This is a genomic window from Roseimicrobium gellanilyticum, assembly GCF_003315205.1.
In the GTDB taxonomy this organism is placed as follows: domain Bacteria; phylum Verrucomicrobiota; class Verrucomicrobiia; order Verrucomicrobiales; family Verrucomicrobiaceae; genus Roseimicrobium; species Roseimicrobium gellanilyticum.
This window is the reverse complement of sequence record NZ_QNRR01000002.1, coordinates 210,224-267,894: the sequence shown is the minus strand read 5'-3', so window position 1 is coordinate 267,894 and position 57,671 is coordinate 210,224. Positions and strand designations below refer to the sequence as shown.

At 59.4% G+C, this 57,671-nt stretch carries 52 protein-coding genes and 1 tRNA gene (2 of these 53 running past the window's edge); 26 read left to right on the top strand and 27 right to left on the bottom strand.

Annotation, left to right across the window (positions count from 1 at the left end; genetic code table 11):
* From DES53_RS06425 to DES53_RS06405, 5 genes are all read left to right on the top strand, one after another.
* Positions 1–291 carry the 3' end of a sugar kinase gene (locus DES53_RS06425; RefSeq protein WP_113957412.1) on the top strand. The gene continues 786 nt to the left of window position 1, outside the view, so the window shows 291 of its 1,077 coding nt (coding positions 787–1,077); the start codon falls outside the window, past its left edge; the stop codon is at positions 289–291.
* 22 nt (positions 292–313) lie between these two features.
* A complete protein-coding gene (locus tag DES53_RS06420; protein WP_113957411.1) occupies positions 314–1,756 on the top strand; it encodes an MFS transporter in 1,443 nt (480 codons plus the stop codon).
* A gap of 30 nt (positions 1,757–1,786) precedes the next feature.
* Positions 1,787–4,213: a sialidase family protein gene (locus tag DES53_RS06415; protein WP_113957410.1), complete on the top strand. Its 2,427-nt coding sequence runs from the start codon at positions 1,787–1,789 to the stop codon at positions 4,211–4,213.
* A gap of 73 nt (positions 4,214–4,286) precedes the next feature.
* Positions 4,287–4,610: a hypothetical protein gene (locus DES53_RS06410; protein WP_113957409.1), complete on the top strand. Its 324-nt coding sequence runs from the start codon at positions 4,287–4,289 to the stop codon at positions 4,608–4,610.
* Between the two features lie 76 nt (positions 4,611–4,686).
* Positions 4,687–5,103: a polysaccharide biosynthesis/export family protein gene (locus tag DES53_RS06405; protein WP_113957408.1), complete on the top strand. Its 417-nt coding sequence runs from the start codon at positions 4,687–4,689 to the stop codon at positions 5,101–5,103.
* Positions 5,104–5,130: 27 nt separating this feature from the next.
* On the opposite strand, the gene DES53_RS06400 is transcribed toward DES53_RS06405, so the two are convergent.
* Entirely contained in the window at positions 5,131–5,778 is a 648-nt protein-coding gene (locus DES53_RS06400; RefSeq protein WP_147263249.1) for a hypothetical protein, read from the bottom strand.
* A 67-nt stretch (positions 5,779–5,845) separates the two neighbouring features.
* A tRNA-Gly gene (locus DES53_RS06395) sits at positions 5,846–5,920 on the bottom strand.
* An 89-nt stretch (positions 5,921–6,009) separates the two neighbouring features.
* Here DES53_RS06395 and trpC point away from each other — a divergent pair.
* The 7 genes from trpC (at position 6,010) to DES53_RS32830 (ending at position 10,231) form a co-directional block, all read left to right on the top strand.
* A complete protein-coding gene (trpC, locus tag DES53_RS06390) occupies positions 6,010–6,804 on the top strand; it encodes an indole-3-glycerol phosphate synthase TrpC (RefSeq protein WP_113957406.1) in 795 nt (264 codons plus the stop codon).
* Positions 6,805–6,866: 62 nt separating this feature from the next.
* Positions 6,867–7,457 carry a hypothetical protein gene (locus DES53_RS06385; RefSeq protein ID WP_147263248.1) on the top strand — a complete coding sequence of 197 codons (591 nt, stop codon included), beginning with the start codon at positions 6,867–6,869 and terminating at the stop codon, positions 7,455–7,457.
* A gap of 95 nt (positions 7,458–7,552) precedes the next feature.
* Positions 7,553–8,017 (top strand): hypothetical protein, encoded by a 465-nt coding sequence (locus tag DES53_RS06380; protein ID WP_170156902.1) that lies wholly within the window; start codon positions 7,553–7,555, stop codon positions 8,015–8,017.
* A 57-nt stretch (positions 8,018–8,074) separates the two neighbouring features.
* Positions 8,075–8,683 (top strand): hypothetical protein, encoded by a 609-nt coding sequence (locus tag DES53_RS06375; protein ID WP_113957403.1) that lies wholly within the window; start codon positions 8,075–8,077, stop codon positions 8,681–8,683.
* A 57-nt stretch (positions 8,684–8,740) separates the two neighbouring features.
* Positions 8,741–9,367, top strand: coding sequence for a hypothetical protein (locus DES53_RS06370; RefSeq protein ID WP_147263247.1), 627 nt, complete (start codon positions 8,741–8,743; stop codon positions 9,365–9,367).
* 310 nt (positions 9,368–9,677) lie between these two features.
* Positions 9,678–9,953: a hypothetical protein gene (locus tag DES53_RS06365; RefSeq protein WP_113957401.1), complete on the top strand. Its 276-nt coding sequence runs from the start codon at positions 9,678–9,680 to the stop codon at positions 9,951–9,953.
* Between the two features lie 83 nt (positions 9,954–10,036).
* The gene (locus DES53_RS32830) at positions 10,037–10,231 is read left to right on the top strand and encodes a hypothetical protein (protein WP_113957400.1); all 195 of its coding nucleotides are present in this window, start codon (positions 10,037–10,039) and stop codon (positions 10,229–10,231) included.
* A 118-nt stretch (positions 10,232–10,349) separates the two neighbouring features.
* On the opposite strand, the gene DES53_RS06355 is transcribed toward DES53_RS32830, so the two are convergent.
* Both DES53_RS06355 and DES53_RS06350 read right to left on the bottom strand, forming a co-directional pair.
* On the bottom strand, positions 10,350–10,829 hold the full coding sequence (locus DES53_RS06355) for a redoxin domain-containing protein (protein ID WP_113957399.1): 480 nt from the start codon (positions 10,827–10,829) through the stop codon (positions 10,350–10,352).
* Between the two features lie 260 nt (positions 10,830–11,089).
* Positions 11,090–11,770, bottom strand: coding sequence for an OmpA family protein (locus DES53_RS06350; protein ID WP_113957398.1), 681 nt, complete (start codon positions 11,768–11,770; stop codon positions 11,090–11,092).
* A gap of 223 nt (positions 11,771–11,993) precedes the next feature.
* Here DES53_RS06350 and DES53_RS06345 point away from each other — a divergent pair, with 223 nt between their 5' ends.
* Positions 11,994–14,657 carry an ATP-binding protein gene (locus DES53_RS06345; protein ID WP_113957397.1) on the top strand — a complete coding sequence of 888 codons (2,664 nt, stop codon included), beginning with the start codon at positions 11,994–11,996 and terminating at the stop codon, positions 14,655–14,657.
* A gap of 19 nt (positions 14,658–14,676) precedes the next feature.
* A complete protein-coding gene (locus DES53_RS06340) occupies positions 14,677–14,988 on the top strand; it encodes a hypothetical protein (RefSeq protein ID WP_113957396.1) in 312 nt (103 codons plus the stop codon).
* 210 nt (positions 14,989–15,198) lie between these two features.
* Here the strand turns inward: DES53_RS06340 and DES53_RS06335 are convergent, their stop codons facing one another.
* On the bottom strand, positions 15,199–17,685 hold the full coding sequence (locus DES53_RS06335) for a LamG domain-containing protein (protein ID WP_170156901.1): 2,487 nt from the start codon (positions 17,683–17,685) through the stop codon (positions 15,199–15,201).
* Positions 17,686–17,835: 150 nt separating this feature from the next.
* Here DES53_RS06335 and DES53_RS06330 point away from each other — a divergent pair, with 150 nt between their 5' ends.
* The 3 genes from DES53_RS06330 to DES53_RS06320 all read left to right on the top strand — a co-directional run bounded on the left by DES53_RS06330 (position 17,836) and on the right by DES53_RS06320 (position 21,752).
* Entirely contained in the window at positions 17,836–18,444 is a 609-nt protein-coding gene (locus tag DES53_RS06330) for a nitroreductase family protein (protein WP_113957394.1), read from the top strand.
* The gene (locus DES53_RS06325; protein WP_113957393.1) at positions 18,441–18,953 is read left to right on the top strand and encodes a DUF456 domain-containing protein; all 513 of its coding nucleotides are present in this window, start codon (positions 18,441–18,443) and stop codon (positions 18,951–18,953) included. Before DES53_RS06330 ends, DES53_RS06325 begins: the two co-directional genes overlap by 4 nt.
* A 144-nt stretch (positions 18,954–19,097) precedes the next feature.
* Positions 19,098–21,752 (top strand): tetratricopeptide repeat protein, encoded by a 2,655-nt coding sequence (locus DES53_RS06320; protein ID WP_147263245.1) that lies wholly within the window; start codon positions 19,098–19,100, stop codon positions 21,750–21,752.
* A gap of 46 nt (positions 21,753–21,798) precedes the next feature.
* On the opposite strand, the gene DES53_RS06315 is transcribed toward DES53_RS06320, so the two are convergent.
* The 5 genes from DES53_RS06315 to DES53_RS06295 form a co-directional block, all read right to left on the bottom strand.
* Complete coding sequence (locus tag DES53_RS06315; protein ID WP_113957391.1) at positions 21,799–22,161, bottom strand: DUF2237 family protein; 363 nt, start codon at positions 22,159–22,161, stop codon at positions 21,799–21,801.
* Between the two features lie 124 nt (positions 22,162–22,285).
* A complete protein-coding gene (gene gyrA / locus DES53_RS06310) occupies positions 22,286–25,039 on the bottom strand; it encodes a DNA gyrase subunit A (RefSeq protein WP_113957390.1) in 2,754 nt (917 codons plus the stop codon).
* 50 nt (positions 25,040–25,089) lie between these two features.
* Positions 25,090–27,669 (bottom strand): DNA gyrase subunit B, encoded by a 2,580-nt coding sequence (locus tag DES53_RS06305; RefSeq protein ID WP_113957389.1) that lies wholly within the window; start codon positions 27,667–27,669, stop codon positions 25,090–25,092.
* Positions 27,670–27,890: 221 nt separating this feature from the next.
* Positions 27,891–28,334, bottom strand: coding sequence for a rhodanese-like domain-containing protein (locus DES53_RS06300; protein WP_113957388.1), 444 nt, complete (start codon positions 28,332–28,334; stop codon positions 27,891–27,893).
* A 20-nt stretch (positions 28,335–28,354) separates the two neighbouring features.
* Positions 28,355–29,065, bottom strand: a complete 711-nt coding sequence (locus DES53_RS06295; RefSeq protein WP_113957387.1) for a DUF1573 domain-containing protein — start codon at positions 29,063–29,065, stop codon at positions 28,355–28,357.
* A 100-nt stretch (positions 29,066–29,165) separates the two neighbouring features.
* On the opposite strand from DES53_RS06295, the gene DES53_RS06290 reads away from it, so the two are divergent.
* The 4 genes from DES53_RS06290 to DES53_RS06275 all read left to right on the top strand — a co-directional run bounded on the left by DES53_RS06290 (position 29,166) and on the right by DES53_RS06275 (position 33,595).
* The gene (locus tag DES53_RS06290) at positions 29,166–31,037 is read left to right on the top strand and encodes a flippase activity-associated protein Agl23 (RefSeq protein WP_113957386.1); all 1,872 of its coding nucleotides are present in this window, start codon (positions 29,166–29,168) and stop codon (positions 31,035–31,037) included.
* On the top strand, positions 31,034–31,882 hold the full coding sequence (locus tag DES53_RS06285; protein WP_211325462.1) for an FAD:protein FMN transferase: 849 nt from the start codon (positions 31,034–31,036) through the stop codon (positions 31,880–31,882). Before DES53_RS06290 ends, DES53_RS06285 begins: the two co-directional genes overlap by 4 nt.
* Positions 31,883–32,334: 452 nt before the next feature.
* Positions 32,335–32,790, top strand: coding sequence for a MarR family transcriptional regulator (locus DES53_RS06280; protein ID WP_113957384.1), 456 nt, complete (start codon positions 32,335–32,337; stop codon positions 32,788–32,790).
* A gap of 145 nt (positions 32,791–32,935) precedes the next feature.
* Positions 32,936–33,595, top strand: coding sequence for a purine nucleoside phosphorylase YfiH/LACC1 family protein (locus DES53_RS06275; RefSeq protein WP_113957383.1), 660 nt, complete (start codon positions 32,936–32,938; stop codon positions 33,593–33,595).
* Between the two features lie 84 nt (positions 33,596–33,679).
* Here the strand turns inward: DES53_RS06275 and DES53_RS06270 are convergent, their stop codons facing one another.
* Positions 33,680–34,027, bottom strand: coding sequence for a VOC family protein (locus DES53_RS06270; protein WP_113957382.1), 348 nt, complete (start codon positions 34,025–34,027; stop codon positions 33,680–33,682).
* Positions 34,028–34,171: 144 nt separating this feature from the next.
* Entirely contained in the window at positions 34,172–35,773 is a 1,602-nt protein-coding gene (locus DES53_RS32435) for a gluzincin family metallopeptidase (protein ID WP_147263243.1), read from the bottom strand.
* Positions 35,774–36,001: 228 nt separating this feature from the next.
* Here DES53_RS32435 and ispE point away from each other — a divergent pair, with 228 nt between their 5' ends.
* Positions 36,002–36,850 (top strand): 4-(cytidine 5'-diphospho)-2-C-methyl-D-erythritol kinase, encoded by an 849-nt coding sequence (gene ispE, locus DES53_RS06260; protein WP_113957381.1) that lies wholly within the window; start codon positions 36,002–36,004, stop codon positions 36,848–36,850.
* 411 nt (positions 36,851–37,261) lie between these two features.
* On the opposite strand, the gene DES53_RS06255 is transcribed toward ispE, so the two are convergent.
* From DES53_RS06255 to DES53_RS06230, 6 genes are all read right to left on the bottom strand, one after another.
* Positions 37,262–38,779, bottom strand: a complete 1,518-nt coding sequence (locus tag DES53_RS06255) for a DUF7133 domain-containing protein (protein WP_113957380.1) — start codon at positions 38,777–38,779, stop codon at positions 37,262–37,264.
* Positions 38,780–38,783: 4 nt separating this feature from the next.
* Positions 38,784–41,036, bottom strand: coding sequence for a c-type cytochrome (locus tag DES53_RS06250; protein ID WP_170156900.1), 2,253 nt, complete (start codon positions 41,034–41,036; stop codon positions 38,784–38,786).
* Positions 41,037–41,083: 47 nt separating this feature from the next.
* Complete coding sequence (locus DES53_RS06245) at positions 41,084–41,659, bottom strand: DJ-1/PfpI family protein (protein ID WP_113957378.1); 576 nt, start codon at positions 41,657–41,659, stop codon at positions 41,084–41,086.
* 148 nt (positions 41,660–41,807) lie between these two features.
* Positions 41,808–42,146: a hypothetical protein gene (locus DES53_RS06240; RefSeq protein ID WP_113957377.1), complete on the bottom strand. Its 339-nt coding sequence runs from the start codon at positions 42,144–42,146 to the stop codon at positions 41,808–41,810.
* The gene (locus tag DES53_RS32825) at positions 42,143–42,442 is read right to left on the bottom strand and encodes a hypothetical protein (RefSeq protein ID WP_170156899.1); all 300 of its coding nucleotides are present in this window, start codon (positions 42,440–42,442) and stop codon (positions 42,143–42,145) included. Before DES53_RS32825 ends, DES53_RS06240 begins: the two co-directional genes overlap by 4 nt.
* A gap of 12 nt (positions 42,443–42,454) precedes the next feature.
* The gene (locus tag DES53_RS06230; RefSeq protein ID WP_113957375.1) at positions 42,455–43,381 is read right to left on the bottom strand and encodes a sugar phosphate isomerase/epimerase family protein; all 927 of its coding nucleotides are present in this window, start codon (positions 43,379–43,381) and stop codon (positions 42,455–42,457) included.
* 191 nt (positions 43,382–43,572) lie between these two features.
* Between DES53_RS06230 and DES53_RS06225 the strand changes: the two genes are divergently transcribed.
* The gene (locus DES53_RS06225; RefSeq protein WP_113957374.1) at positions 43,573–44,676 is read left to right on the top strand and encodes a L,D-transpeptidase family protein; all 1,104 of its coding nucleotides are present in this window, start codon (positions 43,573–43,575) and stop codon (positions 44,674–44,676) included.
* Positions 44,677–44,803: 127 nt separating this feature from the next.
* On the opposite strand, the gene DES53_RS06220 is transcribed toward DES53_RS06225, so the two are convergent.
* Positions 44,804–46,978 (bottom strand): serine/threonine-protein kinase, encoded by a 2,175-nt coding sequence (locus DES53_RS06220; RefSeq protein WP_113957373.1) that lies wholly within the window; start codon positions 46,976–46,978, stop codon positions 44,804–44,806.
* Positions 46,979–47,428: 450 nt separating this feature from the next.
* Between DES53_RS06220 and DES53_RS06215 the strand changes: the two genes are divergently transcribed.
* Positions 47,429–47,809 (top strand): hypothetical protein, encoded by a 381-nt coding sequence (locus DES53_RS06215; protein WP_147263242.1) that lies wholly within the window; start codon positions 47,429–47,431, stop codon positions 47,807–47,809.
* Between the two features lie 367 nt (positions 47,810–48,176).
* Here the strand turns inward: DES53_RS06215 and DES53_RS06210 are convergent, their stop codons facing one another.
* From DES53_RS06210 to DES53_RS32430, 8 genes are all read right to left on the bottom strand, one after another.
* Positions 48,177–48,827, bottom strand: a complete 651-nt coding sequence (locus tag DES53_RS06210) for a DNA alkylation repair protein (protein WP_113957371.1) — start codon at positions 48,825–48,827, stop codon at positions 48,177–48,179.
* A gap of 748 nt (positions 48,828–49,575) precedes the next feature.
* A complete protein-coding gene (locus DES53_RS06205) occupies positions 49,576–50,043 on the bottom strand; it encodes a VOC family protein (protein WP_113957370.1) in 468 nt (155 codons plus the stop codon).
* 372 nt (positions 50,044–50,415) lie between these two features.
* Positions 50,416–50,772, bottom strand: coding sequence for a hypothetical protein (locus tag DES53_RS06200; RefSeq protein WP_113957369.1), 357 nt, complete (start codon positions 50,770–50,772; stop codon positions 50,416–50,418).
* Between the two features lie 102 nt (positions 50,773–50,874).
* Positions 50,875–51,408 (bottom strand): hypothetical protein, encoded by a 534-nt coding sequence (locus tag DES53_RS06195; RefSeq protein ID WP_113957368.1) that lies wholly within the window; start codon positions 51,406–51,408, stop codon positions 50,875–50,877.
* Between the two features lie 270 nt (positions 51,409–51,678).
* Positions 51,679–52,332, bottom strand: coding sequence for an ankyrin repeat domain-containing protein (locus DES53_RS06190; protein ID WP_113957367.1), 654 nt, complete (start codon positions 52,330–52,332; stop codon positions 51,679–51,681).
* A gap of 95 nt (positions 52,333–52,427) precedes the next feature.
* Positions 52,428–52,694, bottom strand: coding sequence for a hypothetical protein (locus DES53_RS06185; RefSeq protein WP_113957366.1), 267 nt, complete (start codon positions 52,692–52,694; stop codon positions 52,428–52,430).
* A 109-nt stretch (positions 52,695–52,803) separates the two neighbouring features.
* Positions 52,804–53,346: a hypothetical protein gene (locus tag DES53_RS06180; protein ID WP_170156898.1), complete on the bottom strand. Its 543-nt coding sequence runs from the start codon at positions 53,344–53,346 to the stop codon at positions 52,804–52,806.
* 112 nt (positions 53,347–53,458) lie between these two features.
* A complete protein-coding gene (locus DES53_RS32430; protein WP_147263241.1) occupies positions 53,459–53,782 on the bottom strand; it encodes a hypothetical protein in 324 nt (107 codons plus the stop codon).
* A gap of 409 nt (positions 53,783–54,191) precedes the next feature.
* Here DES53_RS32430 and DES53_RS06170 point away from each other — a divergent pair, with 409 nt between their 5' ends.
* Both DES53_RS06170 and DES53_RS06165 read left to right on the top strand, forming a co-directional pair.
* The gene (locus DES53_RS06170; protein WP_113957363.1) at positions 54,192–56,363 is read left to right on the top strand and encodes a DUF1549 domain-containing protein; all 2,172 of its coding nucleotides are present in this window, start codon (positions 54,192–54,194) and stop codon (positions 56,361–56,363) included.
* 54 nt (positions 56,364–56,417) lie between these two features.
* Positions 56,418–57,671, top strand: partial view of a DUF1501 domain-containing protein gene (locus DES53_RS06165; protein WP_113957362.1) — the 5' portion only. Its footprint extends 45 nt past the window's final position; the window shows 1,254 of its 1,299 coding nt (coding positions 1–1,254); the start codon lies at positions 56,418–56,420; its stop codon lies beyond the right edge, outside the window.

The window sequence follows — 57,671 nt, the reverse complement described above, 5'->3', positions numbered from 1 at the left end:
CTCCATGAGGTGGCCACGGACACCACCCACTTCGCCCCCGTGCATGATGGAAGCGTGGTGCCACATGAGATTCCCAACATCGTGGATCGTCTCGGCGCCGGCGATGCATTTGCAGCAGGCATCATCCACGTGCTATCTGGAGCTGGTTCAAGTGACGCCGCCCGTGCCCTTCGCTTTGCAGTGGCCGCGGGGTGTCTGGCACATTCGGTCGAGGGCGACTTCGTCCACGTCTCCCGTGCCGAGGTCGAGGCGCTGATGCAGGGCGATGCCTCTTCCCGGGTGAAACGCTGATTTACTTCGCACGATTCGCGCCATGGCCACCCGGTCCCGCTCCCTTTCACCAGACGCCATCACTGCGGCAGCACCTTCCCGTGTACGGAGCAGCGTGTTGTGGTTCGTCTGCATCCTGTCCATGATCACGTATCTGGACCGCGTGGCGCTGGCATCCGCCGCGGGTGACGTGGTGAAGGCACTGGACCTGCAGAGTGTAGCAGATCTGAAATGGGCCTTCACCGCCTTCGCGCTCGCATACGCACTCTTCGAAGTACCTACCGGCTGGATGGGCGACATGTTTGGCCCTCGCAAGGCGCTGCTGCGCATCGTGCTCTGGTGGTCCGCCTTCACCGTGCTCACCGCGGCAGCGGGATTGAAGTTCGGCCCCGTGACTCTGGGTCTTGGATTCCTGATTGTGGTGCGGCTCCTCTTCGGCATTGGCGAAGCCGGTGCGTATCCGAACATCACCCGGGCCCTGCATAACTGGCTTCCCCTGCAGGAGCGCGGGCGCGGCCAGGGCAGGGTGTGGTTTTGCGGGAAACTCATGGGCGGGCTTACTCCTTTCCTCTGGACGCTCCTGGTAGTCGGCACCGCCTACACTCCGGCGTTATTCAACTGGAGAACCGCATTCTGCCTTTTTGGTCTGGTTGGTGTGATATGGTGCATCAGCTTTGCAAGGAAGTTTCGCGACCAGCCAGAGCAGCATCCCGGAGTGAATGCTGCGGAGCTGGAGTACATCCATCTCAATCGCTCCCAAGTGCATGAATCCCACAGTGGCGTGCCATGGAAGCGCATCGTCACGGATTGGAACTTTCTGACCCTGTGCCTCATGTACTCCGCGCAGGCATACGGATGGTATTTCAACATCACCTATCTCCCGCAGTTCCTGGAAACGCAGTACGGCATGCCAAACTCCAGCCTGCTGGGTGCGCTCTACAAGGGCGGACCACTGCTTGCCGGCGCCCTGGGCTGTCTCTTCGGAGGCATGATCACGGACGCCATTATCAGTCGCACCGGTGATCGGAAGAAGGCGCGGCGTCTCTGCGGCTGGGTGGGCCACAGCATGTGCATCCTTTGCTTCCTCATCTGCCCGATCGCGCCAAACGCCTTCGTCTTCTTCCTCGCGGTATCACTCGCCGCCCTATGCACGGATCTCACGCTGCCCAGTGCATGGGCCACGTGCCAGGATATCGGCGGAAGCTTCGCTGGAACCATCGGCGCCTTCATGAACATGGGCGCCGGTCTCGCAGGAGCGCTCGCAGGGTGGCTCACTGGCTCCGTGCTGGAGCATGCGGTCATGGACCGGGCGGCTTCGCTGGGAGTCACGGTAAAGGCCCTCACCGTAGAGCAAACGCAGGCGGCACTGCTGCACGGCTACCACGTGAACTTCTACAGCTTCGCCGCGCTCTACGTGGTGGCTTTCCTCTGCTGGTTCAAGATTGATCCCACCCGTCCCATCGATCCGGCCACGTCCCCGGACTGACACTCCCATTCACGACTGATACACCTCATCATGAATACTCACGCCTTCATGAATAAACTCGCCGCCTGCGCGTTTGCGCTGTTGAGCTGCGCTTCCCTGGCTTCCGCCGCAGATCCTCACGATGCCCTCACGCCAGTGAAAGTAAACTTTTCCCCGGGACCGGAGTATGGGGACCACACCCGCATCTTCCAGGGCATTCCCGGCATGGAGCGCTCCACCAATGGACGCCTGTGGGCTCTGTGGTACGCAGGCGGACCTGATGAGCCTGGGGAAGGCAAGGGCAACTACGTGGTGCTCGTGACCAGCAGCGATGACGGCAAGACGTGGTCAGGCCCCAAACTGGTCATCGATCCTCCCGGCGATGTACGAGCCTATGACCCTGCCCTGTGGCAGGATCCGCAAGGACGGCTCTGGCTCTTCTGGGCACAATCCAGCCACTGGTGGGACGGGCGCTCCGGCACGTGGGCCATGGTCACCGAGAACTCCGGTGACGAGAGTCCTGAATGGTCCGAGCCGCAGCGTCTGTGCAACGGCATCATGATGAACAAGCCCACCGTGCGCAGCAACGGCGAGTGGCTCCTGCCCATCTCCATGTGGGCCATGACCGCAGACAAGCGCACCCGCGAAGAGCATCGCCACAACCTTCCGGAGGAAAGCGGCGCACAGGTGGTGATTTCACGAAACAAGGGCCACACCTTCGCCTTCCTCGGCAAGACACGCGCTCCGGAAAATATCTTCGACGAGCACATGGTCGTGGAGCGCAAGGACGGCAGCCTCTGGATGCTCATCCGCACGAAGCTCGGCATCGCGGAGAGCACCTCCACGGACGGCGGCAAAACCTGGACTCCGGGAGCACCCTCAAAGATCCCGCATGTGAATTCGCGCTTCTTCATCCGCCGACTGAACTCGGGGAAACTGCTCCTCGTACGGCACAACCCACCCGACATGAAAACGCGCTCACACCTCGCCGCGTTTCTCAGTGATGATGACGGCATCACCTGGACGGGCGGTCTCATGCTCGATGAGCGCAAGGGTGTATCCTACCCTGATGGCGTGCAGGACAAGGACGGCGTGATTCGCATCATCTATGACTTCGAGCGCACTGAGGCAAAACAGATCCTGATGGCCGTCTTCACCGAAAAGGATGTCGCCGCAGCCAAGCCCTCCGAGACCACGCGCCTGCGCGTGTTGGTGAACCAATCCACCGCCATCTCACCAAAGAAGAAAGAACCGGAGAAGAAGGCCCCTGCTCCAACCAAGCCCGCGACCACCTCTGCCGCTGTTCCCTCTCCCGAGACCTTCGGCGTCACCACGCTCACGCCACCGGTGCTCAACACCCATCCCAGTCCGCGCTACTGGCCGCGCCTGCGCATGTGGCAGGGCATTCCCGGAATCGAGCGCAGCCCCAACGGCCGTCTCTGGGCCACGTGGTACACCGGCCCCCTCGCGGAGGGCAGTGAGGGCAACCACGCCGTGCTTGTCACCAGTGATGATGATGGCAAGACCTGGACGAACCCGGTTGCCGTATATGACGCCAGCCTGTTCTTCAGCGGCAACACTGGCGACCCTCATCTCTGGGTGGATCCCAAGGGACAACTCTGGTGGTTCGTGTACCGCAACATGCGCATCAAGGATCCCAACGGCATTCGTTCCCTCTGGGGATTTCGCATGATCGATGCGGAAAGTGCCTCACCCCAGTTTCACCCACCTGTCTTCGCCGGATTCGGCGTCGGCTTGAACAAACCTACCGTGCTGGCCAATGGCGACTGGATTCGCCCCATCGACAACTTCAACTCCAAGGATCCCGAGCGCACCCTCTTCTATGTCTCGCGCGATCAGGGAGCGAGCTTCACTCCACTCTCCAAGGCACGCATCAAGGACGGCGTCTTCTCCGAGCATCAAGTCGTGCAGCGCAAAGATGGCAGTCTCATCGCCCTCGTGCGCACCAGCTACGGCATTGCGCAGACCGAGTCCTTCGACAACGGTGCCACCTGGGTGAATGACAAACCCTTCACCACGGAGCGGGGCGTGAATACGCGCTTTTTTTTCACCAGGCTGAAGTCCGGAAACTGGCTGCTGGTGGTGAATGACGTCCCCAAGGGGCGCAGCCGCCTCACCGCCATGCTTTCTGAGGATGAAGGCAAGACCTGGCCGCACAAGCTGCTGCTCGATGACCGCCAATCCGTGAGCTATCCAGATGGCACGGAAGGTACGAATGGCTTCCTCTACATCACCTACGACTGCGGGCGGTACACCAAGGACGAACAGGAGATTCTCTTCGCCAGGATCACCGAGGCCGACATTGTGGCAGGCAAGCTTGTGAACGAAGGCAGCCGGCTCAAGCAGATCATCAACCGACTCGCCGACCATGGCGGCGGAGTGCGGGAGACCCGCGAGCCACAACTCATGGAGCAGGCGGACGAAGCAGCAAAAGGCAAGAAAGCTGAGAAAGATTGAAAAACCTTTCTTCCTCGCTTCGGTTATTGCCTCCCACATTGATGATTCCCCTCCGCTTTCCCCTGCTCAACTCGTGAACGATGACCTGACCATCTTCGTCAGGGCCGTGCAGGCGGCGGACACTCTCCCTGTGGAGGTACGGGAAGCTGCAGTCTCGCTCGATTTCGTATCACGGAGTACTTTTGATCAGGACTATCTGGACTTCATTCAGGAGCAAATCGGTCTCGCAGCCCGCGGCCCTGAGCACACAGCCCTCTTGAAGGCTCGTCTCGCGGCACTTACCCCCTACCGCGACACCCTGACTCTTTGCGGATTCATCCCGGTCAATGACCGCCTCTGGTCCGTCCGCGTGGATCCGGCAAAGGCCGTGGTGATTCATGGTGAAGATGCGTCCTGAGGCGAACACAGTGGCCAAGGCGCAGTGGAGAAACTTCTTGCTGCGCGTCGCGGCCTTACCCTAGCATGCCCTTCCAATGAAAACGAACTCGTTGGCCTTCGCAGCATGCCTGGGCATCATCATCACGACGTGGACTCCTGTGGAAGCAGATGACTCAAAGGTCCAACCAGCAGTGTCCCAAGATCCGATGACGTTGCTGGACGATTTGAGCGTCCTGAAAAAAGGAGACATGCTTTCTGTCACCATCAAGGAGGACAACTCCAAGACCAAATGGATCCAGGTACAGACTACGCAGCCAGCCGCTGGCGACGTTCAGTTTCCCTACCTCGGTCTCGTCAAAGCTGAGGGACTCACGCCCAAGAAGCTTGCCGAGAAGTGCAAGCTTCTCCTGGAAAAACACCATTTCAAACCCGCCACCGTCATCATCGCCCTGGTCGAGCCCGAGGAACTTCAGCCCGGGAAGGTAAAGAAGCCGCCCGGTGGTCAGAACTGACACCGGCCACTGCCTGCGTCTAATGGGCTACTGCCCGCGGCTGTTGTACCGGTCGCGGTACTTCTGCATATCTCCGGGGCTCATCAGATCGAAGGTCACATTCACGACTTGGCCATCTTCACGCTTCATCCGCACGCCCGTCGCGTCGTAGGCTTCAATCGTTCCGCGAATCGTCCTGCCATCTTTCGAGGTGATAGTTTCGAGGCCACCCGGCTCTGACCCAGCGCCAAGCAGCGGATTTCCGTTCGTTTCCCCGGAACCTGCCGCGGAATCTGAAGACACTTGGGCACCGAGTGCTTCTTGCTGCTTCTTCACTTCATCCAGAAACACCTGCTTCCACCCTCGGGCATCCGTAGCCATCAGCACAGCCACGGGCGCAAACACAATCCAGAGAGGCAGGACAATCAGCGAGAACAACATCGCCACACAGCCTTTCAAGGGAGCCCCCTTGGCCATCATGATGATGGACGCAATGAACAACACGAGGCAGATGGCCCAGCCCACAATCCACATGACAAAGCCGAATTGGGGAATCACCGGCCCCACGAGCCCCACCACCACAAGGAAAATCGCCAGACGGGTCACACCTGCGGCCTCAGATTGCCCATCATAACGGCTCGAAACCCTGTTTCGATATTTTCCGGTATATCCTACAGACTCCTGTACACGACTCATGGAACCTATTTTGTCCACGGCCTACACCCAGTCAACTTTGTTCCCGGGGCACTTTCTTTATCGAAACTGGAGCGGGTGACGCGATTCGAACGCGCGACATCTTCCTTGGCAAGGAAGTGCTCTACCACTGAGCTACACCCGCATTGTTTAGTGCGGACGGTGATAATGGCGAATTACGTGAATGTTTCAAGTCGAAAGTCGCATTTTCTTTGTTATTCTTTCTCCCTCTCAATGAACAAGCTCGACGAAATCATCGCCCACAAACATACCGAAGTGCAGCGCCTTTTGCCCCGCATGGAGAAACTCCGTGCTGCCGCCGCTGGACGCAATGATTTCCGCTCGCTCTACGACGCTCTCCGCGCCGACCCCGGCCACATGGGCCTCATTGCCGAGGTGAAAAAGGCCTCCCCCTCCGCAGGGGTCATCCAGCCCGACTTTGACTACCTCACCATTGCCCGGACCTATGAAAAGGGCGGCGCCAATGCCCTCTCTGTCCTGACCGATGAAAAGTACTTCCAAGGGAAGCTGGAATACATGACCACCATCCGGAATGAGGTCAGCATACCGGTGCTGAGAAAGGACTTCATCATTCATGAGGCCCAGATCTTTGAGGCCGTGGTCGCGGGTGCGGATGCCATCCTCCTCATCGTGGCCGCACTGAAGCAGGATCAGCTCGAGCACCTGCTCGAAGTCGCCCACACCTTCCAGCTCGATGTGCTCATGGAAGTGCATGACCTCCCCGAGCTCGAGCGCGCCCTGGCCACGAATGTGCGCATCCTCGGCATCAACAATCGCAACCTGAAGTCCTTCACCGTCGACCTCGCCACCACGGAAGCTCTCGTGGAGGAAGTGCCCGATGACGTGGTGCTCGTGAGTGAAAGTGGCATCAAGTCCGTGGAAGATGCCCAACGCCTCGCCGATGCCGGCGCTGATGCGCTGCTGGTGGGCGAGACCCTCATGCGCCACGAGCGGCCCATGGACATGGCCCGTGCCCTGCGTGTTGAGCGGGTGATTGTGGAGAAGTGACATTGAAGAGCTGCTGAAGCAGCTCCTCATCTCGCCACCCAAAATTCGATTCCACTATATCCTTGCCGAAATCCATCGTCCGTGGTGCGATGACGGGTATGGCACGGAATGCACGCACTCTCTTCCGGGACCAGCCCGGAAGACACGCCCTCTGTAGTGTTGCGGTCTTCTTCTCTCTTCTCTGCTTTCCTCCAGAAGGGTTTTCACAAGAGGAACCCAAATCAAAGCCGGTCACTACGATCGATCAGGCCAAAGCCGACGTGAAGAACCTGGCAAATGCCACCCTGGCCTATAGGACTGAATACAACCGCCTGCCGCTACAGACCATCCATACAGACGAGACAAAGGCGCTGGCCTCCGAGGGAAAACTCATGGAGATCCTCCTCGGCCTCGACCTCCGGCTCAATCCCCGGCAGGTGATCTTCTTCGAAGGGACCACACAAGCAGATGGCAAACGAAAGAAAGTCAGCGGCTCCACTGCACTCGATCCCTGGAACCATGTCTATCGCCTGCAGTTTGATTGGAATAGTGACGGCAAGGTGGATGATCCCGAGCATCCAGGAAAATCAATCTCCGCTGTAGTACTGGTATACTCCGCCGGACCTGACCGCGACTTCAGCACCTGGGCTGACAACATCACGAGCTGGAAATGACCGCCGAAAAATCCCGTATAATTTCTGCACGCGCCTGGATCATTGTATCCGTGGTCATCATGCTCGTTGTCGTCATCTCCTTGTATCTCCCAAGCATGATGCGGACGACCCAGCGTCCCATTGAGCGGGAGGAAGTGAAATTGCTCGAGATGGCCATCAAAGGTTACCAAACTGAATACAACAAACTCCCCGAACTCGGCGCTACGGACGAGACCAAATTCGTCGAATCCACAGGTCTGCTGATGAAGATGCTCGCGGGCAGGGACGAGCAGTTGAACCCACGCATGATTCCCTTCTATGAATCCATGCATCGTCCCACCCGGGACAAGTTTGGGGACGGAAGAGCAGAGTCCGCACCCACCGATGAAACCGACGTGCGGGATCTCAAGGGCAACCGCTACCGCCTGCATTTTGATTGGAACGGCGACAAACACATTCCCAACCCCAGGGAACCCGGAAAGGAAATTCTTGGCTCCGTGATCGTGTACTCGGCCGGACCGGATGGTGACTACTCCACATGGGAGGACAATTTCACCAGTTGGGAAAACGAGGAGCGCTGATCATGCTGAGTCCTTATTCTCTTGCCGTGTTCCACACCTCTATGGTGGAATCGGTGCATGAGTGATCCTTCCAACGCTCCCCCACCGCAGCCTGCTCCGCCTCCCTGGCCCGTACCACCTGCCAAGAAAGGCATGTCCACCGGCTGCATCATTGGGTTGATTGTTGGGCTCGTTGGCCTCGTCCTGGTAGCCATGCTCGTGGCCATAGCCATTCCCGTCGGTCGAAAGGTGCTGGACAAGGCCCGCAGCCTTCAGGTAAAGGCCACTGCGAAGGGGCTTGAGATTGCCGTCAAAGGCTACGTGAACGAATACAGCAGACTCCCCAATCTGGGTACCTCCAACGAAGGGGCTTTCATGGAATCAGAGGGCCTCGTGCTCGATACGCTAACGGGAAAGAATACCGACCAAAACCCGCGCCAAATTGGATTTTTCGAGCTTCCTCCTCCAAAAGGTCCCGGAGGCAGCTTCACCACATCGAGCGGAGTCGAGTTGCGTGATCTCTTTGGCAATCGCTTCCGCATGCATTTCGACTGGAATGGTGATGGCAGCATCCCGGATCCAGAGCATTCCGGCGCCTCTCTTCCCGGACCGGTCATCATCTATTCTGCTGGCGCCGATGGGGACTACACCACCTGGAAGGACAACGTGAAGAGCTGGGGGCCATAGGCGCCGTGATCCGTTATTCTCTTGCTCCATTTCACGTGCTCATGGTGCAATCACTGCATGAGTGATACATCATCCTCAACTCCACCACCACTCTCGCCGGCTCCGCCGCCCGTTCCGTCCACTGGCAAGGGGATGTCGATTGGCTGCATCATTGGGCTGGTGGTAGGCGTCGTGGGTCTGCTCGTGTTGATCATCGTGGCCGTACTGGCCTCACTGGCCATTCCTGCCTTCCAGAGAGTCAAGGCGAAAGCCAGCAGCGCACAGACCAAGGTCGCAATCATGGACCTTGAAGTCGCCATCACCGCCTATCAGGCCCAGTACAACAAACTCCCGGACCTCGCGGAGACCGATGAAAAGAAGATCGTGGAGAGCCGGGGGCTGCTGCTCAAGATCATCATGGGCAGGCATACTCCCAACGACTTTGGATTCTATGAGCCCCCACCCGCCTACACCACCGGCAAGGGCCGTCTCATCACCAATGACGCAGGCGAGTTCGAACTGCTGGATCCCTTCGGCAAGATGTATCACCTGCACTTCGATTGGGATGGAGACGGCAGCATTCCCAACCCAGAGCACCCTGGAGCCACCATCCCTGCGCCAGTGATCATCTACTCAGCCGGCCCCGATCTCGCGTACGACACCTGGGATGACAACGTGAAGAGCTGGGGGCTGTTGGAACAGTGAGCGGGCCTCCTATTCTCCTGCGCAATCCACTCTGCCGCAGCAAACTTTCTTCAGCCCGTGAGCGAACAAAATGAATCACCCACGCCAAAGCCGCAGCCACCACCTCCGGGAAAAGGAGGCCTATCTACGGGCTTCATCGCAGCGTTGGTGCTTGGAATTACACTGTACGTGTTTGTATCCTTCATGCCCTTGAGAAGCACGGTCTTCATACAACCGCCTGCCCTCTTTTGAATCTCCTCCACCCTGGACAGACAATGCTGCTGGCTATGATACCACCAGCGAACAAGGACGAGCCATCATTGCCATCTTGATGGGAACGGACACTTCGAAGAATCCCCGTGGGACTGGCTTTTATGAGCCCCCACCAGCCAAAAAGAAGGGCGGTGGCTACAGCCCGGAGCCTGGGCTGGTGGATGTCTGGGGTACCAAGGGCTACGTCGTCATCTTGGACTACGATGGTGACAAAGAAATTGCCGACCCAGAACATCCCAACGCAAAGATCACGGCTTCTGCCCTCATCTATTCTGCGGGACCGGATGGTGACTTCAGTACGTGGAAGGACAACGTGAAGAGCTGGGGACCGTAAGGGAGTTTGCGCCGACAATTCGAAATGCGACCGCGTCAATAAGACGGCACAGATGGCGAGCCTCCACGGTGCGATTCAATCGCATGAAACGTGTTGAATTCACCATTCGCAATGATGACGGTGATCTGTTGCGTGAACCGGGCTTCGTGGACCAATGTTCGGAATTACCAGCAGCTATCATGCTCGCGGTGGAAGATTTCATGGAGGTCAAAGGCGGGAAACTGCATCTCCCGCTCCTCATTCACGTAAAACCAGTGGCCGACACCGAAGCCTGCTGAACCGCTGATGAGGTAGGGACCTCTCAGAAACACAAAGGCGAGTCCCTTTCGGAACCCGCCCTTGCGTGATTGCTTCGTCAACTGTTGATCGTTGACCTTTGCTCGCTGTTCGTCAGCCTCAGCCCAGCTTCGCGAGCGCGGCCTTCACGGCTTCGAAATCCGGCAGGTCCTTCGGAGTAGCAGTCTGCTCGGCGTACTGAATCACGCCATTCTTGTCGACCACGAAGGCAGCGCGCGCGGCAGTGTCACCGATGCCGGCCAGATTGGGGAACACGACGTCATAGGCCTTGATGGTGGCCTTGTTCAGGTCGCTCACCAGCGTGATGGTGATGCGCTCCTGCTTCGCCCAGGCTTCCTGCGCGAAGGGGCTGTCCACGCTGATGCCGATGACATCAGCATTCAGGCTGCTGAACTGGCCAAGACCAGCGGTGATGTCGCAAAACTCTGCCGTACACACGCCGGTGAAGGCGAGCGGGAAGAAAAGAAGCACGGTGTTCTTCTTGCCGTAGTTCGCACTGAGGGTCACGTCCTTGATCTCGCCGGAGCTCTTGGACTTGAGGGTGAAGTCAGGGGCGGAAGTGCCGATGGAAAGGGCCATGGGATGTTGCTGTTACAGTTAAGATGAATGAGGTCACTGGCGCAGCGGAGTCGCCGCGCAGACTGCCGACTGTGGAGGGAACGGGCCATCCGTCAACGCACTTTGCATGGCAAGGCTCCCCTCGGTAAAGGATGTCATACTTCCCAAAAGTTCCATCATACCGCACACAGGGCTCCGGATGGAGTATGTAACCACAAAAGCCGGATCCATGGATCCGGCTTTGTGGGCAAAATCGCGAGCTTGGCGGGCTTGCCGCCCTGCTACTGGGTCCTCACCACCAGCACGCGGCGGTCGAGTTGAAGCTGTGACTCAGTGCCGTTGGGGAACTTGGGATAGTTTTCTCCGTAGCCGTGTGCGCTCAGCAGCTCTGAGGGCACACCATAGGTCTTGATCAGCTCATCGAGCACACGCTGCGCACGCGCGGCAGAGAGGGACATATTGAACTCATCCGTGCCCTCCGTGCTGGTGTGTCCCTCGATGTCGAATCTGGCGTTGGGATTCGTCTTGGCGACTTCCATGATGCCGTTCGCTGTGGCTTCCAGGGCGACGCGGGACTCGTCATTCAGCAATTGCGCCGTCTCCACGACAAAGAGAACCGGTACCGTCACATAGGGCAGCTCGCGGTCCTTCACCACGACCACCTGCCTTTCCACATCATACACACGTGTCGGCGCGGGAGTTGTGGTTACGGTCGTGGTGGTCGTTGTTGCGACCGGAGGCGTTGTCACCGTCGAAGGCGCGACGGTGACCACCGCCTTCGGCGCAATGGAAAGACGCTCGCGCACCACCACCTTGTTCAGAGGTTGGGCGGGCGGTATGTCGTCCACGACCACCTTCGTCCGGGGAGAAGGAGGCACGATTTCCACGGGCGGATTGTTCTGGGCGAACACGGTCATCTGGGCCAGCGTTACCACTGGCAGCAGGAGAATGGAAAGCTTCATGGCGATTCAGGTCAGGGGTTTGGGCGCAGTGCTCCGTCCCACACCGGATGACCAGCGCGAGCACGCAGGTGAGACTGCTCCCCGGGAATCGATCCCCGCCCCGCATCCACTCGTATGTGCGCGCCTGCCCGCACCGAATCCAGACCCGGCTTCCACACGCATGTCACTTGCAGGCGGACTCATTTCGTCATTGAGATGGTTCGCGTCTGACACACATTCCCCCATGATTGTCCCGCCGACAGGCACCATCACTTTCCTCTTCAGCGACATCGAGGGCAGCACCAAGAAATGGGAGAAGCAGCCCGATGCCATGCGTGTGGCCCTGGCCTCCCATGATCACCTGCTGCGCCAGGTCTTCGAATCCTGCGGAGGGTATGTCTTCAAGACCATCGGCGATGCCTTCTGTGTCGCGTTCGATACCGCACAAGATGCGCTGGCTGGCGCCCTGGAAAGCCAGCGCGCCATCCGCTCTGCAGATTGGGGGGCAATCGGGGAACTCCGCGTGCGCATGGCTCTGCACACCGGCGCGGCCGAAGATCGCGATGGTGACTATTTTGGCCAGACCTTGAATCGCGTGGCACGCATCCTTTCCACCGCACATGGTGGCCAGGTGCTGGTGTCGCTACCGACACAGGAGCTGGTACGTGACCATCTGCCTGCAGGCGTGCAGCTCCGTCACATGGGCGAGCATCGGCTGAAGGACCTCGCCCGTGCTGAGCATCTCTACCAGCTTGTGGCTCCGGATCTGCCCTCGGAGTTTGCCGGCCTGCGCTCCCTGGAGAGCGTGGCAAACAATCTGCCCGTGCAGCTCACGAGCTTCATCGGTCGCGAGCGTGAAATGGCCGAGGTCATCCGCCTGCTGGGGAATACCCGCCTGCTCACGCTCACCGGCATGGGAGGCACAGGCAAGACGCGCCTCTCACTGCAAGCTGCGGCCGATGTGCTGGACACCTACCCGGACGGTGTGTGGTTCGTCGAGTTCGCCACCATTGACGAAGCCTCGCTCGTGCCGGAAACCGTGGCGGCGGTCTTCAATCTTCGTCAGGAATCCGACCGCCCCCTCACCAGCACGCTCGCCCAGTATCTCAAGGACAAGAACACCCTGCTCATTCTGGACAATTGCGAGCACGTGGTAGCCGCGTGCGCCCGCCTCGCGGAGACACTGCTGCGCGCCTGCCCCAGACTCCACATCCTCGCCAGCAGCCGTGAGCCCATGAGCATCGCCGGTGAAACCGCGTGGCCCGTGCCTCCGCTGACGCTTCCCGATCACTGGCGCGAGATCACCGCCAGCCCGGATGCCATCATCCGCCTGGGTGAGTATGAGGCCGTGCGCCTCTTCACCGAGCGTGCCTCCCTCGCCCGTCCTGCGTTTGAACTCACGAATGAGAACGTGCATCTCGTGACGCAAATCTGCTGGAGACTCGACGGCATTCCTCTCGCCATCGAGCTCGCCGCCGCCCGCATCCGTGTGCTCTCGCTGGAGCAGATTGTGGAGCGCCTCGACGACCGCTTTCATCTTCTCACCACCGGCAGCCGCAATGCAGTGCCCCGTCAGCAGACACTCCGCTCCCTCATCGACTGGAGTCATGATCTGCTCTCCGAGCCAGAGCGCCGTCTCTTCCGCCGCCTTTCCGTCTTCGCAAGAGGCCGCACCTTGGAGGCCATCGAGAGTGTGTGCGAGGGCGAGGGACTGGAGAAGTTCGAGATCGTGGATCTCCTCTCGCAGCTCGTGGACAAGTCCCTGGTCTATGTGGAGAAACCCTCTGACCAGGGAGCCCGCTATTTCATCCTCGAGTCCATCTGGGACTATTCGAATGAAAAACTGATCGCGGCGGGCGAGGCAGAGACCTATCGCATCCGCCACCTGGACCACTTCCTGCGTTTCGCCGAGCAGGCCGCGCCGAAGATTCGCGGACCCAAGCAGCGCGAGTGGCTCGCCATTGTGGAGGAGGAAGAGTTCAACCTCCGCTACGCATTGGAGGCTGCGGCGGAGCTTCCCGGACAAACCTCCAAGGGTCTGCGCATGCTCACCGTCACGCAACGGTTTGTGGAAGTACGCGGCCTTTTCAAAGAGGCGCGCGATGCCTTCATCCTGCTGCTTGGCAAGCCGGATGCCGCCACGAGAGACATCATACGCGCCCAAGCACTTGCTGCAGCCGGTCGTCTTGCATGGGTGGCGGATGATCTGGCTGCCTGTGTCGCCTACCAGGAGGAAGCGCTGAGCATCTTCCGCGAGCTCGGCGATGCGGCAGGCACGGCCCGAGCCCTTGCGGACATCGCCTTCCTCGATCTGGATAAGGGCCTGGTCCCACGGGCCCGCACCCTTCTGGAAGAGGCAACCACTCTTGCGGCTCCGCTGGGTGACAAGAGACTCACCGCTCACATCCAGCACATCTGGGGTGTCATTGCTGCAGGCGAAGGAGATTTCCAGAAAGCCTTCGATATCGATGAGGCCAATCACGCCTTCTACCGGGCGGAAGGAGACACCTGGCAAAGCATCATCATGGCCTGGTCTGTGGGAGTGAATGCGGCTGCACTGGGCAAGTTCACTGTGGCGCACAGCTATCTCTCCGAATGCCTGCAGGTAGGCCTCGATCTCGGCAACCGCTGGGGTGCTTCTTATCCTTTGGAGGCCTTTGCGGTGCTCGCAGTCGCGGAAAAACAATATGAGCATGCCGCCAAACTCTACGGTGCTGCTGAGGCCCAACGCACCCGCAGCGGACTCGTGCCACAGGCAGCCGACCATCCAGCGATCCGCGTGATTCTTTCCACTGCCCAAGACTTTGCAGGGCCCGCGATTGAGGCGGCCAAGCGAGAAGGCCGCATGCTCAGCCTCGAAGCGGCCACTGCCCTTGCCATTGGCAGGGGCACATCAGCTACCTCATAGCAAGGCTGCTCCCAAAGCCATGAAGACACGCGACGTCCTGCTCCTCCTGCTGTGCATGGGGTTCTGTTCCCTGATCACAGGATGGTTTGGAGGGAGAACGCTTGATGAGTGGAGTGACTACGGCGAGGCCGAAGCCATGGCCTCCGCTCTCAATCACGAGGCGGAGAAGGCAGGTGCATGGCCGGAGGAAAAATCCGTGCACTATCGGGGACGGGAGCGCCTGAAGGACGGCAAAGGGCAGGTGGTGGTCATCGTCAATGAGCACTTCAAGCTGCGACTTCCAGCGGACCGGTTTGTGCCACAGATCGAGCGGACCAAGCAAGGGCACTAGGGCGGTTTAGACAAAATCGTGGCCTTCGATCAGGGGTGACTTGTCGCACCGCGACCAGCGGTCGCAGCCACAGTAGTACCAAGACTTACTGCCGTGGCGGATGGTTCAGGCCGTGGCTGTGGCTGCGACCGCTGGTCGCGGTTGGTGTGGCGCGCGCCAATACGAAAATGGCTACACTGTAACTTAAACCGCTCTAGAACGCGCGCTGCATCACCAGTTCGAGACTTCCAGCCACGATTCCACCGGCGCATCAGCCGGCAGGTCGCTCCTGATCACCAGCGGTTGAATCTCACGATGCGCCTCCGCAGGTTGGACGAACAAGCGATACACGCCTTCTTCATCCGGCTTGGGTGCGGCGGCAGCTTCACCCTTCACCCAGACCCACTGCGTCACTGCGATACGGCTGCCCACCGGGAAATCCTGATCCCGGTCATCGTTGTCCTTGGGCAGCACTTCATAAAGATGCTGCACCAGCGCCTCGCGATACGGCGCCACCTCCACAAGCGAAGGGAGACGCGAGGATTGCACCCGCTTTGCCACCACCTTCCTGGTACGCGCCTGCTTCTGCGCTTCCAGCTTGGGTACCGCGTAGTCTGCGTGCGCCACCGCTTCATCCGCGGTGAGAACCCGATGGTAGATGGCGAGTTGATCCACCATGCCCTGCCAGCGCGCTTCGAGTTTGGAGCACACCCCGATGCGCAGCACGCCCTTGTCTGCATCAAATTTCAGCGCGCCGTGAAGCTCCGGACGCACGGACATGGCCATGCCATTGAGATACACCTGCAAGCGCCCCTGCTCGTAAGACACGACCACATGATGCGGCTGGCCGGTGCGTAGTGGCAGCAACTCCTGCTCAATGGAGGTGCCGCGTGGATTGTCCTCCGTGGCGAGCCAGAGACTCCAATCGCTGCGACGTTGCAAAATTGCCAGCTTCACGTTTCCGTTCGAATCTTCCAGAGAAAGCACTGGCCGCGCTTCACGATCATACGGAGGCACCATGGGGGTGATGATGGCCTCCAGCGTGAAAGCCCTACTCTTGCCGCATTCACGGAGCATGGCCGCACCCACCTCCGGCAGCTCATAGGTACCACCTCGGACGTCCATGCCCCCGCGCAAATTCCAGAAGGCCTTGCCGCTCCGCACTGGCATTGCGTTTGCCAGTTGCAGAGGTGGAGCGTCACGTTGTTCCCATGCATACACAAGACCCGCGCGCGATTGTGGCCACCCCTGCGTAGGTACGGTGAAGTGCGTTCTGGGCATCACGTTGGGCCGTTGTGCAGTATCACGCACCCCCTCCAACGTGATGCGGCCTCCCGATGTCAAAGCCCCCGTTAGTGGCAGCATCAAGACATACTCCTCTGCCTGCAGCGCTCCGAGCGGCATCGTCCTGCCATCTTCCGCGGTTGCCGTGGCGTGTTCGAGAGACACCGGCTGATCAAAAGTCAAAGCCAGCTCCCTCTCTCCGTTCCTGCGCACCAGAGTCATCTTGGGGGCAGAGGCATCCCGCGCGTGGACGAATCCCCTCCCCAGCGCGGTCCCAGCATTCAAGTCGCGGGCCTCAATCCAGTACTCGCCCGCCTTGGAAAACTCCTGCTCCAGAGCATCGCCTCGCCCCACCTCCTTTCCATCCACGTACCACACACACGCTTGACCGCCGGGTGATTTCAGCCCGATGCGCGCCGGAGCCTCCACATAGTAGCTGCCCAGCACGGTTTCTCCACAATACACATCTGGATACCGATCATTGCCCAATGATGTGGTGTATCTCACCGCTGTGCCAATCGGATCCAAGGTCTCGCGATCGACTCGAATCACGAAGATGTCATAGTTCGACTCATAGTGGTCATGATCATCTGACGATGCCGCAAACGCCATCAGACGCTGGCACGGCGACAGCATGGGGAAGTACACATAGTTGCGTTCTGCCGGCAGGCGCGGGTCATTGTGCGCCAGCACCGGTTCCACGCGCCGGGTCGGCAGATGCATCTTGTTCAGCGGACCGCCAGAGCCCCCCATCCAGAAGCCCCACCTTCCATCCGCGCTGAAGTACGGCTGGCAGCCGCTGTGCTTCGGCAGCGTGCGCACCTCTCCGCTCCTGCCATCAAAGGGAGAAAACTCCGCGTCACCACTGGTGGCGTGAGTGCGTTGTGCGTTCACCAGCCAGCCATGCTTCGAGCGTGCCTTGGTGGTCAGTTGATGACGTGCGCCAGTCTCCACGTTCAGCTCGATGCTATGCCCACGCTCATCGATATGGCACAGCGTCTTCGCATCCATCCACAACACCGCGCGATCCCCTTGATAGCTGCGGGCACGTGCCGCCAGCAGCTTGCGCTCCTGGGTTCGCAGATCCATGACCCACAGAGAACCCTCCACAGGATCCGTGGGCGAGCTTCCGCGCACATAGCTCATGTAAGCCAGGCGATTGCCATCGGGAGAGATCTTCGGACAGAAGTGGTCCTTCCCCTCTTCTTCAGGAATCAGACGCCGCTCCGCGGTGAGTCCGTCGAGGGACCTCGTCCAGATCTGCCAGGTACCTTCCACCTTGCGCTCCCATACCAGGAATCCATCTCCCATCCTTGCCAGATCCTGCATCGCAGGGGCATCGAGAGATGGAGGCTCGCCTCGCCCAGTCGCGGGTGCAGGGGCGTCGCGGGATGCCACCAGCGCCAGAGCGCCTGATGCGGTCAGGCAAGCCATGGACAGTCGGGCAATCAATGAAATCGCCATTAATTAACTTATATTAATTATTGTATCCATGGCGTCAACGATTTCATTCCACTGGACCAGCACGTCCGCTGAACTCACAAGGCACGTAAACTTGACACCCTACCTCACCGCACAGAACACATGCAGACTGTGGGAAACGATACACAAGCCATCATCACCGAAGTCATTCGCCACCGGCGATCCATCAAGCCGTTCGACATGGATTCCACCCGCGAAGTGGACAGCGCCCTCATCCTGGAGTTGCTGGAAAATGCCAATCACGCCCCAACCCATGGGCTGACCGAACCCTGGCGCTTTCACATTTTCACCGGAGAAGGCAAGCGGACGCTCGCGGAAACCATGGCACGGCTGTACCGGGAAACCACCCCGGAAGCCGAGTTCCGCGAGGACAAGATGCGCAAGATGTCCGAGAACCCGATGCTGGCTGGCGCGGTGATCGTGCTCGGCATGGCCCGCCGTGGCGGCGTGAAGATTCCAGAGCTCGAGGAGATTGAGGCCGTGGCATGTGCGGTGCAGAATCTCGCACTCAGTGTCACGTCTGCAGGCCTCGCGGGCTACTGGTCCTCCCCACCGCTCGTGTACACGCGCCAGTTCGTCGAATGGCTTGGGCTGGGCACGGAGGATCGCTGTCTGGGTCTCTTCTACCTCGGCTGGCCAAAGGCGGGCTTCACACCACCCAAAGCAAACCGGAAGCCGGTGACTGAAAAAATCACCTGGCACCAGTCATGATGGAATGGTTGCGGAGCGTTGATTGGTCCTTGTGGGGCGTGTGGTCGCTTACCATCACTTTGTTGATCGTGGGGTTGGCGGGGACGGTGCTGCCCCTGCTACCCGGCCCCTTCATCATCTTCGTGGCGGCGATCGCGCACAAGTTTCTCCGTCCGGAAACGGGCATCTCCTGGTGGAGCATCGCGGCCCTCACCGTGATGTTGATTGTGGCCTATGCCGTGGACTTTTTCAGCGGTGCGATGGGCACAAAATGGTTTGGGGGCAGCAAGTGGGGTGTCGCTGGCGTGCTCATCGGCGGCGTTGTGGGCCTGTTCTTTGGCTTCATCGGATTGATCATCGGACCCATCATCGGCGGGCTTGTCGCGGAATTGCTGCTTGCGCGGAAGGAAATGGGCCCGGCTGTGAAAGCAACCTGGGGCAGCGTGGTGGGCACCACGGTGGGACTTGCCGCACGCGTGGGGATCAGTCTTGCCATGATCGCCGTGTTTGTGTTGGATGTGTTCTGGTAATTCGCACGCACAGGCCAACCCACGGTACCCCGATGTCGGGACCGCCTTGCCCTCTCTTCGCCGCGATTCACACCTCGTCATCTCCTCGCTTTGAATCATTTTCCCGTCGTCAGCAGAGCCCAAATGAAGGACTAGTTCTTGAGCATGGCAGCGCCTGTCATCTATCTGAGCGCCGCACAGGCAGATCTCCGCACGCACCGCATGGCCGCGCGGGCCATCCTTGAGGCGGAAGGTCTGCAAGTGGTGGACTACGAAATTCGTGACGCCACCGGCTGGAGCCCGGTCCGCCACGCGATGCGTACGCGCCTGCGCGGATGCCATGCCATGGTGCACATCGCAGGTGCCAGCTTCGGCGCCGAGCCCAATGCCGTGCCGGAGGGCGCCGTGCGCCGGTCCTATGCGCAGATGGAGTATCATCTGGCATCAGATCTCCACATCCCGTGTTACTCCATCGTACTCGCACAGGATTTCCCTTTCGACCTGCACAAGCCGGAGGATGAGGAGGCTTGCTCCCTCCAGGCACAGCATCGCGAGATGCTCACCGAGGGCATGTCCTCCATGGATACCGTGCATGATCCGGGCGATCTGCAATGGTCCCTCGAAGCACTTGCGAGCCGGATTCGCATGAGCCACGCGACTGCCGCTTCGAAGAAGGCCCGTTCAGCATCTACCTGGCTTGTCTTCGCTCCGCTGTTTCTCATCTCCGTGGTAGGCGCCGCCTACTTCTTCGTCGCCCAGCGGCCGGATTTCAACAAAGCGGTCCAGACCACCGTTCCGCCCGCAGTCTCGCACTCGCCACCTGTGCTCGATGCCGCCTCAATGGAGCACGCTCGCAAAATGATCGCGGACGTGGCTGCCGCAGCAGTCATCGCCGGCCTTCCCTCCGAGCAGCAAGACCCCATCACCAAGCTGGAGGTCGCACTCGATGAAGTCGCCCAGCGCCAGGGGCTGACAACCATTGAGGCGAAACTGGAATTGCAGCGTTTCGCCAATGCCGTCGATGCCTCGACGGACAGCTCAGCCAGAGACAAAGCACTCGCAGCCCTCACTGTCGGAAAGTTCACCGCGGCATCCGCCCTCTTTTCCCAACCTGAGGCGGACAGCGAACCCGTCCAGATTGAGGATGCTCCTCCCAAGAATGCAGAGGTCCTTCCCTCTGCCCTGCTGCTGAAGGCGCACCTTCAATACCTGGCCAGCGAGCATACGGCGGCACTGGCCTCCTACAAAACCGCTCTGGGTAAGATCGACCGCACGCTGAGTCCGGATGCATGGCTGCACTCATCCCTGATCGTGGCCGTGGTCATGACAAACCTCGCCCAGTGGGAGGAAGCATCCCAGCGACTTACCGATATCCTGATACACATTGACACCCATCCGCAGACAGAGCCGCAGATCCACGCCCGCGCCCTGCAGGCCATGGCGTCTCTCGAGGTGGCACGCGGGCAGACAGGCACCGCAGAGGATCATCTGCTGAAGGCATGCAAGCTCCTGGAAACTGACTCCGCCAAGAATCAACATGCACTGGCCATGGCCACCGTGGCCATCGGCGAAGCGCTGTGCTTTGAAGGAAAACGCGATGGCGCAGAGGATGCCTTCCGCCGCGCTGTGGTGATGCAGGAGCAGCTCCATGGTCCAGACAGCCCGGAAGTAGCGCGGGTGCTCGGGTGCCTGGCGACCATGCTCGCAGACTCCGGCCGGCAGGCGCAGGGCTTGCGACTGTGCCAGCGTGCCCAGACCATCAATGAGCAGCGCTTCACGCCCACGCACCCTCGCGTGGCGCGGGACCTCATGCGCTTGGCCGCCATTTCCTCCCAATCACCGAATGATCACCGGGACGTGGAACTCTGCCGCCGCGCGCTGGACATCTGCACGCAGGCTTTCGGCGAAAGACATCCTGCCACAGCGACTGCGATGATCAGTCTCGCCATTGCCTTGAGCGATCATCCGAACTCAGCCGAGCCTGAGTCCTTCGCACACGAGGCTGTGAGCATTGATGTGAGCGCACTCGGCGAAGAACATCCCCTCGCCCTGCGGGACATGAAGATCCTGGCGAGAGCCTTGAAGGCCTCCGGAAACAAGGATGAATCTCTCAACCTGCATCGGCGCATCGTAAGTGCGAGCGAGCGGAAGTATGGTCCGGACAATCCGGAGACAGCACGCGCACTGTCCGACCTCGCGCTGGCACTGACCGAATACAGCCGCTTTACCGATGCCGAGCCCCTCTACCGCCGCGCCCTGTCCATTCTGGAGAAGAGATTCGGCCCGGATGACTTCCGGGTATTTATCGGCGTGAGAAGCCTCGCAGGAATCCTTCGCGACTCCGGGAACAAGGAGGAGGCGCTCGAGCAGTACCGACGCGCGTTGGAAATCGCGAAGCGCAATCTTCCCCCGGATGATCCCGGCCTGTTTGTGGAACTGAGCAATGTGGGTGGAGCCCTGCGCAGCCTCGGCCGCTACACCGATGCGGAGACCGTGTTCCGCGAAGCACTCGCCATCCAGGAGAAGAGCATGTCCACTCGCGATCCGTCCGTGGCAGAGACACTGAGCAATCTGGCCGGCGTGCTCTTCCTGTCCGGTCGCCACAGCGAGGCAGAGCCTGTCTATCGTCGTGTGCTGGAAGTGCTCGCGGCTGTCTCGCGAGAGACCAAGCAGCCGCACCCCAATCTGGATCTGGCACGAAAGAACTATCACGCAGATCTCAAGCGCATGGGCCTGAGTGATGATGAAATCACCAAGCGCATCGCAAAGGTCGAAGCCGGAGAGACCGTGCAGGATCTCACCGCGGTGAGTGTGAAGTGAAGTAGACACACGGTGCCGCGAAGAAGCAGGACAGGGATATCCCCGGTTACTTCGGCAACGCGTGTTCGCGCAAATCCTCAAGAGTCACAAACTCCAGCGCGGACATCTGGGTCGCCTCCAGAAACACGGGTGGCGCGCAACCGGCATCCAGCGCCTCCTTCCAACGCAGCACACAGAGACACCATTTGTCCCCTGCCCTCAAACCCGGGAAGCCCCAGTCCGGCATCGGCGTCACGAGATCATTCCCCCGGGTGCGGGCGAAACTGAGGAACTCGTCCGTCATCAGGGCACAAACCGTGTGCAGCCCAGAGTCCTCCACGCCAGTGCGGCAGTAGCCATCCCGGTAGTAGCCGGTGCGGGGTTTCATGCAGCAGCATTGCAGCTCCGTGCCGAGGACATTCGTGGGCATGACCGTTGGGGGTGCGGACAGGGGTTGAATGTTTCCGTCCGCCGGACCACCCACTTCACAAAGCACAAGGCGTTCCCGGGGACGTTTTTTCGTCCCCGAGACTACACGATTTGTCCGCCGGAGGCTATTCCGAATCCTCGGAAGCTGGCGGCTCGCCCTGTGAAGCTTCGGTTTCGCTGGCAGCGCCGGAGGCGGAAGCCTCGTCGGCAGGCAGCTCAGCACCCGGGGAAACTGCACCGGAGTCTTCAGCATTTTCGCCTTCCACCTCGGTGTCCGTCATGACCTTGGCCACGTCCTGAATCGTCTCTCCCTCGTTGAGGTTCATGAGCTTCACGCCCTGGGCATTGCGGCCCGTCTCGCGAATCCCCTTCTCCCCACCCACCTTGATGCGGACGCTCTGGCCCTTGCTGGTCATGAGCATGAGTTCGTCGGAGTCGTGCACCGCCATGGCCGTGATGACCTTACCGGTCTTCTCCGTGACATTCATGGTAGTCACGCCCTTGCCGCCACGGTTGGTAGGCCGGTACTCGGCAAACGGGGTGCGCTTGCCCAAGCCTCGTTCGCTCACCACGAGGAGCTGCGCACTGTGATCCACCACCGTGAGGGCGACCACATAGTCGCCTTCCTCAGGGCGGATGCCTGTAACCCCAGCCGCACCGCGCCCCATGGCACGAATGCCAGAGGAAGACGCCGAAGTTTCCTTCAGTTCGCCGGTTTCCGAATCCACGATCAGTGCTTGATAAGTGCCAGCCGCTTCACTGCATCGCAGACACATGCCTTCGCGGGTCACAAGGCAGATTTCATTGCTGCCATCCGTGAGCACCACGTCGATGAGTTCATTGCCCTCGTCGATCTTGAGCGCGATGATGCCACCCTTGCGGTAGTTCTTGAATTCTTCCAGCGCGGTCTTCTTCACGGTACCGTCCTTGGTAGCGAAGAGCACATACTTGTCCGGCGCCCACATAGCCTCATCTTCCGCGCCTACCGCCTGCAGCGTAAGCACCGCGGCAATCTTCTCCTCTGGACGAAGGTCGAGCAGGTTCTTGATGCTGCGCCCCTTGCCGGTGCGGGCCATTTCCGGAATCGCATGCACGCGCTCCACGAACATGCGTCCCGTGTTGGTAAAGAAGAGCAGGAAGTCATGCAGATGTGCGCTGAAGAGGTGCTCCACGAAGTCGGACTTGTCCTCCTCATCCGCGGACTGACGGGTCTCCATGCCACGGAGCCCCTTGCCTCCGCGACCCTGCAAGGTGTACTCTCGGGTATTGGTGCGCTTGATGGATCCGAAGTGCGTCATCGTGACCACCGCAGGATCATTGGGAATGAGATCGATGTTCTGGATCTCACCCTCGACTGCCTGAATGCTCGTGAGACGCTCGCTGCCGTATTTACCGGAGATGACACGCAGCTCGTCCTTGATGATGGTGAGCACGCGAATCTCGTTGGCGAGAATCTCAAGCAGGTCCTTGATGGTCGCGAGGATCTCGTCGTACTCGGCTTTCACCTTGTCGCGCTCCAGGCCCGTGAGCTGGTAGAGGCGGAGTTCGAGGATGTCATCCACCTGCTTGTCCGTGAAGACGTAGCGATCTCCCTGGATGCTCGGCTGGCTGCGAATGAGAATGCCAAGGTGCTCGGCGGTGGGGATGGAGAAGGTGTAGGCCTTCAGATTCGCGCGTGCTTCGTCGCGGTTGCGGCTGTCGCGGATGATCTTGATGAAGTCATCGAGGTGACCGAGCGCGAGGAGAAAGGCTTCGAGCTTCTCGGCCTGCACTTCGGCTTTGCCGAGGAGGAACTTCGTGCGGCGAATGACCACCTCACGACGGTGCTCGATGTAGCAGCCGATGGCATCCTTGATGCCGAAGACACGAGGACGGTTGCCATCGATCGCGAGCATGTGCACGCTGAAGGACGACTCGAGCTCAGTGTGCTTGTAAAGGTTGTTAAGCACCACCTGCGCGCGCGCGTCCTTCTTCAGATCCACCACGAGGCGCGAGTTTTCATCCGACTCGTTGCGGATGCCGGCGATCTCGGGGATGATCTTTTCGTTCGCGAGCTCGGCGATCTTCTTCTCCAAATCGGCCCGGTTCACATTGAAGGGAATCTCGGTGATCACGATCTGCTCGCGATTGCCGTTCTGGACGATCTCGGCCTTGCCACGGATACGGACGCTGCCGTGCCCAGTCTCCATGTACTCGCGGATGCCCGAGGTCCCCAAGATGGTGCAGCCCGTGGGGAAGTCCGGCCCCTTGATGTGCGTCATCAACTCGGCCAAGGTGATTTCCGGATTATCGATCTGGGCGCAGACAGCACTGACCACCTCGACGAGGTTGTGCGGAGGCATGTTCGTGGCCATGCCGACCGCGATGCCGGTGCCACCATTGACGAGGAGATTGGGGAATGCGGCAGGGAAAACGGTGGGCTCGGTGAGGCGCTCATCGTAGTTGGGCACGAAGTCCACCGTGTCCTTGTCCATGTCCTGCATGAGCGAGCCGCCCAGGTGCGTCATGCGCGCCTCGGTATATCGCATGGCCGCCGGAGGATCGCCTTCTACAGAGCCGAAGTTCCCCTGCGGGTGGATCAAGGTTTCGCGCATGGCCCACTCCTGCCCCATGTGGACGAGTGTGGGATAAATGACCGCTTCACCGTGCGGGTGGTAGTTACCCGAGGTGTCACCCGCGATCTTGGCGCACTTCATGTGCTTCTTCGGCGGGTAGAGCGAGAGCTCATGCATCGCGTAGAGAATGCGACGCTGGCTGGGCTTCAACCCGTCGCGCACGTCCGGCAGCGCACGCGAGATGATGACGGACATGGAGTAGTCGAGGAACGAGGTCTTGACCTCGTCTGCGACGGAGATGGGACGGACGTTGGAATCTTGCATCAAAGGAAACGGAGAACGGTTGGGCCAGGCAGGCGTCTATACATGAACACTCACACATCCAGATTGCGCACGTTCAGCGCATTCTCTTCGATGAAGTGTTTGCGAGGCTCCACGACGTCGCCCATGAGAATCGTAAAGATACGCTCCGCCTCGTGCGCGTTGGATTCGTCGAGCTTGACCTGAAGCAGCGTACGCTTGTTCGGATCCATGGTCGTTTCGAAGAGCTGCTTGGCGTTCATTTCGCCGAGACCCTTGAAGCGTTTGATCTCCATGCCGCGTTTGCCGATTTCCATGACCTTGTCGAGGATGCCGGGGATGCTGAAGACGGGGTGCACCTTCGCATTCTCACCGTCGCCTTCGATGACTTCGAAAAGCGGGATGTCCTGACTGCTGAAGTGATCCACGTGCAAGCCGAGCTCATCGAGCTGTTTGAAGCGGGCCTTCATGCCATGGGCCTCGTGCACATCGATGAGACGGGCGCGGCGCGACTGCTTGGGTGTCGATCCGTTCGAGCCGTTCGAGCCTTCCGCTTCGGGCTTGCCAAAGAGATGGAGGTCCAGGTTCGCGTGGGCGTAGGTGGAGAGCGCATCGCGGTCGAGGAGGTACTCGACGCGAACGTCGTTGCCTTCCCGGATGATCACCAGGTAGTGCGGCAGTTCACCCGTCGCCGGGTTGCGATGCTGCAGGTAAGTTTCAAAGTCCGCACCGTGCCGGCGGATGATATCGGCAAATTTTGCAATAGGCACAAGCAGACCAAGAATCTGCCGCAGGTGCTCGGAGTCCACTCTCCTGTCATCCGACACGTTGCGCAGGGAGATCTCACCGGAGCCGAGTTCGAGCAGGATGGCCTCCATCTCTTCGTCGTTCTGCACATATTCTTCGCGCTTCTTGCGCGTGACCTGATACAGCGGCGGCTGCGCGACATAGATGTGGCCGCGCTTCACGAGCTCGGGCATCTGCCGGAAGAAGAAGGTCAGCAGCAGCGTGCGGATGTGGCTGCCATCCACGTCGGCATCGGTCATGATGACGATCTTGTGGTAGCGCAGCTTGTCGATGTTGAAGTAACCGGAGATCTCCTCCTCGCCCTTTTCCCGATTGCGATCGGTGGAACCACCAATTCCGGTGCCGATCGCCGTGATCATGGTCTGGATTTCCTTGTTCAGAAGCACCTTTTCCAGACGCGCCTTCTCGGTGTTGATGAGCTTGCCTCGCAGGGGAAGAATGGCCTGATTGTGGCGGTTGCGGCCCATTTTGGCGGAGCCACCGGCAGAGTCACCTTCGACGATGAACAGCTCACTCTTCGCAGGATCACGCTCGGAGCAGTCGGCCAGCTTGCCGGGCAGACCACCAGAACTCATCGCGTCCTTGCGGATGGCCTTGCGGGCGTTCTCCGCTGCGATACGGGACTTCGCAGCGATGATGATGTTCTTCGCGATCTCCAGCGCCGGATCCGGATTCTCGTCAAAGAAGCGCATGAGACCCTCATACACGACAGAGTTCACCACGCCTTCCACTTCGCCGTTCACGAGCTTCACCTTCGTCTGCGAGTTGAAGCGCGGATGCGGGTGCTTGATGCTCAGCACGCAGATGACGCCTTCGCGGCAATCTTCACCCTCGATCTCGGGCAGCTTTTCCTTGAAGGACTTCGGATTGGCCGAGACGTAAGCCTTCACCGCCTTGGTAAGCGCGGTTTTCAGGCCGGAATAGTGCGTGCCGAAGTCCGGGTTTGGGATGGCGTTGGCGAAGCACAACGTCTGCTCACTGAGCCCCTTGTTGTACTGGATCACGCAGTCCACCAGGATGAACTTCTTCTTGTCATCCAGCGTCACTTCGCGGCGGCCTGCGATGACGATTGGATCGGGGTGCACCTTTTCTTTCCCCTCACCGAGTTCGTTCACGAACTGCTTCACGCCTTCGACGTAGCGCAGGGTCTCCGCACGCGGCGTGTCGCCACGCTCATCGGTAAGCGTGATGGTGATGCCTGGGTTCAGGAAGGCCAACTCGCGCAAGCGGGTGCGCAAACGGTCAAAGACAAAGGTCGTCGTCGTCGTGAAAATGGTCGCGTCCGGGAAGAAGGTAATCTTCGTGCCGGTGTGCTTGGGATCATCAAGGTCGCCGAGCACTTTCAACGGCTCCGTGGTGATGCCACGCTCGAAGCCAATGGCATAGATTTTCCCATCGCGATACACCTCGCATTTGAACCAGTCCGAGAGGGCGTTCACGCACTTCGCGCCGACGCCGTGCAAGCCGCCGGAGAACTCATACGCTCCATCGCCGAACTTGCCGCCCGCATGCAGATTCGTGAGCACGAGTTCCACCGTGGGCATGCCCTTCTTGTGCATCTCGACAGGAATGCCGCGACCGTCGTCTTCCACGCTGATGGAGCCGTCCGTATGGATGGTGATCCACACATTCTGGCAGAAGCCTGCGAGGTGCTCGTCGATGGAGTTGTCCACCACCTCAAATACACAGTGATGCAAGCCGCGCTCATCGGTCTCGCCGATGTACATGCCGGGTCGCATGCGAACGGCCTTGAGACCCTCCAGGTGCTGAATCTGACTGGCGCCGTATTCCTGATTTTGCGCGATATTGGTATTAAACGAATCCGGGGTATCCTGATCTTCGGGCATGGGAATTGGTCGCGTGAAAACAGCCCACCGTGAGTCGTAGTCTGAGCGGGGTCGCCGGTCCCAATCGGGAGGCACTTTTCCGCCCCTCTTCACGGGGGTTTTAGAGGGTAGCGAGCAGGGGGCCGAGCGCTACTTATTTCGCAGTTATTTTGACCGATTTTTAGAAGGGAAACCGGCCTCCGGACGCACCCAATTTCACCCCTCCAAATCGTGGCCAAAAACTAGCCCTTCGCCTGCCCTTCCTGCCACGCCTTCCAGCCCCCCTTGAGGACCCAGATTTCCATGCCCGGCAGACGCTCCCGAAGGTAGTCTGCTATCTTCCGGCTGGCCTGGCATGCCTCCGACCCGCAATACACCACGATGGGCTTCTTGTTGTCCTGCAGCTTCTCGAAATGGTCGAAGAGAAGCTGGTCAGCCTCCTGCTCATTGAGCAGCAGCGCCTCCGGCACATGGCCGGACTCGTATTCCTGGCGCACCCGGGCATCCACCCAGAGCACCTCCCCCTGCCAGCGCTCGCGGATCAGCGCCATCGTCACCTCGTCCTCCTTGAGCGGCTCCTGGGTCGCGTACCATATGGGAGCCTTGGGATGCAGGAAATGCGTGCCAGCGGCCGCGAGAATCGCTGCCAGCAGGATTACAGTCGCCTGTCCCAGCATGCCACGCATGACGGTCACGCCCTCGCTCCTTACTGCCCTTCCTTGGCCTTGGCTTCGGCAGCCTTGGCCTTCTTCTCCGCCAGTTCCGGCCGCACAATGTTGAAGAAGGCCATCTGGCGGGCAAACTTCGGAATCTTGCTGTCCGTCTCGATTTTCAGCATGCCCACCGTGATCTCGGTCGTGTTGGAGGGCTTCACGGTGATGCGGTACTCCCTGCCAGGGGTGATTTCCTTGGTCTCAAAGGTCACATTCTGCCGGGTGGCGGCCACGCTTTTGATTTTCATGGGCTCTTCGCCGACCATTTTGACAGTCAGCTCCTTCGCCTTCGGCTCCTCGCCCACCACCCACTCCAGCAGTTTGGGTTCAATGCTCACCACCTCCGGCACTTCCAGGATGACCGTGAGCACCTTGTCCGGCTCAGCGGGATTGTCCGTGTAGATGTGCAGGGTCTTCTCGTGGCGGCCCACGAAGCTGCTCACCTTGAAGGTGGCCTTTCCTGTCCCCTTCTCCCCCGGGGCATACACGGCCTTGTCCAGGCTGGCCTCCAGGCAGGAGCAGGTGCTGTCCAGGCCAGTCACACGGATGGCCTTGTCCCCCTTGTTGGTGAAGGTGAAGCTGGCCTCCACTTTCTCATCCTCAGCCTTGGGTCTGAGCTCCAGTGGATCCTGATCGAACACGAGCCCGGCAGAGGCTGGCAGGGCCAGCCCCAAAAGAAGTGCGATGAGTAGCGTGCTGCGCATGGTAGGTACTATACTGTGACATACGGGTCGCAGTGTTCACCAGGAAATCCACCACACGGTTTGACGTTTTTATCTAGCCGTTTAGCCTCCCGCCCACGACATGGCCCGGGAACCCAAGCCTATACGATGGAAAACTCTGCTGGCACTGCTGGCACTGGCGCTCACGCTTGGCGCCATGGGCAGGTTCACGGACCTGGGCAAGAGGCCCATGCACACGGATGAGGCCATCCTGGCCTTGAAAACCCAGGAGTACTGGGAGACCGGCACTTTCGAGTACGATCCGAAGGACTACCACGGCCCCTTCCTCCACCACGCCGCCCGGTGGCTGGGCAACCTGCGCGGCATGGACCCCGCCACGCTGACGGAGGAGCAGGTGCGCTGGGTGGTGTGTGTCTTCGGCATGCTGCTCATCCTCTCTCCGGTGCTGCTGATGGATGTGATCGGCAGGACCGGCGCCGGTGTCGCCGCCCTGCTCATCGCGGTGTCCCCGATGATGAATTTCTACAGCCGGTACTACATCATGGAGGTGCCGTTTGTCCTGCAGGTGATTGTCTTCGTCGCCTCCATATGGCGATGGTCCCAGAGCAAGAACCTGGCGTGGCTGTTCCTCGCGGGCCTGATGCTCGGCTGGATGCACGCCACGAAGGAAACCTTTGTCCTGAACATCGCCGCGCTGGCCGCCGGGTATGGCTTGGTGAAGGTGATGGGCCTGCCCTTCACGGCAAAAGAACGTGGGTACGGTTTCCGCAGCTTCACAAAGCCCCCCATTTCCCTGCAGCCATGGCTCATCGTCGCCCTCGTGGCCCTGGTGACGTCCACCTGGTTGTACTCAAATGGCTTCAAAACGTGGGACCAGATTGGCGAAAGCGTGCTGACGTACCGCAGCTACCTGCAGCGTTCCGAAGGCAGTGGCCATGAAAAGCCCTGGCACTACTACCTGTCCCTTCTGGCCTGGCGCAGGCAGGGCTTCCTGTGGTCCGAGGGGTTGATTGCGGGCCTCGGCCTGGTCGGTGTGCTGAATGCGTTCCTTGATCGCCGCCGGGCGGATCACAAGCGCGCCTTCCTCACCCTCTTCGCGACCTACACCGTCGTGCTGCTCGGCATTTACAGCTTCATCCCGTACAAGACGCCCTGGTCCATCCTCAGCGTGCAATACGCGCTGACCTTGATGGCTGGCCTGGGTGCGCGCTCGATCTTCCGGGTCTTCACGGATCTCCCCCTGGTCAAGATCGGCCTGGCCCTGCTGCTCGCCGGCGGTGTCTTCAATTTGTGCCAGCAGACAAGCCGGGCCACGGACTTCAGCTATGAGCACCAGACGCGGTATGCGGCGAGTGAAATGCACAACCCGTATGTGTATTCGCACACCTCTCCGAATCTCGTGGCGCTTGCCGACCGCATCCACGCACTGGCCAAGCATACGGACGAGAACCTGAACATGCCAGTGCAGGTGGTGCAAAGCGAGAACGGCTGGCCTCTCCCCTGGTACCTGCGTGACATGAAGTCGGTGGGTTATCAGACCGTCATGCCCCAAGTGCTCCAAGCTCCGGTAGTGGTGGTCGACCTCGGACTGGAGGAATCCGCGCGGGAAAAGCTGGGCGGCAAATACGAGTCCAGTCTCTGGGGACTGCGTCCGGGCATCAATCTCTCCCTGCTGGTGGAGAGATCGCTCTGGGAGAAATTCCAAGGGCTGCCACCTTCCGAGCCTCCCCCTGCCGCCGCGCCATCCGCAGCTCCCTCCACCACCGTCGCCGCCTCAGGCACCGCTCCTGCGGATACCGTGGGCACCCCCGTACCGGTGACCACACTTCCCGGTGAAACAACAGCGCCTGCGCCTGCGCCTGCGGACGCGACCATGCCGGCGAAGGCTGAGCCCGTAGTGGACGAAGGCCCTCCTCCTTTCGTCGGCCCTCCCTACCCCGTTCCCACCGTGGAATCTTCTCCTGAATCCCGCAGATCCCGGCGCCGCTCGTGACCCCTTACCGCGCCAGACATCATGCGATGGCCACCGAGTTTGAAATCACCATCGCGCAGGAGGACATCGAGGGAGGCTACGCCGCCCAAGCTGCCGCAGCCGTGTGGGAGGAGATTGATCGACTCGAACTGGAACTGAGCCGCTTCAAGCCCGGCTCGGACGTCTGGCGCATCAATCACTCCAAGAAAGGAGGCTCCTGCCCCATCGGTCTCGCCACACTCGATTGCCTGCAACTCGCCAAGGCGGTGCACGCGGAGACCCAAGGCGCCTTCGACATCACTGTCGGCCCACTCATGCGCGTGTATCGCAATGACGATGGCAGCCAGCGCGTGCCACATCACCTCGAGGTGGACTATGCGCGCGAACGGGTGGGTATGGACGTCTTTGATGTGACCGATGACGGCTTCGTCACCGTGAATGTTGATGAGCCGGTGCTGGACCTCGGTGCTGTAGGCAAGGGTTATGCACTTGATCAGTGTGTGCAGGTATTGCAGGACTACGGCGTGCATAATGCCCTGCTCAATGCCGGGGACAGTAGCGTGCTTGCCTTGGGTTGCAGCGCGGACTCTGACGGATGGAACGTGACGGTGGGCAACGGCAAGCATCAGAGGGTCCTGCTTCTCAAGGACCGTGCCGTGAGCGCAAGCGGCTTTGCCGTGAAAGGCGCGCACATCATGAACCCCCGGACGAAGCGCCCGGCCCCCATCAAGAAGAAGCGCATCTGGGCCATCGCCCCCACGGCGGCACTCAGCGACGCCCTCTCGACGGCTTTCACCATCATGTCGGCCGAGGAAATTGAGGCCTTTTGCGAGCGCCACCATGAGGTGGAAGCTGTCCTGAATTGAGGCTTTTCACGCAATTTCCGGCTGCCAAATCCTCTCAATTCGCAGGCTTAACTCTCTGGGATCCCGCACAATCACGCCCAGCGCGTGTAATCTTGGAATTTTTTAGCATATCGTCACACCAAACAATGGGCGATATTTACTCACGGATTGCGTGAATTCCATTCTAACACGCACGGACATAGCCGGTTAACTTGACATAAATACATTTTCTCAAATTTGAAAATGTTTTACCTTTTGTTTGTCATTTTCAAAATATTCTCTTGCCGCGCGGTGATAATCTGTTATTCTTAACTGTCAAACGGCACCAACCAAATTGCTTCAGTCTTCAGTTTTTTATAGTTTCTATAAAAAGGGCTTGCCCTTAAAGGTTTCGATGGTGTAGGTTATTACCTCAACAAGGCTATTCCATCACCACGACCGTAAGCATCAGTCAATCATCAACCCAGACAGCCATGGCCACAGCAAACGGAACCAAGCAGTCTTCCCTCCGTGACCCCGGGAAGGTTGCCGATTTCATTCTTTTCAGTCAGCGGGAGTTCCTGCTCAATCTCTCCAAGGATCTGAGCCGTGGGAATATCTCGTTCGCTCAGTTCTACCTGATGAGCTATCTCGGTACGTCGCGTGATCTCACGATGACTGACATCGCCCGCAAGATGGGCCACTCCACCGCGGCCGCCACCGGCCTTGTGGATCGCCTTGAAAAGCTCGGCTACGTCGAGCGCATGCACGCCGCTGACGACCGCCGCAAGGTGCTCGTGAAGATCACCACCAAGGGACTCGAACTCGTTTCCAAGCTTCGCACGGCACTCCAGGAGCGGGTCGCTGAGGCCATGCACGAGACCAACTCCTACGATGTGGACACTCTGGTCGCCAACTATCGCGGCGACACCGCCATGGCCTTGCAATAAGCAGACCGTCGGCACATATACTGAGTTGCGCGAAAGGCAGGGAGCAATCCCTGCCTTTCGGCTTTTTAGCGCGAGAGACCGGCGCAACTGTTGCTCGCACACATCACGGTTCGTATGCATCTTGCCATCACGCATCGTGCCGCGCATGACTCCCCCACTCACTGCCACCTTCCCCAGCCTGGACCGGCTCACCCCCTTCGCCCACGGCTTTACGCTTCGTCACCCGGAGATCGATGTGAAGGTGGATCGAGAGGAAGCCCTGCGGCGTCTCACTGCCTGGCACCATGAGATCGTGGCGGACCTGGGATTCTCCGCCGCTTCACTGGCCACCGCCTGCCAGGTCCACGGTAACGGCATCGCCATCGTGCGCGAGGCGGGAATCGAACCCGCAGCCCAGATGGACGGTCTCGTGTCCAATACTCCCGGCCTGATGATCGGCATCTACGTCGCCGACTGCTGCGCCGTCTATCTCGCCGATCCCATTACCGGCGCCTTCGGCGTCCTTCACTCCGGCAAGAAGGGCACGGAACAGAACATCACCGGCACCGGCATCGCCCTCATGCGCGACACCTTCGGCACCCGCCCCGAAGATCTCGTCGTGCAACTCTCGCCCTGCATCCGCCCACCCGCCTACGAAATCGACTTCGCCGCCGACATTCGTGCACAAGCACTCGCCGCCGGCGTGCCCTCCCATCAAATCCACGACGACGGTACGTGCACTTCCTCCGACCTCACCCGTTTCTACAGCTACCGCGTGGAAAAGGGGAAAACGGGAAGGATGCTTGCGTTGTTGGGGAGAAGGTAACGGTCCAGAGACGGCAACTCCGAAGCTCGCGCGAGCGTGAAAGGCTTCTGGAGAAGCCTTCTACATTGGGTGCTGCGTTCCTCTCTAACCCACCCACTCCGTCAGCATCACTTCATTGCCTTCAGCATCGCGGAACCTGCCGAGCTTGATGGGCTCGCCTTCACGCTGTTCGGGCTGCTCCAAGATGGTGCCACCTGCCACAGCAATCGCAGCAGCCGTCGCTCTCGCGTCATCGACTTGAACACTCAACCCCGTGGGGTTCGGCGCTCCATCGCCGCCACCATGGAAGGCAATGATGGCATCACCGAACGAAAGCTCGGACCAGTGTTCGCTCACGAAGCCTTCCTGGAAGCCAAACACGTTCGTGTAGAACTTCACCGCACGCCCCATGTCCTGGGCGAGAAGCATGAACTTTACTTTTTCGACGGGCATGGGATTCAAAAGTAAACAGTAGGTCAGTATTCAGTGATCAGACGGGTGGAAAACCACGCGGCTTAACCATAGCATGCCGCAATTCCGGTGCACGCCTTCAGTTCTGAATACTGAACACTGACTCACTGTTTACTGCTCCCTCTCCTACCAATCCATCCCCTCATCAAAGCACCGGCGGCGCAGGTGGTACTGGCCATTCTGCTCCACGAGGTAGTGGGTCTTCCGCTTCACGTGCGAGTGCGGCACGCTGCTGAGACCGGCCTTGCACTGGCTGAAATCCACCCGTCCACGACGGAAGAGTGTTTCAAGGAAGGACTGCGTCGCCTGCTCCACTCCGGGCACCGGCGTGCTGCCGGCATCCGGCGCGGCAGGAGCGATCATGCCACGACGGGAGAAGGAGGCAGTGCGCACCACGAGCGCGCCTTCGCCGAGGCCATAAGCGCTGGCGCGCATCATCATGTCACGGCCACGAGGCATTTCATCGCCCGGCTGGTTCGGTTTGCCGGCAGTGACGGCACGCGCGGCCTCAGCACGGAGACTGCGCACAGCTTCCAGACTCAGGAGACCACGGCGTACAAAAGCACTGCGGAGTACCTCTTCATACTTGCCATTGAAGAGCGGCGCATCTGCCCAAATGACTTGAGCGGAGATCTCACTGTAGAAGGCCGCACTCAAAGCGGCAGAACGCACCGCGCGTGCGAGCAGCGCCGCGGCGTCTTTTGCCACCGCCTGCACATCGGCGGCCTTCGGCTTCTCCGCGTGCACCTTCAGCATGCCGGCCACCGCTTCAAAGAAGCCTGCAGTGAACACGCGTGAGAATGAGTGCGGCTCCGAGGAGAGCTGCGAGTGCGGCGCCATGCACGGCAGATGCATGGGTTCATGGTAGAAGAAGGAATTCACCGCATTGCGCAGGCAGTCCGGCGGCGCGGAGTTCGGATTCAGCAGGCACACAGCCTTGCCGTATTGCTCCGCCACACGGGAGAGCGAGGAGTTCTGATAGAGCAGTCCACCCGTCTCCTTGATCACCGCCTCCGCCACGGACTCAAGCTGCATCGCACTGAGGATGGACGTGATGTCACCAAACGACTCATGGAATGCCGCCACTTCATCCAGGGCCGCATCCCACAGATCTGGGCGCAGGGCATCCAGCACGGCATGACCGAATTCATGCGCCACCACATCAGGACTGTCGGCGGTGTAGATGTCCTTCCCCTTCACATTGCCACGATAGAAGGAGAGCGTCTTGCGATCGTAATAGGCATTGAGGTCGTCTCCCGCATCCAGGACAATCTCCAGAGTCGCACCATGGTGCCACTGCAGCCCTTCCGGAAGGTGGGGCTTCCAGACATCGCGCGCACGGCGCAAGGCATCAGCCGCATTCCAGTAGCGGAAGTTCGCCGAGCCTGGCTGATAGATACCGGGCTTTACCACATCTCCTTGGATCTGCATCGGCAGAATGCCCAAAGACAGCGTGGCGGCAGGACGCTTCCCACCCTTCATATCGGACTCGGGATCCACATCCCATGCCGCGATATCCACAGATTTCCCATTCTTGGAGTGATTTACCGCCGCCCTTGCCTGCACCTCAGGCTTTTTGGCTGCCACCGTGGCGGACTTTTTCACCGGCGCTGCAGGCTTCTTTGCCGGGGCAGGCTTGGGCTTCGCTTTGGCCACTACCTTGGATTTGGCGGGTACCGGTTTCTTGGCCGGTGGTGCCTTTTTGGGGGCGGGTCCCTTATTTTTCATGGTGTCAGGTGGTTCTGGAAATCATGATGGGCCCCCGGGGCAGCGGGCCTACCGCTCAAAGTTCTGCATGTCTGGAGCGGAACATTGTGAAATTTTTGCCAAAGCTAGCGAAACGGCTGCCTTGTTGACAAGAACTTTGAGGACTTCTTCCGGGTTTTTTGCATAGTGCGTGACGGAACTTCCCCGGCTTGACCACCTTATGCAGGCAGCGTATGCAAACTCCTTTAGATGAGCCTGCCACCGCTAAAACTCTCTTCACCTGCAAAGGTCAATTTATCCCTACGCGTGCTTGGAAAGCGGGAGGACGGTTTCCACACCGTGGAGACACGCATGTGCCCCATCAGCCTGGCGGATGAGGTCACGGTCACCCTCAAGGGATCCGGCGAGACGGTGCTCACTTGTTCCGATCCAACCATCCCCACCAATGAGAGCAATCTTGCCCTGAAGGCGTTGCATGCCTTCGAGCAGCGCTTGGGGTCCACTTCTTCCTGGGACATCCACTTGGAGAAGCGCGTTCCCCATGGAGCCGGATTGGGTGGTGGCAGTAGCAACGCAGCGACAGTCCTGCTGGCTGCGAACGAACTGAGTGGCACCCCTTTTAGCACCAGCGAACTGTCAGCCATTGCGGCCGAGATTGGCTCCGATGTCCCCTTCTTCCTCCATCGAAAGCCGTGCGATGCCACGGGTCGAGGGGAAGTCGTCACCCCGGTGGAGCATTTTCCCTGGAGGCTTCCCTTGGTGCTCCTGAAGCCACCCTTCGGCATTCCCACGCCATGGGCCTACAAACGTTGGAAGGAATCCAAAGAACTCCCCGGCGTGACTTATGCGGCCCAACTCTGCGCTTGGGGCGAAATGGTGAATGACCTCGAGCGGCCGGTTTTTGAGAAGTGGACCATGCTGCCCACCCTGAAGACGTGGCTGCTGGACCAACCTGAGACACAGGCGGCACTCATGTCAGGCTCCGGCTCCACAGTCTTTGCCGTGACCCGCTCTGCCGCAGATGCAGGCCTGCTGGCAGAACGCGCCCGCACTCTGTGCGGCGAGACGACCCACGTATTTGTCGCGGAGACCCTTTGAGCAGCCCACTCAGCCCCAGCGGCATCTGGGCAAAAAAGTGGGCTGGGAGGACTCCCATCCTCCCAGCCCTGGCATCAACCTCAACACACGTCCCGCTTTCGCGGGTTTGATTGACAACAACCAATCACTCTCAAGACTGACAGCACTGCAATTGCTCACAACGCTGTCATAGGTGTTAGAGTCTCCCGGTTCATCCGTGTTCAACATTGTTGAACATTTTTTGAAAAAAGTTGGGCGATCGTTTTCAGCCCTTCATCCCGATGCAAAACGCCCGGCTGGAAAGGTTTGTCGTCCCGTGAGCGCTTCTCTGTAGCAGCCCTACGCTGAAGGTAGTGAAGCCGTTGCAGCATCGAGGTCAGGCAGTCATGACGCCTCGTGCGACGCCGCCTCCACTCCAATCGCTCACTTCACCTACTTCCCTTTCGGAATCCGATTGAGCGTGTAGTACGCCTCCGGACGCACCAATGCAGAACCTGCTGCTGACTTCACGCCGGGGAGGTGCAGTTCATGCACGAATCCGGCCCGGAGACCTTCGCACGTCAGGCGCACGGTTCTGCTATTCTCTCCTACGGTGGCGGTCGCAATCTTCACCGGTGCAGACTCCACTTCATCACCGCCGTATTTCTGGTGGTAGAGATAGGTGTAGCTGGTCATCTCATAACTCTTCACATCTGCTGCAGTCTTTGCATCCACGGCATCCGTGAAGGTCAGCAGGAAGCCATCGGGCAAAGCTTCCATCTTCTCCACTTCGAAAGGCGTCTTTCCATTCCACTTGATGCGCTCCAGACCGAACGAGCGTGTGCCTTGGGAGTTCCAGCCGCGGTTCGATTCACCGACGAGCAGCGAGCCATCAGGGAGGAATGCCAGACTCAATGCGGCACTCTGGAGACCATCGACAAACCGAAACACGGCACCCTGGTACTCGCCATCCACTTTCTCCAGGAACACGCGGTTCACGCCAGAGAGAACGAACTCCCCGACGAAGAGTTGCTTCTGGAAAGGACCGAACTTTCCACCCGAGAGATCGCACACCAATCCGGTGGGACTCTGGCCCGCCTTCACATACGGGAACCACACGGCAGGAGGCACATAACCGGGCACGACCTTCATCGCTTCCGGAATGGTGATTTCTTGGGGCAGTTTGCCCACGGGCTTCACCGGCGAAGTTGGACGCTCCATGTCCGGCACGGAATCCGCATGACCAAAGAAGACGCCCTTGCGCAAATGCACCAACGGATTGGTGGACCACCAATTGCCCTGCTGGTCGGTGCAGAACACATCGCCTTCCGCATTGGCGCCGATGCCACAGGGGGATCGCAGTCCTGCGCACATGGGTTCCAGTTTGCCTTCCGGCGTCACGATCATGCCCCAGCCACGCCAGGGCTTGTCCGTCTCGCGAAATCCAGCCATCTGGACCTCCTTGCCCATGGAGGCATTGAGCGTGAGCCAGAGATTGCCCTCTTTGTCCGGTACAGGACCGTAGGCATATTCATGGTAGTTGCCACTCACGCCCCACCCTTTCGCCAGCGTGACGTATTCATCGGCGACACCATCATTGTCTGTGTCGCGGAGGCGTGTGACCTCGGTACGCTGCACGGTGATGAGAGCTCCCTCATGCCAGAGCAGGCCGAGGGGCTCATGCAACCCCGAAGCGAAGAGCTTGTAGCCCACTGCTTTTCCATTTGTGGGATCCGCTTCGGGATGCTCCAGGATCCAGATCTCGCCTTTGCGCACGGAAACCGCGAGCCGCCCATCCGGCAGCACCGCGAGACCACTGGCCTCGAGTTTGATGCCATCTGGCAGCACGTACGGAGTGACCGTGTAGAAAGGATTGTCCTTCATCACCGGCAGCGGCGCGCTCGGTGACGCCGCGTGCGTGATACCAGCGGTGACAAGGGCAAACAGGGTGGTGGCCAGGGAGGCTCGCATCGCACTAGGGAACAATGGATTCTTCAAACGTCGCCGCGCCATCCTTCCACACCAGCGGCTGTGGTTTTGCATTCTTCGAGATGCCGAGGAAGTACCAGCCGTCAGAGGGAACCCAGCTCTTCACAGTAACCGTGCGTCGCAGAGACTTCTTGTCTGCGGAGGGGCGGATGGAATCTTCTACCATGAGGCCTTCCACTAGATAGAGGAAGATTGGAACGCCATCCTTGCCGATACGGTATCCCTTCGAGATGTAGCCAGCGCTTGTGCCATAGGTTTCCGGCCAGGCATCGTTCGCGCTCGTGAGCTTCGCCAGGGTCATGCGCGCGGGGAAGGTCTGCACCTTCTCACCCAGCGGCTTCGCAGGGGTCATGGCGCGCTCTTCCCAGGTGGTCATGGCATCGACGAAACGCCCCTTCCACGCGATGGCCCAATGCGCCTCCAGTGCATCAAAGGCCACGTGTATTTGCTGGGGGAAACCGACAGCCACGGCATGCATGCCGGCACCTTCCAGGAAGGTGCGGAACACGATGGGCTTGCCGGTCTTCTCCGGCTTCAACTCATAGTCGCCCGTCTGTAGCAATCCTTCCGGGAGGCGTGATTGATCAAGCTCCTTCAGATAGGTCCATAGCATTTCAATTTCCTTGTCCGCAGCTTTTCTGCCAATGAAGAGCGGCGGCATCAGGGTACCCGGTTGGGTGACCTGCGGATTGAGAAGCAGTTCCTTGAAGTACTCCGGCTGCAGGCGTTGCGCCGTGTGCGTGAGATTCACCACCGGCACGCCGAGGGATTTGCGGTCCTTCAGTCCGTGGCACGACACGCATCCGAGCCCCCCCTTGCCCACGCCGATGAGGGTACGGCCATTCTCGGCGCGATGATGCTTGGCGAGACCGCTGGTATCCATCTCGACTGGCTTCTCTGCTTTGCACGCCTCCTGGAACCCGGCGATGAAGTCCTGGGTATTCTCCTTGCCGAAGCGTGGCATGCGCGTGGTCATGTAACCGCGCACACCACCACCGCTGCCCCAGAGGAGTTTTTCAAACCAGGCGCGCGTGAGTTTGCGCCCCACGTTGTCGAGCTTGGGAGGCAGACGACCGATTTCTCCCATCGAGTGCGCAGCGGCCTCATACACGGTGAGGTACTGCGCCCGCGCCTCTTCGAGTCCGCCGGTGGCGCGCCATTCATGGCAGGCATAGCAGTCCATGCGGATGAGGAAATCATGCGACTTCTGCGCGACGGTCTGTGGCGCAGGTTTGGCCGGACCCTGGATCAACTTCAGCGCCAGCGTGAGTGCCTTCACCTGAAACTCGCTCAAGCCGTAGTCGGGAGTGCCCGCCTTCTTTTCCTTGGAGAGACATCCCTGACCCGCACGCAGTTCGGCCATGGCTTTTCCTCGAGGGGCAGCTTCGCCCTTCGTTGCTTCGGCGACAGTGGGTGTCTCATGACATGCATCACAGCGCTGCGAGGTGAACTGTCTCTTCCCCTCCTCCGCGCTCTGCTTCGGCACGGCGAGCAGGGTACGCTCCTGTACCACGAGGGGCTCGCGACTGATGTGGAGATACGCGGAGAGATCCGCCGCCTCTTGATCCGTGAGCTCCGTGGAAGGCATGCGACCATGCTTGCGGATGCTGAGCGGATCCTTCAGGAAGGCGGCCAGTGCATTCGCATCATACCGATCTGCGAGCAGGATGGGATAGGAAGGGTGGCCGGGCTCTTCCACTTCGAGATTCGCCGGAGCTTCTGCAGGGCGATAGTCCGCCACCGCTGCGGGATCATGGCAGGCCACGCACCCTACGGTGTGATACAGTGTACGACCACGTGCCACGTCCCCTTGGGGGAACTTCCTTGGCTCCTTCTTTAACGTCGCGAGGTAGCTGACAAGGGCTTCGACAGCCTTGGGGTCACGGTCTTCCCCGGCGAACAGGCCGGGCATCAGCGTTCCCTTCTTCCGATGCTGCGGACTACGGATGAAGAGCCAGAGGTCATCCTCACCCAAACGTGAACCCACGCCATCCAGCGAAATCTTCGCACGACCGGGCAGACGTTCCTTCCACTCCGAGGAAGGAGCGTGGCAGCTCACGCAGTTCAGCTCGCTCAACAAGAGCAAGCCACCCTCCGCGACCTTGGCATCATCATCCTCCTGCGCGGTAAAGCGATCAAAGCCGCCCACATAGGGATAGTCCGGAGGCGCAGCCAGTACTGGATGCGCCGCCACCTTGGGACAAGCGACCCACACACCCAGAAGGCAGGAGACGGCCACGAGCCATCCCTTACCCCTTGTCCCCTGACCCTTGTCCCTCGTATTCCTCATTTGCCGCGCTTCTTCGCTTCTTCTTCCAGCAGGGCGATCCAGTGCTTCACGAAGTGACCATTGTCATGGAAGGTACGGCCGCTCACGAGATTGCCATCCACCACGCTCGGCTCATTCACGTAGATGCCGCCGCACACCTCGAGGTCGAACTTGCACTTCGCCACCGTGGCCATCTTGCGTCCGCGGACGCGATCGGCACGCGCTGGAATCTCCACACCATGGCACACACTGCCGCAGGGCTTGTTGTTGTCGAAGAACCACTGCGTGATGCGGATGAGGTCCGCGTCTTCACGGATGTACTCCGGCGCGCGGCCACCGCTGAAGAAGATGCCGAGGTATTCCTCCGGCTTGATATCGGCGAAAGTGATGTCCGCCATGATGCTGTAGCCTTCCCACTCCTTCGTGATGGTCCAGCCGGGCTTTACTTCATGCAGCACCATCTGGTAGCGGCGTTTCTCCGGTGCCGCAATCACCGGCTCCATGCCGGCCTCGATGAGGCGGTAGAAGGGGTACAACGTGTCCACGGTTTCCGTGGCGTCGCCGACGATGATGAGAACTTTGCCGCGAGACATAGAATTTGAGTAGATGAGTGGGAGAAGTGTTCGAGTTGAGTATTGGGGATGCAGTCGTGAATCAGGCGTCAGGAGTCAATCGAGTTTTGCCGGAATAGGAGGCGTGAAATCAACGGACGTCTCGCGTACGAACTTGCTCTGACCGGGCTCACTCATCGTCGTGTAGGGTCGATACAAAGGACTCATATGTCTCCCGTTCCTGCTTGCCGCCGAGAGCCGCAGCTCTCTTGTACCAGCGGAGCGCGACGGCATCATCGCACAACACGAGAGCGTAGAAGTTGCCCAAGCTACTTGCTGCTGCGGCGTCCCCCTTTGCGGCTCGCTGCTCAAGCATTTGGCGTTCCGCAGCCGTCAGGTTAAGACTGTCGATCAAGGCAATCTTGCCTTCATGCTCCGACCCCCGAGAAACGCATCCTACCATCACCGTGACGAGCAGCGCAACGGTCATCGTTTTGCCAACGCCGATGAGAGCTTTGCCTTTGCTCATGAATGTTCAGGTGATGAGTATGTTCCAGTCTTGGCTTTGTATCGCTCAGCACGCAGACTGAGGCCCATCTCGCACGCCGCTGCATGCATGGAAGTCCAAAAGGACTCGGTCACGGTGTTCGCCGATGCAAGCATCTCAAGCTCATCCAAGGCAAGCTCAAGTTCATTGTGGTCAAGAAACTCGGTATATGACTCAATCCTTCCACCTTCTTCCCCTGACAAAGGCTGCGCAGGCAAATGCCTACGCGCCTCTTCGAGATGTGTTGAAATTCGTTTCCAGCTCGTCGCGAGTGACATGACACCAGAAAACTACAGAGCGCGAACACAGCCGTCTAGATAGTCTTTCGCACGAATGATCTCCTTCGTCGTCTCCTCTGCCGTGGGCAGAATCGGGATCCCGCGTGGCGTGGGGTGCATGAAGATTTCCGTGAAGCCCTGGAACTTGATGTCCTTCAGCGCCTTCACCAGAGGGACGAAGTCGAGCTTGCCGCGACCGGGCATCTGCTGGAGTTCCTCCTCCTTGGGCATGGGTTTCATGCAGCCCATGCCGTACTGCCAGGCGAGGAGGATGGAGAGCTTGCTGCCCAGCGTGCGGATGAGTCCGGCAAGGAGTTCCGGGTCCTGCGGGAGGTGATAGGGAGCCAGATCAATGCCGAGCGGAAGGTCACCGCCGAACTCGGCGAGCCACTTGATGGAGTCCGGCGACTCGATAAGGTTCTTCCCGTGGTTCTCGACGGCGATGGTGATGCCGTGCTCACCTGCTTTGACCAGGTGAGGCTTCAGTTCTTCTGCGAACGCTTTGACCGCAGCCTTGAGTTCCTCCCCGGTGAGGCCTGCCTTCCCCTTGCCTCCGGTGACGATGATGCTGCCGCCGAACTTTTTCAGGACAGCGAACTCATCCTGCAATTTGAAGGGACCGAGGTCGTAGCGGGTGCTGACCTCCAGCTTCACGTCGTGCTTCTTCAGGAGTTCCGCCACCTTGTCGTGGCCGAGTTCATCCATCTGCTCCCGCTGGGAGCCGTGCCTGCGCGGCCAGACGTCCAGATGTTTCGCCCCGGTCTTGGGCGTTTCCGCGATGACGACATCGATGGGCAACTCGCCGTACATGGCCGAGCCCGTGAGGTACTTCAGCTTGAAGGGCGCATCCTCGGCTCGCATGGGGATTTGCGGTAGGGCAAGACTGGCGGCTGCGGCGGCCGTGCGTTTCAGGAGCTGTCGACGGTTGAGAGAAGTCATGGTGTGGGAGACGCACCTTAACGCATCAAGAACGCGCGTCCCTTTCCTTCGATTTGCCGTAAATCAAAAAAACGTTTTTCCGATGCGTCACGCGCGATCCTGAAATTACCAAAATCAGCGTCGGCCTCTCCACTTGCACACCCTTCCACCGACTTCATAATGATTTAGCAGTCTGCTAGGGAAACCTGACCATGAGAAGCCGCCTTTTCACCGCCACGCCACTGACGCTGTTTCTCGCCCTCGGCATGTCCGAGGTCAGTGAGGTGAAAGGGGCAGGTGAAACGCCGACGAGTCCCGTGCCCAAGGCGGAAGCGGTGCCTGAGGCCGTGTTGCAAAACTCCAATCCCGCAGGGCCGCCCGTGGTGGAGACGCGCCGCGCCATTGTGGAGGTCCCTCAACAGGACACCTCCCCGACCATCTATGATGCCGTGGTATCGGGCGACGCAGAGCTGGTGGACAAGCTGCTGCGCACCGGCACTTCCGGCCAGATGGTGACCTCCTCGGGCGATACGCCGCTTTGTCAGGCATTGCGCGCTGGCCGGCCGGACATCGCCATCAATCTCGTGCTCCATGGAGCCGACCCGAATACTCCGGGTCTTGGCAAACACACGCCAGTGGCGCTTGCCTCCCTGCGCCGCCACCCCACCCTTCTCCAGGTGCTGCTGGAAGCAGGCGGTGATCCCAACAAGGCTTTTGGCAGCCCTGTAAGTGCGGAATTCCTCACACTGGTACCAGATGGCTACCTGCGCTCCGAGATGAAGCGCGAGCATCGCGTAACTCCGCTCATGGCCGCCTCGGCCCGTGGCGATGTGGAGGCAGTGACCCTGCTGCTGAAGCACGGCGCGGACCGGGGCATCGCCACCCAGCCTCGCTACCGCTACGCGCTGAACTTTGCCGCCGACCGTCGCTACCTCTATGTGATGCGCCTGCTGCTGGGACGCAGTCCGGACACGGAGCCGCACATCCTGATCACGATCAACCTCAGGGATCAAAAGGCCAAACTGGAGGTGGAAGGCAAGCTCATGCTGGAGACGAAGATCTCCACCGGGCGCCGTGGGTACGAGACGCCGGCGGGGCGCTACGTCATCACAAACAAGTACAAGGACTGGACCTCTACCATCTACAAGGTGCCCATGCCCTACTTCCTCCGGTTGAACTGCAGCGCCATCGGCCTGCACAGCGGCTACGTCACCGGCCGCCCTGCCTCACACGGCTGCATCCGCCTGCCGCATGAGATGGCGAAGAAGTTCTTCTCCATGACCACGGTGGGTGATGAGGTCATCATTGAGCATTGAGGCATCACCGGGATGAGCCAGCTCACGCGTGCCATCACCTCACATCAGCTCGAGGAAATCGGGGTTGTGCTCAAGGCACAACCCAGAGATGCAAGCCTGTATACCTCAGCGCGCGCGGAAAAACCCTCTACCGCTTCGGGAAATAGCAATCCCACATCGCGTTCATCAGCTTCTCCTGGCCGGCGGAGTCCAGGGCGTCCTGGTACACAGCCACATCCACGATATCCCCATCGAACTTCTCGTTGGGTTCCAGCTTGGTATCCGAGGGCAGCGGATAGTAACCGATCGTGATCTGGTCCATCATGGGCATACCCTTGGGAATCGTGATCTCATCCGCCTTCACCACCTGACCATCAGGCGAGCGCACGGACAGACGGATCTTGCCTTCAGCGGAATTCCAGACTGCCACCACCACGGACCACGCCCAGGGGGAACCTTTGGCCTCAAACTGCTTCGGACGCACCAGCGGAAGCACGAGATCCGGCCCATGCTGCACTCGCACCCAATACTGCCCGGCGATGTGGCTGTGGTGAATGCTGATGGAATCCTTTGAGAAGCTGGAACTCACCAGCAGCGGACGGATGGACTTGTCCTTTTTCGAGGCATTGGCACGAAAAACTGCCGCGAGGGTAACGCCCTTCGAGCCGGACACGCCGTTACCCGGAGCTTTCAGCCCGACACTGGAGTCCAGCTGATGGCGCATGCCCTGATTGCCATTGAAACCAAGGCGTGCAGACTCCGTACCAGGACCATTGATATCCCCCACCGACACATTCGGCGCGTTGTCTGTGACGGAGCCGTGCGGCCTCATGTACACTTCCTTCAAGCTGGGAGCCAGATTCCTCCAAGAGTGGATGCGCTGGTTTCTGAGCGGGGTCTTGCGACCCTGCTGGCCATTGTCACCCTGGTTCCAGATTTCCACGCCTCCCCGGAAGCGCCAGGTGAGCTTGTCCTCGAAGGGCAAGGTCAGAGACAGGGCCGTGGGAATGGGTGGCTCGGAAGGCTTCGGCGGCGAAGCAGGAGCTGCGGGCGAGACAGGCTTCGAGGTCGCCTCCGTTTTCACGCCGGCAGAGGATTTTCCCTCGTCACTGCGCTGGCTGAGAAAAAGGAAGAAACCACCTGCCAGCAAGACGGGCACACCTGCGAGGATGAGGTTCTGGTGCTTCTTCCACCCAGTCTTTGCCTCGGCGGGGCGGGTCACTGCGGCAGTGGAGAGCACACGCGGATTCACCGTGACCACACCGGAAGTCGCACGAGCCGGGGCGCTGCGCTGAGAGTGCGTCGCGCGGGGGGCAGCAGGCGGTGCTGCCACAGCGGTACCACCGGACATGCCGGAGCCATTCGCGGCATAGGCAGCCTGGCGAGCGGACGCGCCTGACATCGGCGGGCGGGCCACCGGCGCCGGAGGCGGCGTGGGCGTGGAGGACGGACGGGAGACAGCGGCGGCAGCCGATTTCAGGACCGGAGCAGGCACCTTGCCTTCCAGAGCTTCGTCGAACTCGCGGCGCGCCATGTTCGCGGAAGAGGGACGCTCATTGCGATCCAGCGAGATCATCCGGTTCAGCCAGGCGGCAATGGCAGGAGGAGTGTCCTTGCGACGCTGCTCCACGGACTTCACCTGATGGTTGAGGTGGGCGTCCATGGTGCCAGCCATGTTTTCACCCTCAAAGGGGAAACGCTGGGTCAGCGCCTGATAAAACACGCAGCCGAGCGCATAGATGTCCGTGCGGGCATCAAGCGGCTCACGGCGGAACTGCTCCGGCGCCATGTAATAGATGGAGCCGAAGACGTTGCCCTTGCCGTCCATGGTCTGGCGGCTGGGCGTTTGTGAGAGCTTGGCAAGACCGAAGTCGAGGACCTTCACCGTCCAGGAACCGGTGATGGTGCGCTTCAGGAAAATGTTCTCCGGCTTCAGGTCGCGGTGAAGGATGTCCGCCTTATGTGCGGCCACCATCGCATCGAGCGTTTGGCGAACGAGACGCGTGAAGTCCTCCCAGGTGAGCGCGCCACGGTCGAGCGCTTCCTTGAGGGTCTTGCCCTCCAGCATCTCCATCACCACGAAGGTGCCGTCCTCATCACGGTCAAAGTCGAAGATCTGGACGATGTTCGGATGCTGCATGGCGGCAAGGACGAGGGCCTCCCGCTGGAATGCTGCCTCAGCTTCTTCCTCTGCCGCACCATCATTTTTGTTCAGCAGCCGTTTGATGGCCACCTCCCGCTTGAGGGTGCGATCGAGGGCGGTATACACCTCACCAAAGCCGCCTTGGGCGACTTTTCGGACAAACTCGTAACGCTCTGCCATTGTTATAGTAATTTCACTCGTTCGAGTATTTGGTCAATATGAGTGCTAGCAAAAATTAGCAAATTTTTCAGATTTTTTGGCCTTTGCCCCTCAAAACCGCTTCTTTTCGCAAAGTTTGGTGATGTGGACGATAGAGGAGCGCAATTCTTAGACTGAATGGAACCGAGAATGAATTCTGCTCCTACACTTCAGGGCTAGATAAAAATTTAGACCGACAGCTATCTTGGACATCCTACGCCCTGCAAACTGGGACAGTCCTGTCCCGTGAAATGAAGGGGCCTTGGAATGCGCACAAGAGTGGGGCAAGTGACGTTTCCGTACCTGCCCCTCCATGCAGATGAACAGATTGGCCCTTGCCTGAAGGAGATGCTTCCTTCACCGTCCTACGGTTGCCCGACCCGCAGAGGTCGCGTCCCTCTTCCTCTTCGTCGATCGAGGCTAAAATCCCCCATGCAGACTACGACTAGGACAAGACTGTTGTTCACCCTTCTGGGCACGGTCATCGGAGGTCTCGCTGTTGGGACCGTATTCGTCTTCTATGCCTTGGCCACCAAGCACCACTACCAGGAACTGGAAACCTTCTATCGCGGAAACGTGGCCGGACATGAGGTGGTGGGCATTTCCTATTTTGATTACCACGGCGTCGGTTTCATGGAGTCCAACAAGTGGAAAGTACAGATGCGGCGTGCGGACGACCAACTGGTTACTCTCTACCAAAGCAGGCCGCTCTTCCAAGAAGCCCTCCCTCACCAACCGAAGATCGAGGTCCTGGACAACGTGATCCACATTGATGACGGCATCGTAAAACTGGCCATCACCGTGGAAAAGTGATGGCGCCCCAACAGGAAGTCGGGTCTTCTGACCGGACAGCGGTCGGCGGGTATTCCTACCCGCCGTACACATCCTGCATCGTAACTAGCGATGTGGCCTCTCGGGCCCCTGTCTGCAGCGTGACCTGACTCGAAGTTGCAGTCTGAAGGACTGTAGGAGCCCAGCCCAAGGTTAGGGAGCCATAGCGACCGACACCTTGGGTAAACGTTAAAAGCACTGGGACCCTGAAGGGGTCCAGGAGAAGGACACTGGGTCTGTTTCGAACGTCTCGCCAATTCGCATTGCTCCGGAACTTGCCGGTTTATCGCGCAAGTCTTGATGAACCATTTCACTCTGGCTGGCCAACGAAGTCATTTGTCCTAACTGACTATTCGCCCTCACTCACGCTTCGCCACCCGATTCTGATAAACTCAGGCAGGTAAGACGGCGTGCAATTCTTGGCCACATGCTCGTCCTTGTAGAGCCCCAGGGCCTCCCCAAGCTTGATACATCTAGCTCGAAACTTCGGCTCATGCACCCCAATCTGGCCCGCGCAAAAGTTCATCGCCCATTGCACTTCCGGTTCCTCAGCCGCCATGTTGCTTTCCAGGGAATCGAGCAGCTCGGCACTATTCCCAGGAGGCGCCTGCCCGACCCAGCGCAAACGCGCCTGGTGATACCAGAACAAGCGCCGTAGCATCGGGGAAGAATTCCCCTCCCACACCGCCATCAGAGCGACCAGCTTCTTGTCTTTCGTCAATTGGTTCGCCAGCAACCAATCAGCCAATTGACTGCGCTCTGTCAGGTCATGCCCAAGCATGTCCGAGGCCAGCTCATTGAGGACCTCTTCCGAGAGCAGCTTGTTATCAAAGATGAGGGTCGCGAGCAGACGCGGGTAGAACTCGCCCGTTGACCAAAGCTCCATGGCAAGAGGGTGGTCCTTCTTGATCACCTTGCCATGCGCTTTCAGGTCACCCAGCTTCACGTTTCCGTTCGTGATCTCGGCGACAAGTTTCTGTGCTCGGGACGATATAGCCATGGTGTCTGTCTCCGGTTTTAACTCGCCGGACGCTACAACTCAGCCAACCGGCCCGCAAGGGACGTTCGTTCTACCATCAGTGCGCGAGCGCCTAGCACCGGGTTCAAGTAGACCATCAAGGACGAACCGCCTTCCCAACTTCGTCCCAAGAATGAAATGAATTTTTTGCGTCAGAGTTGCGAACTGTCAGACAAGTCGCGGAGAAACGTTGGAGGAGATCATGCGAACTGAAGGCCGGACTTACTTTTCATGTCGTCCATGCGGACTGGACGAACACGAGCCACTTGAGGTTGAGCCGCAGAAAATGCACTTGTTCTCACCATGTCCGTGCTGGTGCTTGCGATGCGGACTCGAAGAGCAAGATCCGTAGGATGATGAACCACAGAAAACACAGCTCCGGGAGTTCCCGATATGCTCGTGTCGCTTGTGTGGACTGCTGGAGCACGTGCCATAAGAAGACGATCCGCAAAACTTACATTTGTCCGCCATATCGCAAAAGATTGACGTAAACAGATGAAATAGGAAAGCGTCTATTACTGATACTTTCGAGTAAACGCCAGCGGAGTTGCAGCTACAGCGCATGGTTAGTCCTCATGGTGGTGGACTTACTCATGAAAAGGAACGTGGCCAACTTACCCAACGCTAAAGCTCAGCAAACCGCTGGGCGAGACAAAAGTCATCGCCTCCGCTTCCAGACGCCGCCGCCCAGTGGGTTGGCTGCGACGTCTGGTTGGGCCGTGCACTTCTTCTAGCCACGAACCGCTGCTTCGATCTCGGCGATGTCGATTTTCATCTGCTTCATCATGGCTGCCATCGCCTTGGCGGACACCTCCTTGTCAGGACTCGTCGTCAACTCCGTCAGCCGCTTGGGGTAAACCTGCCACGACACCCCGTAGCGGTCTTTGAGCCATCCGCAGTGGCTTTCCTCGCCGCCATTCGCGGTCAGCGCCGCCCAAAGCCGATCCGCCTCAGCCTGATCGTCCGTCGCCACGGAAATCGACACCGCCTCAGTCAGCGTGAACATCGGTCCGGCGTCGAGTATCTGGTAGGGCACTCCGCCCAGCGAGAAGTCAATCACCGAGAAGGCACCATGTCCGGCGTCGGCAGAAAAGGTCTTCTCGATCCGGCTTCCTGGGATCAGGGAGCAGTAGAATTCAGCAGCTTCACGGCCTCGCCCGTCGCGGAACCAGAGGCAGGTGCGGATGGAACTTGTCATAGTATTGTTCGTTGCAATTAGGTTGATGGTTTTCGGGTCGTTCAATGCTACGACGAACAAGCGAGCGACTTCAGGACATTCATTTTCAATTTTCTTGGTCACGGGGAAAAAGGCTCAGCAGCCGACCGACAAAAGCTCAGCCAACCGCCGGGCGTCACTGAAGTGTTCGCATTCATGTGCAGACGTCGGCGGCCTTGGCGGATTGGCTGCAACGCATGGCTAGCCCTTGGGACGGTAGGGGATGAACTTGGGGAGTTTGGAGTCGTATCTGCCACGCTCGAAAAGGGAAACGACGCAACTCCATTTGTCTGTCCCTTTGCGCTCACCCCTAACGCATGAATTCCGCACGCTGTCACTCAGGAAGCCACATCGTCATGGCTTCTCGAGGTGAACATCGATGGGAACGACGCGTTCTTTCGTCTTGATGAAATCGCCGGGCTTTACATTCCTCGCCATGGTCCCATTCGCATGCTGCCAATCGTTTGAGTTCACTTGTGAAAAGCCAAAACGTTGCAGGCACTCGATCATCTCTGCGGTGGATGGGTGAGGCGAAGAGGCGTCAGCCGGCTCGTGCCATGGTTGGGAAGTGATGATGACACTTCCCCCGGTAAGGTAGCCGGGGCGTGTTGCTTTGAAGGCCCTGTTCTGCTCCTTGTCTTTCCAGATCAAATGTTTGGAACCGACGTAAAGCGGCTCTCCATACTTCTTGTAACAGTCTTCTATCGTCATGGAATTCGGCGTATGGTGTGATGATCGCTCAAGTGGGCCTAACGACTCCAAGCTCAGCGCCAGCCCGCGGCCGTCCGTTGCAGCCCATGGTTAAGCGACATTCTAAAATGCACGGGAAAACTTGATGGTGTCGATAGTGATGGCGTCTTCCCACGAATCGCTACCCTGCTTCTTTTCTTTGACGGCAACGGTCACCGTTGCAGGAAGGGCATCGAACTCTGCCTGCCAGCCCGCCGGGACGGTATAGTACATGACTGGCTCATCTGGGTCGGCCAATTCGATGAAGTAGGCGGACTCGGAGCCGGGTTGGCGAGGAATCGGGATGTTAAAGTAGTGGCCTTCGGCGCGTCGCTTGGTGTCCTTAAGAAGCAGTGTAAGCTGGGCACTCCACGCGTGCTCGATCCACGCATCGGGGATCGTGACAAGGGACGAGTCACGCAGTACAATCTGTCGCTTGTCCGGGGTGTAAGTTCCCAAATAAAATCCATCGACCCGCGACTCGTCGGCTGACGTAGAACCCCATGTGGCGCCTAAAGTGGGACGATCGAGGAGGAACATGAACCGCGTCGCGCCGTACGTGAGGCCAGCGAACACCGAGATGGAAAAACACAGTAGAAGGATTCGATCGAGGCTCACGAGTAGAAGTCACCTAACATACAAATTGCCTGCAACCACGCAGGAGAATTCGAACCCGCTACAGCAGGCACATTTTCAGGCCATTACCAGCTTCAGCGTTGCAGGCATTCAGGAAAAGAAGCCGAAAACGTATGTTAACGGGCAAAAACGCAGGACTTGCCCGCCTTTTGGGCAGCCACCACGTGCTCAGGAGTCAGCCTGTCGATGTAGGCAGCGGCAGAGGGCATATCGAGACGAGATCTTTGCCAAACGTCGGAGACCTGGCATCTGCTACCGGGCGCGTCCCTCCGATGCAGATGCTGGTTGAGGTTTATTGCCACCCTTCGAAGGCGGCTCGGAACGGGTAGCCGGTTGCCCAGCGCCATCTTGTCCGCCCTTTTGTTTCGATTCCGCAGCGTGTTCAAGAATGGAGACGACATCGCGAAGTCCCTTTTCACGAGCGACTTCGATCGCGGTCTTGCCATTGACCTTGAGGCTCGCATTGGCGCCGGCCTCAAGCAGGCGCCGCACCACGGCCGCCCGGTTCTGATAGACGGCCATGAACAGTGCGGTCTCTCCCTCACCGCACGGGAGATCGACTGTCGCTCCGGCCTTCAACAGCATCTCGACCACCTCCACGTGACCTCCATACGCCGCTTGATGAAGATGCCACGTGGGTTCGAACCGCTCAAAATGCTTGTAGTCGTTCACGCCATCCGGTTCCGCTCCGGCGTTGAGGAGCATCTGCACACTCATGGCGTCCCCATGAACACAGGCTCGATCCATAAGCCAGTACAGTTCACCTGGACCGATGGCCTTCTTAACCGCCGGAATCACGTTGTTCTGGGGCTCCGGCTCATCCCCTTCCTTTTCGGCAAACGCGTCCATCGGCAGCGCCACGAGAGCGACTACGACTAGATTGATGATGGTTCTCCAGCGATTCATATTTTTGAGGCGAGCAACGCAAGCTCAGCGACCCGGCCCGCGGGACGTTACGATTGCAACCACGACATTCAAACCGGGTTTGCTGTAGCATTTGGTTAGACCTCGGTTGATTCGTCATTGATAAGGTCCTTTCGGGCTTCTTGCCACTCTTCCCAACAGTTTTCGGGATCAATGTCCTTGTAGCCTCGCTGATCCTCAATTTGGCGCACCTGATCGGGACGAAGAGCAATCGACGGACAAACGTCATGAATCTGAATCACCTCCTGTTCGGTGAGTGGACTTCCCTTTGCACGCCCCCGATTGAGGAGCGTAGCTACGAGACTTGGCACAGGATAGATGATGAGTTCCTCAGATTCACTCATGATGCTCAAGTTGGTGGAACGCTAAAGCTCAGCCAACCACTGGGCGAGACAAAAGTGATCGGTTTCGTCCCCAGGCTCCGCCGCCCAGCGGGTTGGCTGCAGCGCTTGGTTAGGCGCCGTCGTTGATGGCCACCTTCGAGAGTTGTCGGACAAGTGTCTCCACGTGCTTCACATCGTGGATACCAAGAAATCCGTAGTCAGCGATCTCGTCACTGCTGATCGCAGTGCACCCGAAAATGATGTCACCTGAGCGATCAGGTTTCTGCACGCAGCGAATGTCGCCGAGATGCTGCGGCTCACATGATCGAATGGCAGTCGATCGACACCAATCGCCCTCGAGAATCAGTGCGCGCTTGTCGGTAACGACATAAGCCGTTCGAGCCGCCTTGAGTCGCATGCGGTAGGGGCCAGAAAGCAGCCAGACACCAATAAGCAAGAACGGAAGGCCGAACAGCTTCGAAGAGTCGTCACCTTTTACCATGCAAAAGATGGTAAAGGCAGTCCATGGGATGCCGAACAAAACGTCGCCGATGCCGCGCCAGGCAAAGCGCCCCGGAATCGGCTGTCCCGTCCAAACAACACGCTCGCTCGAGTGAAGCTCCGCTTCGACAAGGACGGCAACGTCTTTGGGTAAGTTGTTGTCGCGCATCACGGTGAGCGGGAAGCGGCCTAGCGGCCTATCAGCGACCCGGCCCGCGTGACGTTACGATGGCAACCAAGGCACAATGTCCGGGCTCGTTGCTGCGCTCGCATAGGCGTTACGGTTATTTGTTGGTTGATAGAGGAGTTGTGCCAAGAAGCTCAAACTCAGAGAAAAGCCCGGCCATGACGGAATGGTCGGAAAGCACACAGGCACCAACAAGACGCTGACCTCGTGCCTGCTCTGCCTGAATGATAACGCAATGTGTCTGTGTGCCGGACACCTCGTCGCGGTGAAGCGCGTATTGCGGCACTATGATGTTGATAGGCTCTCCAATCGGCTGGCCGGTGTCCTGAAGTACAAACACCGCACGACCGGCGGAAACATCTTCGGCTGTCGCCGCTCTGCCGGAAACAAACGCGAACTCAGAAAGCGGTGGCCAAGTCACTATTGATAGTGGGTTGAGTTTGGATTTCTTGCCGTACGGGAGAAGCGACGCTTCGTGAGGAGTGGAAGAAAAGCAAGGGGCGAAGACTTCGCAGGACGCATTTGTACGTCACCCCCAAGTTCTCTCTGGTCAATTGGCACATCGCACTCAGTATCAGGCTATCAACCATCAACATTCGGCCATCAACTCTATATCCCCCTTCTGCGACCTCCCCGTCCTCTGCGGTTCCTCCCCTCCCCCTCCCACGGACTTCACTGGACCCTCCACCCAAAATGGTGTATAAACACCATACCCCCTGCCGCCCCTGCCTCTGCCCCCCAGAGAAAAAATTTCGCAAAATCGAATTAAGAAACGTCCAGAGGCGTCGTTTCCGGGCAAATCTTAGGTGAATACTCAACCTGCTCCGCTCATGAAAGCGATCCTAGCCCTTGCCGCGCTGACCATCTCCAGCGCCGTCTCCCTCCATGCTGCCGCTCTGCCGGAGGCTCAGAAGATTGACGCCATCCTGGCCAAGGAATGGGAGAAGAACAACCTGAAGCCCAACCCACCCGCCACCGATGAAGTGCTGGTGCGCCGGCTGTACCTGGACATCGCAGGCCGTATCCCCACCGCAGAGGAGACTCAGGAATTCGTGCGCTCCAATGACCCGGCGAAGAAGACCAAGCTCATTGACAAGCTGCTGGGCAGCGACGGCTACACGAGCAACATGTTCAACTATTGGGCGGACGTGCTGCGCCTCACGGACAATGTGAAGGGCCGTGTCACCGCGGAAGCCTATGAGGAGTGGTTGAAGAAGCAGCTCAAGGCGAACACGCCCTATGATCAATTTGTCCGCAACCTGATGACCACCGAAGGTGGCGTGTGGGACAGCGGCTCCATCGGCTTCTACATGCGAGACGAGAACAAGCTCGATCACCTTGCCTACACCGTGCAGGTCTTCCTGGGCACGCAAATCGTGTGCGCCCAGTGCCACAATCATCCTTTCGATAAGTGGACGCAGATGGACTACTACGGCATGGCCGCCTTCACCTACGGCATGGACACCCGGGGCTATGAAAAGAACGCCCTGAAGAGCCTGGCCCCCAAGGGCAAGAAAGGCGCCAAGGCTCCGGACGTCGACCGCGCCGCGCTGAAGAACATGACCAAGGACCAGCGCAAGGCCTACATGGCCGAGCAGCGCAAGAAGATGGAGGCCACCGAGGCCGAAGAAGCGAAGAAGCCGCAACTCAGCCGCGCCGATGTGGAAATGGTGCGCAAGTCCTTCCAGGATGTGATGAAGCCGCTGCGCTACACCAGCATCTCCTGGACGGACAAGCTGCCCACGCTGCCGGCGGACTACAAGTATCCCGATGGCAAGGCGGGCCAGTCCATCCAGCCCAAGGTGCTTTTCGGCCATGAGGCGGACATCGCCGGCAGCCCCACGCGTCTTGACGCTTTCTCCAAGTGGATGACCTCACCTGAGAATCCCCGCTTCACCACAGTGATCGCAAATCGCATGTGGAAGAAGGCCTTCGGCATCGGCCTGATCGAGCCGGTGGACGAGATGATGGACTCCACGGTGCCCTCCAACAACGAGCTGATGGAGTACCTCACCACGCTCATGCAGGAGAAGAAGTACTCGCTGAAGTCCTTCCTCCGCGTGCTGTACAACACAGATACCTATCAGCGCATGGCCACCGCCACGGAAGTGCCGCTGGGCGAGACCTACCACTTCACCGGTCCCATCCTGCGCCGCATGAGCGCCGAGCAGGTGTGGGACTCCATGGTGACGCTCTCCAGAGGAAACATCGATGACCGCGTGGAGGACGACAATGTGCGTCTGCACCAGTACCTTGATGATCTCAGCATGTTCCTGAACACGGTCAACTCCAAGGGACCCGAGGCCCTCGTGGAAGTCGCCAAGCAGGGCAATGCGGCACGCGTGGAAACGGACAAGAGGATTGCCGAGCTCACCGAGCAGGCCAAGCAGATGCGCGAGAGCGGTGGCAATCCGGATGCGGCGCAGAAACTGGCCCGCGAAGCCGCGCGCCTCCGCAAGGGCAACTCCAACGACGTGCTCGAAGCCCTGCTCGGTGAGGAACGCGCCCAGGACCTTCGCAGGGGCTATCAACCCGACAAGAAGGGCATGAGCGCCTATGACAAGGCGGCACTCGCCGCCCTCTCGAAGGAAGAGCGTCGCGAAGCCATGAAAATGGGAGGCAGTCTTTCCCTGAATGCGCGCGCCTCGGAACTCCCCTCGCCCGCCAAGCCCGGCCACTTCCTGCGCACCTTCGGTCAATCGGATCGCGAGCTCATTCAGAACGCGAGCGACGATGCCTCCGTGCCGCAAGCACTGTCCCTGCTCAATGGCCCTGCTTCCGAAGTGTTGGGAAATCCGCTTTCCAAACTGAGCCAGGATCTGAAGAATGCAGACACGCCGCAGCAGAAGCTGGAGCTCCTCTATCTCTCCTTCCTGAGCCGCCAGCCTACGAACAACGAGCGAGCGGTACTGGCACAAGTCATTCAGCAGCGCGGTGACAAGGCCGTGGATGATGTGACGCACGCGCTGCTCACCGGTTCCCAGTTCCTCTTCATCCAGTAGTTTCCCACAAGTCTCCCAAGTCAGTCGCAGTCCCAGTTCCCACCCTCTCCATCCATGAAAACGGACCTTCTCAGAGCTGACGAACTCACCCGTCGCGATTTCGTCATGAATGTGGCGAAGACCTGCCTCGGGGTCTCAGTATTGGGAGCCATCGCTCCGCGTGCCTCTGCCGCTCCTTTCGAAGGCGCCTCCAAGGCGAAGCAGGTCGGCACGGCACGCAATGTCATCTACCTCTACATGAGCGGTGGCATGACGCACCTCGATACCTTCGGCTGTGCGCCCGGAGCGGATACCATGGGTGACACCAAGACCATCGCCACCTCCGCGGATGGCGTGCAGATTGGCGAGCTGCTGCCGAACACGGCGAAGATGATGCACCATGGGGTGGTCATCAATTCCCTCACCAGCACGCAGGGAGCGCACGCCCAGGGGAACTACTTCCAGCACACGGGCTACACCATGCGCGGCGCCACACGGCACCCCAGCATGGGCGCGTGGTTGCAGAAGTTCCAGGGCAAGGGCAACAGCGCACTGCCCGGCAGCGTGATCATCACCGGTGACAGCAAGCATCCCGGCGGCGGTTTCTTTGAGGCAGCGTTCCAACCGCTCATCGTGAACAACCCTGCGGCAGGCCTGCAGAACAGCCATCGTCTCGCCTCTCTCACGGACAATGATTTCGACTATCGCCTGAACCTTTCCGCGAAGCTCGACCAGAACTTCCAGGCCGCCTACCACTACAACAACGTGCGGGCCTATGCGGACGTGTATCGCGACGCGGTGAACGTGATGAAGAGCGAGGACCTCGCCGCCTTCGACCTGAACAAGGAGCCCGAGGACATGCACGATCTCTACGGCAATGACTCCTTTGGTCAGGGCTGTCTGCTCGCTCGCCGGCTGGTGGAGCACGGCGTGCGCTTTGTGGAGGTGACCCTCGGCGGCTGGGACATGCACCAGGACATCTACACACGTCTGCCTGAGAAACTGGACACACTCGACCAGGGACTGAGCGCCTTGCTGGGCGATCTGGATCGTCGCGGACTCCTGGAGGACACCCTGGTGGTGCTCACCAGTGAATTCGGCCGCACACCGAAGATCAACCAGAACTCGGGACGCGACCACTACCCGAAGGCCTTCAGCAGCGTCCTGTGGGGCGGTGGCGTGAAGGGCGGTCAGGTCTACGGCAAGACGGACAAGGGCATCGAAGTCACCGAGAACAAGATGACCGTGCCCGACTTCAATGCGACAATCGCCTATGCCCTGGGCCTGCCACTGGATGCGGTGCTCTACTCCCCAAGCAAGCGCCCCTTC

Excerpts from the sequence above, each read along its gene's own strand:
- DES53_RS06420 (WP_113957411.1), top strand. The coding sequence starts at position 314 with ATGGCCACCCGGTCCCGCTCCCTTTCACCAGACGCCATCACTGCGGCA.
- DES53_RS06415 (WP_113957410.1), top strand. The coding sequence starts at position 1,787 with ATGAATACTCACGCCTTCATGAATAAACTCGCCGCCTGCGCGTTTGCG.
- DES53_RS06405 (WP_113957408.1), top strand. The coding sequence starts at position 4,687 with ATGAAAACGAACTCGTTGGCCTTCGCAGCATGCCTGGGCATCATCATC.
- DES53_RS06400 (WP_147263249.1), bottom strand. The coding sequence starts at position 5,778 with ATGAGTCGTGTACAGGAGTCTGTAGGATATACCGGAAAATATCGAAAC.
- trpC (WP_113957406.1), top strand. The coding sequence starts at position 6,010 with ATGAACAAGCTCGACGAAATCATCGCCCACAAACATACCGAAGTGCAG.
- DES53_RS06380 (WP_170156902.1), top strand. The coding sequence starts at position 7,553 with ATGATGCGGACGACCCAGCGTCCCATTGAGCGGGAGGAAGTGAAATTG.
- DES53_RS06375 (WP_113957403.1), top strand. The coding sequence starts at position 8,075 with ATGAGTGATCCTTCCAACGCTCCCCCACCGCAGCCTGCTCCGCCTCCC.
- DES53_RS06370 (WP_147263247.1), top strand. The coding sequence starts at position 8,741 with ATGAGTGATACATCATCCTCAACTCCACCACCACTCTCGCCGGCTCCG.
- DES53_RS06365 (WP_113957401.1), top strand. The coding sequence starts at position 9,678 with ATGGGAACGGACACTTCGAAGAATCCCCGTGGGACTGGCTTTTATGAG.
- DES53_RS32830 (WP_113957400.1), top strand. The coding sequence starts at position 10,037 with ATGAAACGTGTTGAATTCACCATTCGCAATGATGACGGTGATCTGTTG.
- DES53_RS06355 (WP_113957399.1), bottom strand. The coding sequence starts at position 10,829 with ATGGCCCTTTCCATCGGCACTTCCGCCCCTGACTTCACCCTCAAGTCC.
- DES53_RS06350 (WP_113957398.1), bottom strand. The coding sequence starts at position 11,770 with ATGAAGCTTTCCATTCTCCTGCTGCCAGTGGTAACGCTGGCCCAGATG.
- DES53_RS06345 (WP_113957397.1), top strand. The coding sequence starts at position 11,994 with ATGATTGTCCCGCCGACAGGCACCATCACTTTCCTCTTCAGCGACATC.
- DES53_RS06340 (WP_113957396.1), top strand. The coding sequence starts at position 14,677 with ATGAAGACACGCGACGTCCTGCTCCTCCTGCTGTGCATGGGGTTCTGT.
- DES53_RS06335 (WP_170156901.1), bottom strand. The coding sequence starts at position 17,685 with ATGGCTTGCCTGACCGCATCAGGCGCTCTGGCGCTGGTGGCATCCCGC.
- DES53_RS06330 (WP_113957394.1), top strand. The coding sequence starts at position 17,836 with ATGCAGACTGTGGGAAACGATACACAAGCCATCATCACCGAAGTCATT.
- DES53_RS06325 (WP_113957393.1), top strand. The coding sequence starts at position 18,441 with ATGATGGAATGGTTGCGGAGCGTTGATTGGTCCTTGTGGGGCGTGTGG.
- DES53_RS06320 (WP_147263245.1), top strand. The coding sequence starts at position 19,098 with ATGGCAGCGCCTGTCATCTATCTGAGCGCCGCACAGGCAGATCTCCGC.
- DES53_RS06315 (WP_113957391.1), bottom strand. The coding sequence starts at position 22,161 with ATGCCCACGAATGTCCTCGGCACGGAGCTGCAATGCTGCTGCATGAAA.
- gyrA (WP_113957390.1), bottom strand. The coding sequence starts at position 25,039 with ATGCAAGATTCCAACGTCCGTCCCATCTCCGTCGCAGACGAGGTCAAG.
- DES53_RS06305 (WP_113957389.1), bottom strand. The coding sequence starts at position 27,669 with ATGCCCGAAGATCAGGATACCCCGGATTCGTTTAATACCAATATCGCG.
- DES53_RS06300 (WP_113957388.1), bottom strand. The coding sequence starts at position 28,334 with ATGCGTGGCATGCTGGGACAGGCGACTGTAATCCTGCTGGCAGCGATT.
- DES53_RS06295 (WP_113957387.1), bottom strand. The coding sequence starts at position 29,065 with ATGCGCAGCACGCTACTCATCGCACTTCTTTTGGGGCTGGCCCTGCCA.
- DES53_RS06290 (WP_113957386.1), top strand. The coding sequence starts at position 29,166 with ATGGCCCGGGAACCCAAGCCTATACGATGGAAAACTCTGCTGGCACTG.
- DES53_RS06280 (WP_113957384.1), top strand. The coding sequence starts at position 32,335 with ATGGCCACAGCAAACGGAACCAAGCAGTCTTCCCTCCGTGACCCCGGG.
- DES53_RS06275 (WP_113957383.1), top strand. The coding sequence starts at position 32,936 with ATGACTCCCCCACTCACTGCCACCTTCCCCAGCCTGGACCGGCTCACC.
- DES53_RS06270 (WP_113957382.1), bottom strand. The coding sequence starts at position 34,027 with ATGCCCGTCGAAAAAGTAAAGTTCATGCTTCTCGCCCAGGACATGGGG.
- DES53_RS32435 (WP_147263243.1), bottom strand. The coding sequence starts at position 35,773 with ATGAAAAATAAGGGACCCGCCCCCAAAAAGGCACCACCGGCCAAGAAA.
- ispE (WP_113957381.1), top strand. The coding sequence starts at position 36,002 with ATGAGCCTGCCACCGCTAAAACTCTCTTCACCTGCAAAGGTCAATTTA.
- DES53_RS06255 (WP_113957380.1), bottom strand. The coding sequence starts at position 38,779 with ATGCGAGCCTCCCTGGCCACCACCCTGTTTGCCCTTGTCACCGCTGGT.
- DES53_RS06245 (WP_113957378.1), bottom strand. The coding sequence starts at position 41,659 with ATGTCTCGCGGCAAAGTTCTCATCATCGTCGGCGACGCCACGGAAACC.
- DES53_RS06240 (WP_113957377.1), bottom strand. The coding sequence starts at position 42,146 with ATGAGCAAAGGCAAAGCTCTCATCGGCGTTGGCAAAACGATGACCGTT.
- DES53_RS32825 (WP_170156899.1), bottom strand. The coding sequence starts at position 42,442 with ATGTCACTCGCGACGAGCTGGAAACGAATTTCAACACATCTCGAAGAG.
- DES53_RS06230 (WP_113957375.1), bottom strand. The coding sequence starts at position 43,381 with ATGACTTCTCTCAACCGTCGACAGCTCCTGAAACGCACGGCCGCCGCA.
- DES53_RS06225 (WP_113957374.1), top strand. The coding sequence starts at position 43,573 with ATGAGAAGCCGCCTTTTCACCGCCACGCCACTGACGCTGTTTCTCGCC.
- DES53_RS06220 (WP_113957373.1), bottom strand. The coding sequence starts at position 46,978 with ATGGCAGAGCGTTACGAGTTTGTCCGAAAAGTCGCCCAAGGCGGCTTT.
- DES53_RS06215 (WP_147263242.1), top strand. The coding sequence starts at position 47,429 with ATGCAGACTACGACTAGGACAAGACTGTTGTTCACCCTTCTGGGCACG.
- DES53_RS06210 (WP_113957371.1), bottom strand. The coding sequence starts at position 48,827 with ATGGCTATATCGTCCCGAGCACAGAAACTTGTCGCCGAGATCACGAAC.
- DES53_RS06205 (WP_113957370.1), bottom strand. The coding sequence starts at position 50,043 with ATGACAAGTTCCATCCGCACCTGCCTCTGGTTCCGCGACGGGCGAGGC.
- DES53_RS06200 (WP_113957369.1), bottom strand. The coding sequence starts at position 50,772 with ATGACGATAGAAGACTGTTACAAGAAGTATGGAGAGCCGCTTTACGTC.
- DES53_RS06190 (WP_113957367.1), bottom strand. The coding sequence starts at position 52,332 with ATGAATCGCTGGAGAACCATCATCAATCTAGTCGTAGTCGCTCTCGTG.
- DES53_RS06185 (WP_113957366.1), bottom strand. The coding sequence starts at position 52,694 with ATGAGTGAATCTGAGGAACTCATCATCTATCCTGTGCCAAGTCTCGTA.
- DES53_RS06170 (WP_113957363.1), top strand. The coding sequence starts at position 54,192 with ATGAAAGCGATCCTAGCCCTTGCCGCGCTGACCATCTCCAGCGCCGTC.